The organism is Chloroflexia bacterium SDU3-3, from assembly GCA_009268125.1.
Lineage (GTDB): Bacteria > Chloroflexota > Chloroflexia > Chloroflexales > Roseiflexaceae > SDU3-3.
Genome location: WBOU01000004.1, coordinates 396,728 through 453,700, shown reverse-complemented (window position 1 = coordinate 453,700; position 56,973 = coordinate 396,728). Strand labels below are relative to the sequence as shown.

The 56,973-nt window shown below is 66.7% G+C and carries 45 protein-coding genes, 1 tRNA gene and 1 pseudogene (1 of these 47 running past the window's edge); 18 read left to right on the top strand and 29 right to left on the bottom strand.

The genetic code is table 11. The features are described from left to right. Positions 1-1,507, bottom strand: partial view of a ribonuclease Y gene (gene rny, locus F8S13_09230; protein ID KAB8144058.1) — the 5' portion only. Its footprint begins 29 nt before the window's first position; 1,507 of the gene's 1,536 nt are visible here — the first part of the coding sequence; it begins with the start codon at positions 1,505-1,507; the stop codon falls past the left edge of the window. Between the two features lie 289 nt (positions 1,508-1,796). On the opposite strand from rny, the gene F8S13_09225 reads away from it, so the two are divergent. The 6 genes from F8S13_09225 (at position 1,797) to F8S13_09200 (ending at position 9,580) form a co-directional block, all read left to right on the top strand. Continuing rightward, on the top strand, positions 1,797-3,515 hold the full coding sequence (locus F8S13_09225; GenBank protein KAB8144057.1) for an AarF/ABC1/UbiB kinase family protein: 1,719 nt from the start codon (positions 1,797-1,799) through the stop codon (positions 3,513-3,515). Positions 3,516-4,154: 639 nt separating this feature from the next. Then, entirely contained in the window at positions 4,155-5,171 is a 1,017-nt protein-coding gene (locus F8S13_09220; protein ID KAB8144056.1) for a flippase-like domain-containing protein, read from the top strand. Positions 5,172-5,219: 48 nt separating this feature from the next. Then, positions 5,220-6,515, top strand: a complete 1,296-nt coding sequence (locus F8S13_09215) for an NAD(P)/FAD-dependent oxidoreductase (protein ID KAB8144055.1) — start codon at positions 5,220-5,222, stop codon at positions 6,513-6,515. A gap of 66 nt (positions 6,516-6,581) precedes the next feature. Beyond that, the gene (locus F8S13_09210; protein ID KAB8144054.1) at positions 6,582-7,385 is read left to right on the top strand and encodes a class I SAM-dependent methyltransferase; all 804 of its coding nucleotides are present in this window, start codon (positions 6,582-6,584) and stop codon (positions 7,383-7,385) included. A 300-nt stretch (positions 7,386-7,685) separates the two neighbouring features. Then, entirely contained in the window at positions 7,686-8,729 is a 1,044-nt protein-coding gene (locus tag F8S13_09205) for an NAD-dependent epimerase/dehydratase family protein (protein KAB8144053.1), read from the top strand. 2 nt (positions 8,730-8,731) lie between these two features. Continuing rightward, positions 8,732-9,580: a GNAT family N-acetyltransferase gene (locus tag F8S13_09200; GenBank protein ID KAB8144052.1), complete on the top strand. Its 849-nt coding sequence runs from the start codon at positions 8,732-8,734 to the stop codon at positions 9,578-9,580. Here the strand turns inward: F8S13_09200 and F8S13_09195 are convergent. Further along, entirely contained in the window at positions 9,577-10,239 is a 663-nt protein-coding gene (locus F8S13_09195) for a hypothetical protein (GenBank protein KAB8144051.1), read from the bottom strand. The two genes, F8S13_09200 and F8S13_09195, sit on opposite strands and share 4 nt — an antisense overlap. Before the next feature lie 38 nt (positions 10,240-10,277). On the opposite strand from F8S13_09195, the gene F8S13_09190 reads away from it, so the two are divergent. Then, positions 10,278-10,832, top strand: coding sequence for a hypothetical protein (locus F8S13_09190; GenBank protein KAB8144050.1), 555 nt, complete (start codon positions 10,278-10,280; stop codon positions 10,830-10,832). Here F8S13_09190 and F8S13_09185 read toward each other — a convergent pair. From F8S13_09185 to F8S13_09175, 3 genes are all read right to left on the bottom strand, one after another. Further along, complete coding sequence (locus tag F8S13_09185; protein KAB8144049.1) at positions 10,829-11,713, bottom strand: alpha/beta hydrolase; 885 nt, start codon at positions 11,711-11,713, stop codon at positions 10,829-10,831. The two genes, F8S13_09190 and F8S13_09185, sit on opposite strands and share 4 nt — an antisense overlap. An 81-nt stretch (positions 11,714-11,794) precedes the next feature. Continuing rightward, on the bottom strand, positions 11,795-12,115 hold the full coding sequence (locus F8S13_09180; protein KAB8144048.1) for a hypothetical protein: 321 nt from the start codon (positions 12,113-12,115) through the stop codon (positions 11,795-11,797). Positions 12,116-12,127: 12 nt separating this feature from the next. Continuing rightward, positions 12,128-13,393: a HAMP domain-containing protein gene (locus F8S13_09175; GenBank protein ID KAB8144047.1), complete on the bottom strand. Its 1,266-nt coding sequence runs from the start codon at positions 13,391-13,393 to the stop codon at positions 12,128-12,130. Positions 13,394-14,077: 684 nt separating this feature from the next. Between F8S13_09175 and F8S13_09170 the strand changes: the two genes are divergently transcribed. Further along, on the top strand, positions 14,078-16,498 hold the full coding sequence (locus F8S13_09170) for a 3-hydroxyacyl-CoA dehydrogenase/enoyl-CoA hydratase family protein (GenBank protein ID KAB8144046.1): 2,421 nt from the start codon (positions 14,078-14,080) through the stop codon (positions 16,496-16,498). Positions 16,499-16,510: 12 nt separating this feature from the next. Beyond that, complete coding sequence (locus F8S13_09165; protein ID KAB8144045.1) at positions 16,511-17,689, top strand: thiolase family protein; 1,179 nt, start codon at positions 16,511-16,513, stop codon at positions 17,687-17,689. A gap of 267 nt (positions 17,690-17,956) precedes the next feature. Here the strand turns inward: F8S13_09165 and F8S13_09160 are convergent. Continuing rightward, positions 17,957-18,112: pseudogene (locus F8S13_09160) on the bottom strand (resuscitation-promoting factor RpfA). A 346-nt stretch (positions 18,113-18,458) separates the two neighbouring features. On the opposite strand from F8S13_09160, the gene F8S13_09155 reads away from it, so the two are divergent. Then, complete coding sequence (locus tag F8S13_09155) at positions 18,459-19,277, top strand: alpha/beta fold hydrolase (protein KAB8144044.1); 819 nt, start codon at positions 18,459-18,461, stop codon at positions 19,275-19,277. 331 nt (positions 19,278-19,608) lie between these two features. Beyond that, positions 19,609-21,669, top strand: coding sequence for a S9 family peptidase (locus tag F8S13_09150; protein KAB8144043.1), 2,061 nt, complete (start codon positions 19,609-19,611; stop codon positions 21,667-21,669). 399 nt (positions 21,670-22,068) lie between these two features. Here F8S13_09150 and F8S13_09145 read toward each other — a convergent pair whose 3' ends face one another. The 18 genes from F8S13_09145 to F8S13_09060 form a co-directional block, all read right to left on the bottom strand. Then, complete coding sequence (locus F8S13_09145; protein KAB8144042.1) at positions 22,069-23,343, bottom strand: esterase-like activity of phytase family protein; 1,275 nt, start codon at positions 23,341-23,343, stop codon at positions 22,069-22,071. A 77-nt stretch (positions 23,344-23,420) separates the two neighbouring features. After that, positions 23,421-23,897 carry a DUF454 family protein gene (locus F8S13_09140; protein KAB8144041.1) on the bottom strand — a complete coding sequence of 159 codons (477 nt, stop codon included), beginning with the start codon at positions 23,895-23,897 and terminating at the stop codon, positions 23,421-23,423. Positions 23,898-24,195: 298 nt separating this feature from the next. Beyond that, positions 24,196-25,557: an argininosuccinate lyase gene (argH, locus tag F8S13_09135; GenBank protein KAB8144040.1), complete on the bottom strand. Its 1,362-nt coding sequence runs from the start codon at positions 25,555-25,557 to the stop codon at positions 24,196-24,198. 288 nt (positions 25,558-25,845) lie between these two features. Continuing rightward, positions 25,846-27,078 (bottom strand): bifunctional glutamate N-acetyltransferase/amino-acid acetyltransferase ArgJ, encoded by a 1,233-nt coding sequence (gene argJ, locus F8S13_09130; GenBank protein ID KAB8144039.1) that lies wholly within the window; start codon positions 27,076-27,078, stop codon positions 25,846-25,848. Continuing rightward, positions 27,075-27,860, bottom strand: coding sequence for a transglutaminase family protein (locus tag F8S13_09125; GenBank protein ID KAB8144038.1), 786 nt, complete (start codon positions 27,858-27,860; stop codon positions 27,075-27,077). Before F8S13_09125 ends, argJ begins: the two co-directional genes overlap by 4 nt. A gap of 109 nt (positions 27,861-27,969) precedes the next feature. Further along, positions 27,970-29,184: an argininosuccinate synthase gene (locus tag F8S13_09120; GenBank protein KAB8144037.1), complete on the bottom strand. Its 1,215-nt coding sequence runs from the start codon at positions 29,182-29,184 to the stop codon at positions 27,970-27,972. Positions 29,185-29,205: 21 nt separating this feature from the next. Then, a complete protein-coding gene (locus tag F8S13_09115; GenBank protein ID KAB8144036.1) occupies positions 29,206-31,350 on the bottom strand; it encodes a hypothetical protein in 2,145 nt (714 codons plus the stop codon). Between the two features lie 37 nt (positions 31,351-31,387). Continuing rightward, positions 31,388-34,597, bottom strand: a complete 3,210-nt coding sequence (locus F8S13_09110) for a serine/threonine protein kinase (protein KAB8144035.1) — start codon at positions 34,595-34,597, stop codon at positions 31,388-31,390. An 83-nt stretch (positions 34,598-34,680) separates the two neighbouring features. Beyond that, on the bottom strand, positions 34,681-37,920 hold the full coding sequence (gene carB, locus F8S13_09105; protein ID KAB8144034.1) for a carbamoyl-phosphate synthase large subunit: 3,240 nt from the start codon (positions 37,918-37,920) through the stop codon (positions 34,681-34,683). A 44-nt stretch (positions 37,921-37,964) separates the two neighbouring features. Continuing rightward, positions 37,965-38,357 (bottom strand): GxxExxY protein, encoded by a 393-nt coding sequence (locus F8S13_09100; GenBank protein ID KAB8144033.1) that lies wholly within the window; start codon positions 38,355-38,357, stop codon positions 37,965-37,967. Between the two features lie 174 nt (positions 38,358-38,531). Then, positions 38,532-39,677, bottom strand: a complete 1,146-nt coding sequence (gene carA / locus F8S13_09095; protein ID KAB8144032.1) for a glutamine-hydrolyzing carbamoyl-phosphate synthase small subunit — start codon at positions 39,675-39,677, stop codon at positions 38,532-38,534. A gap of 78 nt (positions 39,678-39,755) precedes the next feature. Further along, positions 39,756-40,280: a GNAT family N-acetyltransferase gene (locus tag F8S13_09090; protein ID KAB8144031.1), complete on the bottom strand. Its 525-nt coding sequence runs from the start codon at positions 40,278-40,280 to the stop codon at positions 39,756-39,758. Positions 40,281-40,299: 19 nt separating this feature from the next. Further along, entirely contained in the window at positions 40,300-41,229 is a 930-nt protein-coding gene (locus F8S13_09085; protein KAB8144030.1) for a TIGR03560 family F420-dependent LLM class oxidoreductase, read from the bottom strand. A gap of 24 nt (positions 41,230-41,253) precedes the next feature. Further along, on the bottom strand, positions 41,254-41,997 hold the full coding sequence (gene argB, locus F8S13_09080; protein ID KAB8144029.1) for an acetylglutamate kinase: 744 nt from the start codon (positions 41,995-41,997) through the stop codon (positions 41,254-41,256). A gap of 35 nt (positions 41,998-42,032) precedes the next feature. Next, positions 42,033-43,043, bottom strand: a complete 1,011-nt coding sequence (locus F8S13_09075) for an N-acetyl-gamma-glutamyl-phosphate reductase (protein ID KAB8144028.1) — start codon at positions 43,041-43,043, stop codon at positions 42,033-42,035. 266 nt (positions 43,044-43,309) lie between these two features. After that, entirely contained in the window at positions 43,310-43,972 is a 663-nt protein-coding gene (locus F8S13_09070) for a sigma-70 family RNA polymerase sigma factor (protein KAB8144027.1), read from the bottom strand. Positions 43,973-44,418: 446 nt separating this feature from the next. Beyond that, positions 44,419-44,820 carry a hypothetical protein gene (locus F8S13_09065; protein KAB8144026.1) on the bottom strand — a complete coding sequence of 134 codons (402 nt, stop codon included), beginning with the start codon at positions 44,818-44,820 and terminating at the stop codon, positions 44,419-44,421. A 250-nt stretch (positions 44,821-45,070) separates the two neighbouring features. Next, positions 45,071-45,144 (bottom strand) — tRNA-Cys (locus F8S13_09060). A 139-nt stretch (positions 45,145-45,283) separates the two neighbouring features. Here F8S13_09060 and F8S13_09055 point away from each other — a divergent pair. The 3 genes from F8S13_09055 to F8S13_09045 all read left to right on the top strand — a co-directional run bounded on the left by F8S13_09055 (position 45,284) and on the right by F8S13_09045 (position 49,302). Continuing rightward, positions 45,284-46,687, top strand: coding sequence for a DUF1727 domain-containing protein (locus F8S13_09055; GenBank protein KAB8144025.1), 1,404 nt, complete (start codon positions 45,284-45,286; stop codon positions 46,685-46,687). Between the two features lie 7 nt (positions 46,688-46,694). After that, the gene (locus F8S13_09050; GenBank protein KAB8144024.1) at positions 46,695-48,152 is read left to right on the top strand and encodes a VWA domain-containing protein; all 1,458 of its coding nucleotides are present in this window, start codon (positions 46,695-46,697) and stop codon (positions 48,150-48,152) included. A gap of 130 nt (positions 48,153-48,282) precedes the next feature. Next, entirely contained in the window at positions 48,283-49,302 is a 1,020-nt protein-coding gene (locus F8S13_09045; GenBank protein ID KAB8144023.1) for an undecaprenyl/decaprenyl-phosphate alpha-N-acetylglucosaminyl 1-phosphate transferase, read from the top strand. A gap of 81 nt (positions 49,303-49,383) precedes the next feature. Here F8S13_09045 and F8S13_09040 read toward each other — a convergent pair whose 3' ends face one another. After that, on the bottom strand, positions 49,384-49,989 hold the full coding sequence (locus F8S13_09040; protein KAB8144022.1) for a YIP1 family protein: 606 nt from the start codon (positions 49,987-49,989) through the stop codon (positions 49,384-49,386). Positions 49,990-50,286: 297 nt separating this feature from the next. Between F8S13_09040 and F8S13_09035 the strand changes: the two genes are divergently transcribed. Continuing rightward, entirely contained in the window at positions 50,287-50,874 is a 588-nt protein-coding gene (locus F8S13_09035; GenBank protein ID KAB8144021.1) for a DUF4126 domain-containing protein, read from the top strand. A gap of 20 nt (positions 50,875-50,894) precedes the next feature. On the opposite strand, the gene F8S13_09030 is transcribed toward F8S13_09035, so the two are convergent. Further along, entirely contained in the window at positions 50,895-51,533 is a 639-nt protein-coding gene (locus F8S13_09030) for a redox-sensing transcriptional repressor Rex (protein ID KAB8144020.1), read from the bottom strand. 347 nt (positions 51,534-51,880) lie between these two features. Here F8S13_09030 and F8S13_09025 point away from each other — a divergent pair, with 347 nt between their 5' ends. Next, positions 51,881-52,756, top strand: coding sequence for a metallophosphoesterase (locus F8S13_09025; protein KAB8144019.1), 876 nt, complete (start codon positions 51,881-51,883; stop codon positions 52,754-52,756). A gap of 59 nt (positions 52,757-52,815) precedes the next feature. Next, complete coding sequence (locus F8S13_09020; GenBank protein KAB8144109.1) at positions 52,816-53,736, top strand: MoxR family ATPase; 921 nt, start codon at positions 52,816-52,818, stop codon at positions 53,734-53,736. A gap of 58 nt (positions 53,737-53,794) precedes the next feature. Here the strand turns inward: F8S13_09020 and F8S13_09015 are convergent, their stop codons facing one another. From F8S13_09015 to F8S13_09005, 3 genes are read right to left on the bottom strand one after another with little or no spacing between them, the layout of a single operon-like run. Continuing rightward, the gene (locus tag F8S13_09015) at positions 53,795-54,331 is read right to left on the bottom strand and encodes a gamma carbonic anhydrase family protein (protein KAB8144018.1); all 537 of its coding nucleotides are present in this window, start codon (positions 54,329-54,331) and stop codon (positions 53,795-53,797) included. Next, positions 54,324-54,746 carry an EVE domain-containing protein gene (locus F8S13_09010; protein ID KAB8144017.1) on the bottom strand — a complete coding sequence of 141 codons (423 nt, stop codon included), beginning with the start codon at positions 54,744-54,746 and terminating at the stop codon, positions 54,324-54,326. The genes F8S13_09015 and F8S13_09010 overlap by 8 nt, the downstream gene beginning before the upstream one ends. Positions 54,747-54,803: 57 nt before the next feature. After that, positions 54,804-55,676, bottom strand: coding sequence for an FHA domain-containing protein (locus tag F8S13_09005; GenBank protein KAB8144016.1), 873 nt, complete (start codon positions 55,674-55,676; stop codon positions 54,804-54,806). Between the two features lie 463 nt (positions 55,677-56,139). On the opposite strand from F8S13_09005, the gene F8S13_09000 reads away from it, so the two are divergent. Further along, the gene (locus F8S13_09000; protein ID KAB8144015.1) at positions 56,140-56,886 is read left to right on the top strand and encodes an NAD(P)H-binding protein; all 747 of its coding nucleotides are present in this window, start codon (positions 56,140-56,142) and stop codon (positions 56,884-56,886) included. The last annotated feature ends 87 nt before the right edge of the window (positions 56,887-56,973 follow it).

The window sequence follows — 56,973 nt, the reverse complement described above, 5'->3', positions numbered from 1 at the left end:
CGCGGACAACCGTAACTTTGATCTGTCCGGGATACTGAAGGCTCTCCTCGATCTTTTTCGCGACATCACGAGCGAGGTGAATGCTGCCAAGATCGTCGATCGAATCGGGCTGGACGAGGATGCGGACCTCGCGCCCCGCCTGGATGGCGTAGGCGCGCTGGACACCTGTGAACGAGGTGGCCACGGTCTCAAGCGCTTCCAGCCGCTTGATGTAGAGGTCGATGGTCTCGCGGCGTGCGCCAGGGCGACCGCCTGAGATAGCGTCGGCTGCCTGCACCAGGAACGCTTCAACCGATTGCGGTTCCTCATCGTTGTGGTGCGCCGCGATCGCGTGCACGATCGCGGGGGAACGCCCCAGACGCCGAGCGATATCTGCACCTATCAGCGCGTGCGGCCCCTGGACCTCGTGGTCCACGGCCTTGCCGATATCATGCAGTAACGCCGCGGTCTTGGCGACGTTGATGTTGGCCCCAAGCTCGGCGGCCATATGCGCCGCCAGCAAGGAGCACTCCAGCGAGTGCTGGAGCACATTCTGCCCATAGCTCGTGCGGTATTTCAGCCGCCCGAGCAGCTTGATCAGATCGGGGTGTAGGCCCATCACATTGGCGTCGTGGGCAATGCGCTCGCCCTCCTCCCGCATGATCTGGTCGATCTCCTGCTGGGTCTTGGCGATTACCTCCTCGATGCGAGCGGGGTGGATGCGGCCATCCTTCAGCAGCTTTATCAGGGCGATCCGGGCGACCTCGCGCCGAACCGGGTCGTGACATGACAGGGTCACAGCCTCGGGGGTGTCATCGACAATGATATCGACACCGCTGATCTGCTCGAACGCGCGGATGTTGCGGCCCTCGCGTCCGATGATGCGGCCCTTGAGCTCCTCGCCTGGGAGGGCGACGGTCGAGACCGTCACCTCGGCGACATACTCCGAGGCGCTGCGCTGGATGGCAAGCCCGATGATCTTGCGGGCGCGCCGGTCAGCGTCCTCGGTGGCGGCACGCTCGATCTCGCGGATCCGGCGTGCTGACTCGTCGCGGGTTTCTGCCTCCACCTTCTGAAGAATGATGTTGCGAGCATCCTCCTGACTAAGCGCAGAGATGCGCTCAAGCTCGGCCCGCTGCTGCCCATGCAGCAGCTCGGCCTCCTGATGGAGCTGTTCTATCTGCCGCTCGCGGTTCTGGAGCTGGCGCTCGCGGCGCTCCAGGCCCTCCAGCTTGCGGTCGAGGTTCTCCTCTTTGCGCTGGAGCCGCTCCTCCTGTTTGGTGAGCGCGGTGCGGGCCTCGCGGATCTGGTCCTCGGCCTCGTTGCGGATCCGCAGCGCCTCGTCCTTGGCCTGAAGGATGATATCCTTCTGCTCGGCCCGGGCGGCTTCGAGTTGTAGCTTCGCCTGCGATTCGGCCTCGCGCTGGCGGGTGGCTACGGCGTTGCGAAAAGTGAAAATGCCAGTGACCACGCCTATCGCCAGGCCGACGATAAGCCCGATCAAAGACGTAATGAGCTCAGTGGGCACGTTAGCCTCCTATGAACTTGTTAAGGTGCCGCAAACGGCACGCATTCCGCGTGTCGCCTTACGGTGAGCTTGTAGGAATGCACGAGATGAGAATCAGGTAAGTGCTGGTATCATACCTGTAAAGAGGATCTTCTGTCAAGATATCGGTACTGGCATGCTCCTTCGAAAATCCTCGGATATGGATGCCAATTCTAGCACTTTTTTGGCGATTTGGTGCTGATCTATAGCAGCAATGAATGGTAAGGCAGTCGGAGATTCGCCAAGGGGCACTGGCAGTGCCCAGAAATTCATGGGGTCCATGGCCACAACGATTGTTTCTGCGCGCCCCGCCGCGCTCGATCGCCCGCTCAGGCGGCGCAGGCGCTTTCTGCGCACCTTCCTGTTTTTTCTGGGGATCATCATCCACGTTTTCTTCTTCGATATCCTCGGCAACCGCACGCCGCTGACTCGCTGGTATGCCCAACGCAGCGCGCTGCGGCGCTGGGCCAAGGCGGCCCGCGACTTCCGCGCGCTGGCCGTGGCCCAGGGCGGCGTGCTGATCAAGCTGGGCCAGTTCCTCAGCAGCCGCGCCGACATCCTGCCCGCCAGCATCACCGACGAATTGGCCGGGCTGCAGGATGAGGTGCCGCCCGCGCCCTGGAATGTGATGCGCCACCGCCTGGCCCGCGAGCTGGGCCGCCCGCCCGAGGATGTGTTCGCCAGCTTCGACACCCAGGCGGTGGCGGCGGCCTCGATCGGCCAGGTCTACTTCGCCCAGCTGCACGATGGCCGCGCGGCGGCGGTGAAGCTCCAGCGCCCCCAGATCGCCGAGATCATCGATGTGGACCTGAGCGCGGTGAGCGCCGCCGTGCAGATCATCAAGAACTACCCGCTGATCAAGCGCCGCGCCGACCTGCCCGCGCTGTTCCAGGAGTTCGCCAGGGTGCTGCGCCAGGAGCTGGACTACGAGCTGGAGGCCGAGAACGCCATCCAGTTCCGCGCCAACTTCGCCGAGGTGGCCGGGGTGTACGTGCCCGAGCCATACCGCGAGCACTCTACCAAGCAGCTGCTGGTGATGGAGCGGATCAGCGGGGTTAAGATCCACGATTACGCGGCGCTGGAGGCGGCGGGCATCGACCGCGCCGAGCTGGCCGAGCGCTTCAACAAGGCCTACCAGAAGCAGTTCTTTCTGGATGGCCTGTTCCACGCCGACCCGCACCCCGGCAACCTGTTTGTGCGCCCCGAGGCCCCGCCCGCGCCTGGCGTGGCCACGCCCTACACCCTGATCTTTATCGACCTGGGCATGGTGGGCCGCATCACCCCGGCGCTCATGCGGGCGCTGCGCGAGGGCATTATCGGCGTGGCCACCAACGATGCGGCCAAGATGGTGGAGGCGCTGGACATGGGCGGGATCATCCGCCCCGGCGCGGATCGCGGCCAGATCGTGCGGGCCATCCAGATCGTGCTGCGCCACACCTACGACCGCAGCATCCGCGAGCTGACCAATATGGATGTGGAAAATGTGTTCGCCGATGTCGAGCACCTGGTGCGCGACCTGCCCTTCCAGCTGCCGCAGGATCTGATCTACCTGGGCCGCGCCGTGGCCCTGGTGAGCGGGATCACCACCGGGCTGTACCCCGACGTGAACCTGTTCGCGCTGACCCGCCCCTTCGCGCAGGAGCTGATCGCCCGCCAGCAGCGCGAGCTGAACCTGGCCGAGCGGGTGCGCCAGGAGCTGGGCGCGCTGGGCCAAGCAGCGCTGGCCCTGCCCAAGGAGATGGACGCCTACTACAAGGCGGCCAACCGGGGCGAACTGCAGATGCGGGTAGATTTTGGCCGCCTAGAGCGCGGCATGTTCGGCCTAGAGCGGGCGGTGGCTAGCCTTTCGGCGGGGGTGGTGTCTGCAGGGCTGTTCGTGGGCGGCGCTGTGCTGCGGGTGCATGGCTTCGCCGCCGATGCGTGGTGGGCCTGGGGCGCGGCGGCGCTGGTGGCGCTGTGGGCCGTGCGCCCGCGCCGCCCTGGCCGCTAGCGCGCGGGCGGCGCACCAGGGCCAGCCTTTACATGGTTTTCTATGGGTTTCCGAGGCGTTGCTGGTGAAAGTATGTGTTGTCGCTGATTCGGGCAGGGTGCGCCTTCGTTTATGGCGGCGGTGGTTGGTTACTGGGTGGATGCCCTGCGCGGGCGGCACCTAGGGGCTAGCCCCTAGGAACCCCACCAGGGGGCATCGCCCCCTTGGAACCCCCAATTTTGGGCGTTGCTATGCCGCTTGCTGGTGGCTGGTGTTTGTGCATATGGCCAGCTGGCCGTCGCAGCACCTTCGCCGCATGGGCCAGGTGCGTAAGGTTTTCCTTCGTCGTGCGTTCACCTGCTCTTTCCAATCTTGGAGCCTTGGAGTCTTGGTGGTGAATCGGCTCTTTTGCCCGCTTCGCGACTTCGCGACTTCGTGGTGAATCGGTCTCTTCAGAAACTTGGAGTCTTGGAGCCTTGGTGGGAAACAACCTCCGTGGCTGCGCCATTTCGAGAACGCGTAGGCCCTACGGTGCACATGCGTTTTTGACAAGCCTCGCAGCCTACGCGTATCATGCGCCCAGTCTGTGCCCTTGTCCCTTCTTACGATTGGCCGCTGCATCAGTCGGGCGTGAGCTGACAGCGCATTGGAGGCGTATCTTTGCGAAGCTGGAAGTTTTGGCTCGGCGTTGTGATCAGCGCCGTCTTTATGTGGCTGGCGCTGCGCGGCCTTGATCTGCAGCATTTCTGGGAGACTCTGAGCCACGCCAACTACTGGTGGATCATCCCAGGCGTGGCGATCTACTTTGTGGCGGTGTGGGTGCGCACCTGGCGCTGGCACTATATGCTGCGCCACATCGCGCCGGTGCCCATCCGCCGCCTGTTCCCGGTGGTGGTGATCGGCTACATGGGCAACAACATCTACCCCGCCCGCGCCGGCGAGGTGCTGCGATCCTATGTGCTGCGCCGCAAAGAGGGTGTGCCGGTGAGCGCCAGCCTGGCCACGGTGGTGCTGGAGCGGCTGTTCGACGGCCTGGTGATGCTGCTGTTCGTGTTTGTCACCCTGCCGTTCATCGAGCTGGACCCGATCTACACCCAGCTTGTCACGGTGTTCAGCGTGGTCTTCATTGGGGCGCTGCTGGTGTTTTTGGCGCTGGCCGCCCGCCCCCAGCGCATGAAGCGGGTGTACGGCTGGTTTGTCGATCGCGTGGTGCCCGCGCGCCTGCGCGAGGCCTTCCACGGCGTGTTCGACAAGTTTATCGAGGGCCTCCAGTCGCTGCGCAGCCCGCGCGACCTATTCTTCATCTTCCTCACCTCCACGCTGATCTGGCTGACCGAGACCACCAAGTACTGGCTGGTGGCCTTTGCCTTCCCGGGCTTCCACGCGCCGTTCTACGTGCTGATGCTGATGACGGCGGTGGTGAATCTGGCCACCACGCTGCCATCCACCCCCGGCTATGTGGGCACCTTCGATGCGCCTGGCATCGCCATCCTAGGCACCTATGGCGTGCCCAAGGCGCTGGCCACGGGCTACACGCTGGTGCTGCACGTGGCGCTCTGGCTGCCGATCACGCTGCTGGGCGCGTTCTACATGTTTGTCGAGCAGGTGGGCTGGAAGGATATGGACCGCGCCGTCGAGGAGCGCCGTGCCATGCAGGCTTCTGAGCATTCTTCCTAACTGCTGCGCTTCTTGCTGCGCAGCCAGCTGATAGATGATGGGGCTTCTATGAAGATTCTGATTGTCGGCGCGGGCATCGCTGGCCTAGCCGCAGCAAACGAGCTGGCCAAGGCTGGCCATAGCGTGTCGGTGGTGGAGGCCGCCGGGGTGGCTGGCGGCCTAGCCTCGGGCTTCCGCGACGAGCGCTGGGAGTGGCCGCTGGAGCGCTTCTACCACCACATCTTCACCACCGACAAGGCGATCATCGACCTGACCAAGGAGATCGGGCTGGAGGACGCGCTGTTCTTCCGCGGCCCGGTCTCGGGCCAGTGGTGGAACGGGCGGGCCTACGCGCTGGATGGCGTGCTGCCCATCCTGAGCTTCCCCGGCATGCCCTTCCTCGACCGCATCCGCTTCGGCATGACCGGCGCGTACCTGAAGTTCGTGACGAACAACTGGCGCGGGCTGGAGCAGGTGACCGCCGCCGAGTGGACCCGCAAGTGGGCGGGCAAGGCCGTCTACGAGACGATCTGGCGACCGATGCTGGAGGGCAAGTTTGGCCCCTATGTCGATCAGGTGAACATGGCCTGGCTGTGGGCGCGCATGAAGACGCGCAGCTTCAAGCTGGGCTACTACAAGGGCGGCTTCCAGGGCTTCGTGGATGGCCTGCTGGCCCACGTGCAGCGGCAGGGCGTGCAGGTGACGCTGGGCACGCCGGTAGAGGCGCTGGAGCCGCTGCCTGGCGGCGGCTGGCGGGTGCGCGCGCGCGGCCTGGCCGAGCAGGATGTCGACCGCGTGATCGTCACCGGCTCGCCCACGCTGCTGTCCAAGCTGGCCCCCCAGCTGCCGCCCGACTACCTGGGACAGCTCACCAACCTGCGCTCCATGGGCGCGGTGGTGATGACCCTGGCGCTCACCAAGCCGCTCACCGGCGGGATCTACTGGATCAATATGCTGAAGAGCGAGGCCCCGTTTCTCTCGCTGGTGGAGCACACCAACTTTATCGAGCCGGAGCACTACGGCGGCGACCACCTGGTCTACTGCGGCGACTACCTCGAGCCAGGCCACGAGTACTTCCGCCTGAGCGAGGACGAGCTGCTGGATCGCTTCACGCCCGCGCTGAAGCGGGTGAACCCGGCCTTCGAGCGCGGCTGGGTGCGCAAGGTGTGGGTGCACCGCGAGCCGTACGCCCAGCCGATCGTCACTGTCAACCACTCGAAGAACGTGCCGCCGCTGGCCACGCCGCTGCCCGGCCTCTACTGGGCCAGCATGAGCCAGGTCTACCCCTGGGATCGCGGCACCAACTTTGCGGTGGAGATCGGCCAGCGCGTGGCCGCCGAGCTGCTGGGGCGCGCTTCGAGCTAGCCCGCAAGCCCCAGCCGCCCTGCCCGCCCGCTGGAGGAATCTCTTCTGATGAGGTGGAGGTGACCTATGCCTGGCGTGTCTTTTGACCGAGCGGTGGCCTTCTACGACGAGACCCGCGGCTACGCCCCCGGCACCGCCGAGCGCATCCGCGCGGGGATTCTGGCCTACACCGGGGCCACGGCGAGCAGCACGATCCTTGAGATCGGGGTCGGCACGGGCAGGATCGCGCTGCCCTTCATCCAGGCCGGCGACCGCTTTGTGGGCGTGGACATCTCGCGCGGGATGCTGGCGCGCCTGGGCGAGAAGGCTGCCGACGCGCCCACCCCGGTGCTGGCGCTGGGCGACGCGATGCGCCTGCCCTTTGCCGACGCCTCGTTCGATGTGGTGTACGCCTTCCACGTGCTGCATCTGGTCGACGACCGCCGCGAGGTGCTGCGCGAGGTGCGGCGGGTGCTGCGCCCGGGCGGCGTGTTCCTCTCGGCCTACGATGGGCCAGAGAACGGCGGCGACGAGACCCCGCCCCGCCAGGTGCGCACCCACTGGGTCGCCCTGCTGCACGAGATGGGCATGTACACCGAGCAGAAAGGCCCGCGCTGGATCACCGACGACGTGATCGTGGCCGACCTGCGGCAGCTGGGGGCGCGTGCCGAGCCGGTGACGCTGGCCACCTACGAGCGCCAGCCGCTCTCGGTGCGGCGCATGGCCGACATCATCGAGGCGCGCATGTTCAGCTCCGACTGGGAGACCCCCGAGGCGATCCATGCCGAGGCCACGCGCCAGCTGGAGGAGTGGATCGGCGAGATGTTTAGCGACCCCGACAAACGTTACCCGCTGAGCGGCGATGTGGTGGCCGTGGCGGGGCGCTGGTAGCAGGGGCGATGCCTTCTCGTCTCGGCAGAACATTTTCACCACCAAGACTCCAAGACTCCAAGGCGACAAAAGGGGCCAATACCCACGAAGGCATGAAGATGTGAAGAGAAAAGTGATATGACCTTCGCGTCTTCGTGGTAAAGAATCTTCGGTGACGAAAGAACGCATAGCCTCTAGCGTTGGTTGCTCATTTTGAAATGCCCCCGCCAAGATAGGCTATAATGTCCGGTGGTTTCGCGGCATACCCGCGTGTTTCTCGGCTGCGCCAGCGATCGGCGCACAGCATATAGAGTGGAAAACATGGAATCAAAAACCTTTATGATTACCGGCGGCTCGGGCTTTCTGGGCATCAATATGGCCCGCTACCTGCTTGAGCGCGGCCACAAAGTCGTGATCCTCGACATCGCCGATTTCGACTACCCCGAGCTTGACAAGGTGACGTTTGTGAAGGGCGATATCCGCGACCGCGCGGCGGTTGACCAGGCCACCAAGGGCGCGGACATCGTCATCCACACCGCTGCGGCGCTGCCGCTCTACAAGGCCGAGGACATCTTCTCGACCGATATCGACGGCACGCGCAACGTGCTTCAGTCGGCGCTCGACAACAAGGTCGACCGCATGATCCAGGTCTCCTCGACGGCGGTGTACGGCATCCCCGACCACCACCCGCTGCTAGAGGACGACCGGCTGGACGGCGTCGGCCCCTACGGCATCGCCAAGGTGCAGGCCGAGGAGGTCTGCAAGCAGTACCGCTCCAAGGGCCTGTGCGTGCCGATCGTGCGCCCCAAGTCGTTCGTCGGGCCGGAGCGCCTGGGGGTGTTCGCGCTGTTCTACGACTGGGCCAAGGATGGCAAGAACTTCCCGATGATCGGCAGCGGCAAGAATCGCTACCAGCTGCTGGATGTCGAGGATCTGTGCCAGGCAATCTACCTGTGCGCCTCGCTCGACCGCGAGGTGGTGAACGACACCTTCAACATCGGCGCGAAGGAGTACACCACCATGCAGGAGGACTACCAGGCCGTGCTCGACCGCGCTGGCTTCGGCAAGAAGATCCTGCCCTTCCCCGCCGCCCCGCTGATCTGGACGCTGCGCTTCCTTGAGCTGCTGCACCTCTCGCCGCTGTACAAGTGGGTCTACGAGACCGCCTCGACCGACTCGTTTGTGTCGATCGAGAAGGCCGAGCGCGTGCTGGGCTACAAGCCGCAGTACTCGAACAAGCAGGCCATGGTGCGCAACTACGAGTGGTACATCGCCAACCTGCAGAAGTTCGAGAACGCCAAGGGCGTCTCGCACCGTGTGCCCTGGGATCAGGGCATCCTGAAGCTGGCCAAGCTGGTGTTCTAGAAATGCTGCGGCGCTGGCCCCGGTGTTGTGGGGCCAGCGCTGCCCGTGCCGAGTCTGGCGGAGGGCCTATGGAGATCTGCGCGCTGACCCCCGAGCTGCTGACGCCGACATTCGCCTACCTGCGGCGCTCACCCTACCGCAACGCCCTGCTGCTCTCTAACATCTCCCAGCTGCGCCAGTCGTGCGATGTGCTGGTGGCGCAGCACCACGAGGAGATTGTGGGCGTGGCCTCGACCTACCGCGACCTGCCGACCCCCAACTTTATCTTTGCCGCCGCCTACCCATCGGTGGCGCAGCAGCTGCTTGAGAATCTGGTGGCCCGCAACCCCCAGCTGCGCGACCGCCCAGTGATGGCGCTGCTGCCCGAGGATCGCTTCCGCCAGGTGCGCAGCTTCGCCACGCTGGTGGATAGCGAGGTGGAGTACCAGATGGGAGTGGAGCCAGACACGCTGCGTATGCCCGATGGCCCGCCCGCGCGCCGCCTGGGGCAGGCCGATCTGCCCGCCATGAGCGCGCTGGCCGAGGCGGCGGGCCTCACCGTCTGGCACGAGAGCACGCTGGGCCTTGGCCCGGCCTTCGGCTGCTTCGAGGGCGAGCGGCTGGTGGCCATGGCCGCCACCCACTTTGCCACGCCCGACGTGATCGAGATCGGGCATGTGGCCACGCACCCCGACTTCCGACGGCGCGGCTACGCCAAGGCCGCTACGGCGGCGCTGACCCAGGCCGCGTTTGCGCTTGCGCCGCGCGTGTTCCTGATGGTGCTAGAGGAGAACCTGCCCGCCCGCCACACCTACCGGGCGCTGGGCTTCCAGGCGATCGAGTCCTTTCACCTGGCGCGGTTTCTGTTCTAGCCCACCAGCCGCCCTCGCAGCTCGGCCAGGGTGTCCTCGGCATCCTCGCGTGTGGTGCCGCCCGCGCTCAGCTCGCGGTCGGTGCGGCGCAGCAGCCCCTCGAAGAAGGCCGCGCCCTCGGCCAGCAGCGCGCGGTCGTCGCCGGATGCGGCCAGGGTGCGCAGCAGCCAGGTCTCGGCGTCGGCGTAGCGGTGGGTGTGGCGGTAGTAGCTGAACAGCCGCTGCCCGGCCTCGGCGGGCATCTCGTATGTGCCCAGCGCGGCGGCGGCGGCGTCGGCGCGGTCGAGCCGCCCCTCCAGCAGCATCGGCCCGTGGCGGTCGAGCAGGGCCAGGTAGAGCAGCACCGCGCGGTCGTAGCAGTTGAACGCCAGATCGTCGCGCCCCATCTCGGCGCGGATGTCGCCCTCCTCCTTCAGCAGCTCGGCGGCGGCCACCGCCCGCGCCGCATCCAGCTCGCCTGCGAACGAGAGCAGGTCGGGCAGCGCCTCTTGGCTCGCCCCGCGCAGCAGATCGCCATCCAGCCCCACCAGCCGCTTGTAGGTCTCATCCAGCAGCGCCAGCGCCGCGTCGAAATCGCGCTCGGTGCGCAGCCCCACCAGCTGGTGGATGGTGGCGGCCAGCGACTCGATCATGCGGAGAATAAAATCTTTTCGTACCATGGGGCGTATTATAGGGCATAACGCCAGAAAGTTCTCGCATGCGTTTTCACACCCACCTGCTGGCCTCGGCCCTGCTGGGCGCACTGGTCTATCGTCGCAGCCCTGTGAAGGCCGGGCTGGTCGCGATCGCGGGCGTGGCCATCGACCTCGACCACTACGCGCTGTACGCCTCGCGCAGCGGCGATCTGAGCCTGCTGGGCGCGCTGCGCTACGACCGGCGGCGTGGCGGCAGGCCCCGCCCCGGCGACACCCGCCCGCGCTACGGCTCGCTGCGCTCGGCGGCGCACCGCGCGCCGCTCACGCTGCCGCTGGTGTGGGCGGGCGCGCGCGTGGCCCCGCAGGCGCTCGCGCCGGTGGCTCTGGGCCTCACGCTGCATCTGGCCATGGACACGCCCTGGACCATGCTGCTGGACTACCGCATCTGGGCGCGCTCGCGCGGGCGCTGCGAGCAGTGCGGCAGCCGCAGCCGCCACCCGCGCGTGTGCCATGTGCTGCTGCCCAAGCGCGGCGGCGACCGCTGGGCGGCCAGCAACCGCGCCATGCTGTGCGAGCGCTGCGTCAAGCGGCTGCGCAAGCAGCAGGGCGAGGCCTAGGCCAGCGGGTGCGCATCCAACCAGCGCGCCACGGCGGCGTTGATGCTGTCCTCCTGCTCGGCGTAGGGCAGGTGGCCAGCCCTGTGGGCCACGTGTAGCTCGGCGTTGGGTAGGCGCTGGGCCAGCCACCGCGACTGCGCCAGCGGGATGATTGGGTCGCGGTCGCCGTGGATGATCAGGGTGGGGATGCTAGTGGGGTTCTGCCCAACGATTGGGCGCATGTCGGCCTGGCAGAGCACGCGGGTGGTGCCCGCTATCCCCTCAAGCGGGGTGCTGCGCATGTGCTCATAGCCGTGGGCCACGGTGCGGCTGATCTTCCAGTTGCCGTAGAAGCCGCGCCGGTCGGCGATGAAGGCGTTCAGCGCGCCCATAAAGGCCAGGTAGCTGGCCCGCCCAGCCCCAAGCGAGGCGCGCACCACCTGGCGCAGCAGCGCGGGCGAGAAGGCGCAGCGCTGCCACAGCCACACGATCCCGCGCAGGTCGTGCCACACCACTGGGGAAATGAGGATGAGCCGCGCGACCAGCTCGGGGGCCTTCTGGGCGATGCCCAGCGCGATCATGCCGCCGGTGGAGTGCCCGATGATGGTGGCGGGTCGCCCCTCGGCCAGCTGCCGCAGCGTGTCCACCCCGCAGTCGATAAAGTGCTCGGGCGTCCAGCTTTCGGCCTGGCCCGGCGGCAGCGGGCCTATTGGCCCGTGGCCCGGCAGCCCGGTCAGGTAGACCGCGCCCCTCGGCCACAGCACATCCCAGAACCAGAAGCGGTTGACGGCGGTGATGCCGTGCCAGGCCACAAAAGGGTGCTGGCCCTCGCTGCGCTGGCTGATCGCGATTGTCTCCTGCCCACATGTCCCGGATGCCCGGATGCTATATTCGTGCAGCATAGTGCCTCAGCTGTTTCGACGTGGCGGTGCTGCGCTATTATAGATCAGGGCGCGGGTGTGCCCAGCGGCCACCTGCCGCCGCTACGCGCACAGGCTGCCGCGCGCCCGCGCCAGCCGCGTCTCGAAGAACATGCGGTCGAGCGTGTAGGGCTGGCGGGCATAGCGCTCGTAGATGGCGATCTCTTTGGTGTACGACTGGGCGTTTTGGTAGAGCAGCCCCAGCAGGTCGTATGGCCACGAGACGACGCCGTGCTGGATGTGGTGGTTTTCGGCCTCGACCGAGCCGATCAGGTGCAGCAGCAGGTTCTCTAGCTCGTTGTACTGGCCCTGCTGCGCCAGCGTTGCGATATGCTCGGTGTATGTGCTGTAGTGCCTGCCCTTGTAGAACCCTGGTTTGTCCATGCTCGCCTACCTCTAGCGCAAGATCCGTGACACATAGTGTAACCCCAATTGCAAGTTTGCCTGCGTGGTAAGCGATGACAGATCGACCCCAAGCGCCACGATGGTCTGCGCTAGCTCGGGCCGCAGCCCCACTAGGATGCAGCGCGTGCCCAGCAGCTTGAGCATAGCCGTGACCCGCAGCAGCGCCGAGGCCACGTACGAGTCGATCACCGGCACGCCCGTCACATCCACGATCACGGCGCGGGTGCGCTTTTCCTCCACCGTGTGCAGCAGCGAGTCGATCAGCATCTGGGTTCGCTCGGCGTCGATCAGGCCGATCAGCGGCAGCACCAGCACCTCTTCCTGCACCGGGATGAGCGGGCACGAGAGCGCCCGCACGGTCTCCAGCAGGGCCTCGCGGGCCTCGCTGGATGCGCGCAGCTCGCCCATGGCCTCCTTTAGCTCGGCGGTGCGCTCGGTCACGCGCTGCTCAAGGGTCTGCTGGTAGGCCTTGCGGTCCTCGGCGGCGATCTGCAGCGCCGTGACCATGGTGTTGAAGCTCGACGCCAGCTGGCTGATCTCGTCGTGGCCGCGGATGGCCAGCTGCTGATCCAGGTCGCCGTGGGCGACGGCGGAGGCCGCGCTCATCACCTCGCGCAGGTTGTTGGTGATCGAGCGTGTCAGCACGATCCCTGCCACGGCTGCGATCAGGATGCCTGCCAGGATGGCCGCCAGCATGGTGCGCTGCACGATGTTGGTCGACTCCTGGGTGGAAGCGGCGGCGGCGCTGGCCTGCTCGCGGTTGCTCTTGGTCAGCCGGTCGATCATATTCTCGAGGCTCCAGTAGTAGGTCTGCGAGTCGTTGTAGACCTGGATCGACTGCTCAAGATTGTTCTCGCGGCTTGCCGGCAAAAAATTCTCTTTGGTCTCGTGCACGAGTCGGGGCCACCACACATTCAGGTCATCCAGCGCGTCTTTCTCCTGCTGGTCGCCCTCGGCGTAGGGCTGGTAGGCTTTCAGCGCCTCATCGATCTTGCTCTCCAGCTGGGCCATGTCGCGCTCGACGACATCCATGGCCGCGTCGTCGGTGAGCGCTAGGTGGAAGGTCTCGGCGACACGGTACTGCTCGATGTAGAGGCTGATCTCGTTGATCTGGATGAGTGACGGCACCGCATCCTGGTTGAGCTTGGCGACCTCGGTCTGGGCGCTGGTCAGCTGAAGGCCAATGACTGCGGCGATCAAGATGAGGAGGACAATCTGGACGGTGAATGCCAGAAAGAGTTTCGTGCGTATTGACATAGCTACCTACTATATCTGCGCTTGCATGAAGCGGGGCCTATACACGCAACCACTAAACAATACGCGATAAGGTATGCCTACAATATGACAGAATGGAAACAAAAGCGTGTCAAACGCTCTATTCTTGTTAGGAGATTCGTGGGGGTGATTTTGGGCGGTATAGGGCATTGCGGCCGAGTACCACTGGTTGCGAGGGGGGGTGATGCCATACCGATTCTGCTCCTTTTGTTAGGTTTGGCCAAGGATAAGCAGAGGGACTTTGGCGGCTTGCAGTAGCAGACACGCCACCCGTACACCTTTTCTGCGGAATCGTGCCCCGCAGCCCGCGTGGCGATGCCGTAGGCGGCTACCTCGTGTCTGATCGTCGTTGATCGCTCTTCCGGCGTGGGCTTTTCCTAACAACTATTGAGTTCGGTTGGCTGGATTCGTGAGCGTATGCAGAATGCAAGCGCTAGTATAGCATAGGTTGGGGCCAGAGAGAACTGCTCTTTTTTTAAATACCGTGAGACCTATGCCCCATACTAGCAGTTCGTGTAGCACACAGGGCTGAATCATCGCTGCTGTGAGGAATCTGGTCGCGCAGCTGCCCAAAGATTTTGCAAAGAGCTTTGCTGCATAATCCATGCGTCCCGGCTGTGAAAATGGTATCATAACGCCACGTACCCGCGTGACAGGAGATCGATGATGACTCATGCCATTCGTAAGGTCGCAGTGATTGGCGCAGGCACCATGGGCGCGGCGATCGCGGCGCACGCCGCCAACGCTGGGCTGCATGTGGTGCTGCTGGATGCGCCCCCGGCTACGCTCACCCCCGACGAGCAGGCCAGGGGCCTGGCGCTCGACGCGCGGGCGGTGCGCAACCGGCTGGTGCAGGCCGGCTTCGAGCGTATGCGCAAGGCCCGCCCCGCCGCGCTGTTCACCGCCGATCTGGCCCAGCGCATCACCCTGGGCAACACGGCAGATGACATCGGCCTGATCGCCGATGCCGACTGGATCGTCGAGGCGATTGTCGAGCAGATCGAGCCGAAGCGCGCCCTGATGCAGCAGATCGAGCAGGTGCGCAGGCCTGGCAGCATCATCTCATCCAACACCAGCGGCATCCCGATCGCCGCGCTGGCCGAGGGCCGCTCGCCCGAGTTCCGCCAGCACTTCCTGGGCAGCCACTTCTTCAACCCGCCCCGCTACCTCTACCTGCTGGAGCTCATCCCCACCCCCGACACCTTGCCCGAGGTGGTCGCGCAGTTCCGCGCCTTCGCCGAGGATGTGTTGGGCAAGGGCGTGGTGCTGGCCAACGACCGCCCCAACTTTATCGCCAACCGGATCGGCTCGTACCTGGGCCAGGTGCGGCTGCGCTATGCCCTGGAGCGCGGCTACAGCGTAGAGGAGGTCGACAACCTCACCGGCCCGCTGATCGGCAACCCCAAGACCGCCACCTTTCGGCTGGTTGACCTCGTGGGGCTGGATGTGTCGGCCCACGTAAACGAGAACCTGCACCAGGCCGCCCCCGAGGACGAGGAGCGCGAGGTGTTCGCCACGCCCGATCTGGTGCACGCCATGCTTGAGCGCAAGCTGCTGGGCAACAAGGCGGGCGGCGGCTTCTACAAGCAGCACCGCAGCGAGCGCGGCAAGGAGTTCTGGCCGCTGAACCTGCAGACGCTGGAGTACCAGCCGCCCACCAAGGTGCGCTTCGATCTGGTGGGCAAGGCCCGCAAGATCGACGACCTAGGCGAGCGCATGCGCTTCCTGATGGCCAACGCGGCGGGCGACCGCGCGGGCGAGTTCATCCGCGACACCACGCTGCGCACGCTGGCCTACGCCGCCCGCCGCATCCCCGAGATCAGCGAGAGCCTGGCGGATGTGGACAGCGCCATGCGCTGGGGCTTCGGCGTGCGCCAGGGGCCGTTCGAGCTGTGGGACACGCTGGGCCTGCGCGCCACCGCCGACCAGATGCGCCAGCTGGGCATCGCGCTTGCGCCGTGGGTGGAGGCGCTGCTGGAGCAGGGCGGCGAGTCGCTCTACCGCCGCGAGGGCGGGCGCGCCACCGCTGTCTACAGCCCGGCCCACCGCGCCTACGAGCCGCTGCCGCACGACGCGCGCGTGATCGAGCTGGCCACGCTGCGAGCGCAGGGCCACGAGCTGGCCGCCAACGAGAGCGCCAGCGTGCTGGATCTGGGCGATGGCGTGCTGTGCTTCGAGTTCCACTCGAAGATGAACTCGCTCGACCCGCTGATCGTGGAGATGGGCTTCCGCGCCCTGGAGCTGCTGGGCGACCCAGCCTACGTGGGCATGGTGGTGGGCAACCAGGCCGAGAACTTCTGCGTGGGCGCGAACATCTCCATGGTTGGCATGAGCGCGATGGCGGGCCAGGTGGACGCGCTGCGCGAGCTGGTCACATCCAACCAGCGGCTGATGCAGGCGCTGCGCTTCGCGCCCAAGCCGGTGGTGGCCGCGCCCTATGGCCGCGTGCTGGGCGGCGGCGCCGAGGTGGCCATGGCCGCCGCGCGCCGCGTGGCCGCCGCCGAGAGCTACATCGGCCAGGTCGAGCTGGGCGTGGGCCTCATCCCCGCCGCCGGAGGGTGCAAGGAGCTGCTGCGCCGCGTGCTCACCCCGGTGATGCAGGCCAGCGAGCAGGTCGACCCGCTGCCGCTGTTCCAGCAGGTGTTCGAGACTATCGCCCTGGCCAAGGTCTCGGAGAGCGCCGAGCAGGCCCGCGCCATGGGCTTCCTGGTGCAGGGCGACCGCGTGGTGATGAACCGCGAGCACCTGATCGGTGAGGCCAAGCGCGAGGTGCTGCGCATGGCCGCCGAGGGCTACGCGCCGCCCGCCCCCGCGCCGATCTACGCCGTGGGCCGCAGGGCCGTGGCCGCCGCCGCCAGCAACATCCACCAGATGGTGGTGGCGGGCTATATCAGCGAGTACGACCAGAAGCTGGCCACCGCGCTGACCTGGGTGCTGGCCGGGGGCGATTTCACCAGCCCGCAGTGGGTGACGGAGCAGTACATTCTCGACATGGAGGTCGAGTCGTTCATGCGGCTGGCATGCGAGCCGAGGACGCTGGAGCGGATCATGGCCATGCTTCAGAACGGCAAGCCGCTGCGCAACTAGAGGAGCACACCAATGCGTGAAGCTGTGATTGTTTCTGCCGCCCGCACCGCCGTGGCCAAGGCTGGCCGGGGCGCGCTGCGCGATACCCACCCCGCCGATATTGCCGCTGCCGCCATCCGCGAGGCGCTGCGCCGCGCGCCGGGGCTGGACCCCAAGCAGATCGACGATGTGATGATGGGCTGCGCCATGCCCGAGGCCGCGCAGGGCCTCAACCTGGGCCGGATCGCGGCGCTGCGGGCGGGCCTGCCCCACGAGGTGCCCGGCCAGACGGTGAACCGCTTCTGCGCCTCGGGTCTGCAGACCATCGCGCTGGCCGCCAACCAGATCATGACCGGGCAGGCCGAGGTGATGCTGGCGGGCGGGGCCGAGAGCATGAGCCAGGTGCCGATGACCGGCTTCAACTATACGCCCAACCCCGAGCTGGCCGAGGTGACGCCGGATGTGTACCTGGGCATGGGCCTGACCGCCGAGAACGTGGCCAAGAAGTATGGCGTGAGCCGCGAGGATCAGGATGCCTTCGCGCTGCGCTCGCACCAGCGGGCGCTGGCGGCGATCGAGGCCGGGCTGTTTCGCGACGAGATCGCGCCGGTGGAGGTGGAGCGGGTCTGGTTCGAGGGCGGCGAGCGCCGCCGCGAGTCGGGCGTGTTCGACACCGATGAGGGGCCGCGCCGCGATACCAGCGCCGAGGCGCTGGCCAAGCTGCGCCCGGTGTTCGCCGCAGGCGGCACGGTGACGGCGGGCAACGCCTCGCAGACTAGCGACGGCGCGGCGGCGCTGCTGCTGATGTCGCGCCAGCGGGCCGAGGCGCTGGGCCTCGTGCCGCTGGCCCGCTTCGTCTCGTTCGCGGTGGGCGGCGTGCCCCCCGAGCTGATGGGCATCGGGCCGCTGGCCGCCGTGCCCAAGGCGCTGGAGCTGGCTGGGATCTCGGCGCAGGAGCTTGATCTGATCGAGCTGAACGAGGCCTTCGCCGCCCAGTCGCTGGCGGTGATGCGCGGGCTGGAGCTGGACCCGGAGAAGGTGAACGTGAACGGCGGCGCGATCGCGCTGGGCCACCCGCTGGGCTGCAGCGGGGCCAAGCTGACCGTGCAGCTGCTGGCCGAGCTGCGGCGGCGCGGCGGGCGCTACGGCATGGTGACGATGTGCGTGGGCGGCGGCATGGGGGCTGCCGGGGTGTTCGAGCTGGCTGGCTAGGGCGTGGGCACGCTGGATGGGGCGGGGCGGCACGATGCCGCCCCGCCTTTTTGTGGCGGTGGTTGGAACGATCTGTGGTGGTGGTGGAACGATCTGCGGTGGTGGTGGAACGATCTGCGGTGGTGGTGGAACGATCTGTGGTGGTGGTGGAACGATCTGCGGTGGTGGTGGAACGATCTGCGGTGGTGGTGGAACGATCTGCGGTGGTGGTGGAACGATCTGCGGTGGTGGTGGAACGATCTGCGGTGGTGGTGGAACGATCTGCGGTGGTGGTGGAACGATCTGCGGTGGTGGTGGAACGATCTGCGGTGGTGGTGGAACGATCTGCGGTGGTGGTGGAACGATCTGCGGTGGTGGTGGAACGATCTGCGGTGGTGGTGGAACGATCTGCGGTGGTGGTGGAACGATCTGCGGTGGTGGTGGAACGATCTGTGGCGGTGGTGGAACGATCTGTGGCGGTGGTGGAACGATCTCACGCGGTGATGGAACGATCTCACGCGGTGATGGAACAATCCCACGCGGTGGTGGAACGATCCCACGCGGTGCGATGCACGCGATGAATTACATCGTGGGCGGACACAAGATCCACCCCTACATCGATGAAATACATGGCGTTCACGGCGCGGCACGGTGCCCGCATCGTGGGCGGACATGAGACCGCCCCCTACGGCGTTCGATGCGGGCGACATCCCAACACAATGGCCGATGGATGATCGCGCCCCGCCCGCTATAATGGCCCGACTTCCCCTTTTCTCTTTTATCGAAAGGCATGCCTGTGACATCTGAGCCTATCCAGGGCTACGCGCCGATCAGCGGGGCGCAGATCTTCTTCGAGGTGAGCGGCCAGGGCGAGCCGCTGCTGCTCATCCACGCCGGGGTGGCCGACAGCCGTATGTGGGATGCGCAGGCCGCGCGCTGGGCCGACAGCCGCCGCGTCATCCGCTGCGACATGCGCGGCTTTGGCCTGTCGGCCCACGCCCCCGGCACATTCACCTTCCACGACGACATGGCCGAGCTGCTGCGCTCGCTGGGTGTGGCCTGCGCCGATGTGGTGGGTGCCTCGTTCGGCGGGGCGGTGGCGCTGGACCTGACCTTGGCCCACCCCGAGCTGGTCTCGCGGCTGGTGCTGGTGGCGCCCGCGCTGGGCGGCTACGTGTTCGAGACGCCTGCGATGCGCGAGTTCTTCGCGCAGGAGAACGCGCTGCTGGCTGCCGACGATGTGGATGGCGCGGTGGAGCTGAACATGCGCATGTGGGTGGATGGCGTGGGCCGCGACGCGGGTGCGGTGCCGCCCGATATCCGCGCCAAGGTGGCCGAGATGCAGCGCCTGGCCTTTGTGCTGCCGCCCGCCGATGGCGAGGAGGCGCTGGATCTGGAGCCGCCCGCGATCACGCGGCTGGGAGACATTAGCCAGCCCACCCTGGTGATGGTCGGCACGCACGACCAGGCCGAGTTCCGCACTATCGCCAAGCTGGTGGCGCAGCATATCGGCAATGCGCGCTACGAGGAGGTGGTGGGCGCGGCCCACATGATCAGCATGGAGCAGCCGGATACCTTCGCGCGGCTGGTCGAGCAGTTCCTGGCCTAGCGCATGTATCTACCACCAAGACGCCAAGGCTCCAAGGGCGCAGATGCGCCGCGATCATCGTTTCAAGACATATTTTTTCTTGGCGTCTTGGTGGTAAAACAGCTTTTTCTTATCCTCTTCGCGCCTTTGTGGTATGCATCCCTTTGTTCCTTGGTGTCTTGGTGGTAAACGTTTCTCCCCTTCGCGCCTTCGTGGTATTCGTCTTTTTTGTTCCCTTCGTGCCTTCGCGCCTTGGTGGTAAAACGGTCTCCCCTCCGCACCCCGCCCGATGGCGGCTGGCCGGCCTCGTGCGATAATGGGGCGATAGTTTCCGCAGAAGGAGCGCTTTTCTATGGCACAGAATCCCCAGCCGCCGGTGGCCAAGCTGATCCCGCACGCGATCACCCAGCACGGCGAGACCCGCATCGATAACTACGACTGGATGCGCGAGAAGACCAGCCCCGACCTGATCGCCTATCTGGAGGCCGAGAACGCCTACCTGGAGGCCGCGCTGGCCCACACCCGCCCGCTCCAGGAGCAGCTCTACCAAGAGATGCGCGCCCGCATCCAAGAGGACGACAGCTCGGTGCCCGAGCGGCGCGGCGAGTTCCTGTACTACACCCGCTACGTGCCGGGCAGGGAGTACCCGCTCTACTGCCGCAGGCGTGGCCCCGAGGCTGCCGAGGAGGTGCTGCTCGACCAGAACGAGCTGGCCGAGGGCCGCGAGTTCTGCAAGATCGGCGTGTACGCGCCCAGCCCCGACCAGCGGCTGCTGGCCTACTCGGTGGACTTCGCTGGCGACGAGGAGTACACCCTGTGCGTGAAGGATCTGGCCAGCGGCCAGCTGCTGGCGGGCCAGGTGCCGCGCACCTACTACGGCGTGGCCTGGGCCAGCGACAACCGCACGATCTTCTACACCGTGCTGGATGCGGCCAAGCGCCCCTACAAGCTGTTCCGCCACACCGTGGGCGACGACGCGGCGGGCGATGTGCTGGTCTACCACGAGCCGGATGAGGCCTACTTCGCCGAGGTGAAGCGCACGCGCAGCGGGGCCTACGTGCTGCTAGAACTGCGCAGCAATAGCACCGCCGAGGTGCGCTACCTGCCCGCCGACCAGCCCGAGTCCGAGCTGCGCGTCATCCGCCCGCGCCAGAGCGGCGTGGAGTACACGGTGGAGCACCAGGGTCAGCGCTTTCTGATCGTCACCAACGAGGATGCGCAGAACTTCCGGCTGATGGAGCTGCCGGTGGACGGCGACCCCGAGGGCTGGCGCGAGCTGCTGCCCAACCGCGCCGATGTGTTCCTCACGGGCGTGGATGCCTTCCGCGACCACCTGGTGCTCTACGAGCGCGAGGACGCCCTGCGCCGCATCCGCGTGTGGCCAAACGGCGGCGAGCGCTACGACATCGCCTTCCCCGAGCCGGTCTACACCGTCTCGCCCACCGCCAACCCCGAGTACGCCACGGCCACGCTGCGCATCGCCTACAGCTCGCTGGTGACGCCCGCATCGGTGGTGGACTACGGCATGGACGACCGCTCGTGGCAGGTGCGCAAGCAGGAGGCCATCCCCAGCGGCTACGATGCCAGCCGCTACGTGTGCGAGCGGCTCACCGCCCGCGCCGCCGACGGGGCCGAGGTGCCGATCTCGCTGGTCTACCGGCGCGGCCTGGCCCGCGACGGCGCAAACCCCACGCTCCTGTACGGCTACGGCTCCTACGGCATCACCATCGAGCCGAGCTTCGCATCCAAGCGCGTGAGCCTGCTGGACCGTGGCTTCATCTACGCCATTGCCCACATCCGGGGCGGCGCGGAGCGCGGGCGGGCCTGGTATGAGGATGGCAAGCTGCTGCGCAAGCGCAACACCTTCACCGACTTCATCGCCGCCGCCGAGCACCTGGTGGCGCAGGGCTACACCGCGCCCGCCAAGCTCTCGCTGCAGGGCCGCAGCGCGGGCGGCCTGCTGGCCGGGGCCGTGGTGAACATGCGCCCCGACCTGTTCGCCGCCGCGATCGCGGATGTGCCGTTCGTGGATGTGGTGACGACCATGAGCGACGCCAGCCTGCCGCTGACCGTGACCGAGTACGACGAGTGGGGCAACCCGGGCGACCCCGAGTTCTACGCCTACATGCGCTCGTACTCGCCCTACGACAATGTGGAGGCCAAGGCCTACCCGCACATCCTGCTCACATCTGGCCTGAATGACCCGCGCGTGCTCTACGTGGAGCCGAGCAAAATGGCCGCGAAGCTGCGCGCCCTGAAGACCAGCGATACCCTGGTGCTGCTGAAGACCAACATGAGCTTCGGACACTTCGGCTCGTCGGGCCGCTTCGATCACCTGCGCGAGGATGCGCTGCAGTACGCCTTCCTGATCGACGCGCTGGGCGCTCCCTATGAGCCGCTGGGGGATGCGTAACCACGAAGGCGCGAAGGGGAGAACCGTTTTACCACCAAGACACCAAGGCTCCAAGGGGAGAGATGGGGCCTTGGCGTGGGTGCCGTAGGCAATGCTTCCAGCATTTGCCTATCGTGCGCAGCTCCAGCAGATCATGTAATCTCTGCGCTTCTTCCCATCCCCACCTTATATGCACGATGCTTGGCAACGCCAAGCATCGTGCATATAAAAAGAAAAGGCTCCACGCTGCCGCAGGCGTTTAGCGCACCTCTATGCGGACAGCGGCAAATAATTGTGGACGCGAAAAGGCGGGGAGGGAGGGATTTAAACCCCTGTGGAGGAAGCCGCCCTACGGAGACAGAACAAAAACGCGGCGCAGGGCAAAAAATACGCCCTGCGCCGCGTTCTGCTGCTGTGCGCCTAGCGGTCGAGGCTCAGCGCCTCGGGCAGGCGCAGCAGGATGAACTCGCTGTCGTCCGGGGCCTTGCCGGGGCGGCGGCCCGAGCTGAAGGGGTAGTTGTTGTCGTCCACCACCAGCAGCGTGCGCTCATCCACCGGGTAGACATCCTCGATGGTCTGGAAGGGGAAGGAGAAGCTGCGGCCCATGCCCACCGATCCATCCTCGGGCGCGGTCAGGCCCTGGTCGTCGGTGATCGACATCAGGTCGGCCACCAGGGCCTTCTTCAGCGTACCGTCGGCGTTGAAGCTGCCCAGGTTGACCCTGTAGATGCGCTTGAACGTGGCCGCCGCGCCCTGGCCGTTGTCGCGCTCGATCACCAGGAACTCGCTGTCGTTGATCGCGGTCATATCGCCGATGGCGTTGGCCGCGTCGGCCAGCGGGTAGAACCAGTAGCGCCCGGTGTACTGCCGCTTGGCCGTATCGAACTCCTGGATGAGTAGGCGGGTGCGGATGGGGTCATCGATCAGCGCGCCCTCCAGCAGCGGGTAGAGCTTGCTGCCGTCCTTGCTCATGGCCATGCCCTCGAAGCCCTTGCTGCTGGGCAGGTTGGCCGCCCTCAGGCGATCCTCGGCCTTGGCGATGCCGCGAAACGCCGGGTTGTCCGGCGACTGGATGAAGGGCAGGCCCTTGGCGAAGGGCGCGAGCGCCGCCGGGTAGGGCGTGGGGATGGGCGCTTCGAGCAGGCGGCCCGCCATGTCGGTGTGCAGCAGGTAGGGGCCAAACTCCTCGCCATACCAGAACGTGCCGTCGGGCAGCTGGCGGAATGACTCCGGGTCGAAGTCGCCGCCGGTTAGCACGCGGTCGAGGTCGCCGTTCACGATCGGGAAGGGCACCAGGCGGCTGGGGTCGCGCAGCTCGGTGTAGCCCGCCACGCTGGCGCTGCCCGTGGACCAGTCGGTCTTCACGCTGTACCAGCGCAGGCGGAAGTCGGCGCTGTTGGCCTTGTTGCCGAAGCCGTTGTCGGCCATGGCCAGCCAGTTGCCATCCCAGTTGGGCAGCACGGCGCTGAAGCCCTGCACCGGCTGGCTGGCGAAGGGGGCCTTGCGCCCGTTGGTGTTGCCGGTGATCGCGAAGCCCGAGGGCGGGCCGGGCGCAAAGGTGTCGGCGGGCAGCACGGCGCGGCCCTCCAGGGTGACGTAGGGTGTGGTGTCGGCGCTGGCGGCGGGCATGGCGGGCAGCGCCAGCAGCAGCAGCGCGCCCAGCGCGACTCCGCGCAGCGAGAGGATGCGAGACATACCAGAAAGCTCCTTGGGTTCGGGTGGAAACACCAGGGAGCCTAGCATGGTCGCGTTATTCGCGCTTTATGATGCGGTTAACGGCTGGTTATCGCCGTGCCGCCGCTGAATGTGCGCTCGGCCTGCAGGATGATCGGGGTGATCATGCGGCGGGCGCGCACGTACTCGGCGGAGCCGCGCAGCCCCAGCGAGCGCAGCCAGCGGGCGCGGGCGCGGCGCATGCGGCGAAGGGCATGGCGCAGCATCAGGTGGGTGTGGCGCAGCATGGGGTCGCGCCGCCCCAGCAGCACGATGGCGGGGATCAGGAAGGGCCACGTGGGCATGATCGGCAGGATGGTGCCGATCACGGCCAGCACGAACATCAGCACCCCGATCGGGCGGCGCAGCACACGGCCCCTGGCGAGCCAAGCGATCCAGTTCTGTCTCATTGCGGCGTTCTCCTCCTCGCTACCGGTTGGTCCGTCGCTCCTCTCTGTATGCTTCAAGACGAGTGCCACGCGCGTTTTGTTGCAGCGGGCGTCCTTCAGCCAGCGGCTGAAGGCCTGCGGCAGCATGGGATACCGTTTTTTATGGATTGATTGTGCTTGTCAACGCCAAGCACAATCAATCCATAGGATGAATAGAGGTGTATACACGTTTGAACATCGGGCCATGTGAATCAGGGCGGACTCACCCGTTTTGCCTTGGAAGCGTGGATGCAGAAGCAGGGGCGGCGATCTGCTCGCCACCCCTGCTTTCGTGCGGTGATTGGGCGCGAGAGGCACATGCTACAAGCATTGCCTACAGCTTCCCAATGCCATACCGCAGTTTTTCCACCCTAGGAGCCTTGGTGATAAAACCTGTTTCCTAGCCCTACTTCAGCGCGGCCTTGGCGCGGGCCACCTGGGCGCGCACGCTGCCGGGGCCGGTGGAGCCGGGCACGGTGCGGGCCGCAACCGAGCGGCTGGGGTCGTAGATGCTCAGGATGTCGTCGCCTAGCGAGGGGTGGGCGGCCTGGTACACCTCCAGCGGCAGTGCCGAGAGGCCCACGCCGCGCTGCTCGGCCTCGCGCACCAACTGGCCCACCACCTTGTGCGCCTCGCGGAAGGGCACGCCGCGATCCACCATGTAGTCGGCCACGTCAGTGGCCAGCATGGCGTCGTCGATGGCGCCGCGCATCTTCTGGGTGTTGAAGCGGGCGGTGGCGATGGCCCCGGCCACCACCGGCAGCGTCAGCTCCAGGGTGTCGGCGGCGTCGAACAGCGGCTCCTTGTCCTCCTGCATGTCCTTGTTGTAGGTGGATGGCAGGCCCTTCAGCACCGTCAGCAGCGTGATCAGGTCGCCGATCAGGCGTCCCGTCTTGCCGCGCGTCAGCTCCATCGAGTCGGGGTTCTTCTTCTGCGGCATGATGCTGGAGCCGGTGGAGTAGGCGTCATCCAGCGTCACAAAGCCAAACTCGCTGGAGCTGTAGATCACCATGTCCTCGGCGATGCGGCTGAGGTGGATGCCGATCATGGCTGCGCTGAACAGGAACTCGGCGGCGAAGTCGCGGTCGCTCACGCCATCCAGGCTGTTGGGCGAGATGTTCTCGAAGCCCAGCTCGGCGGCCAGCGCGCCACGGTCCATGCGCAGCGGGGTGCCCGCCAGCGCCGCCGAGCCGAGCGGCAGCACGGCGGCGCGCCTGCGGCAGTCGGCCAGGCGCTCGCGGTCGCGCTGGAGCGGCCAGAAGAACATGAGCAGCCAGTGCGACAGCAGGATGGGCTGGGCGCGCTGGAGGTGGGTGTAGCCCGGCAGCAGCGCCTCGCCTGCGGCCTCGGCCTGGGCCAGCAGCGCCTGCTGCACCTGGCGCACGGCGGCGTCCACGCGGTCGATCGCGCCCAGCACCCACAGGCGCACATCGGTGGCCACCTGGTCGTTGCGGCTGCGCCCGGTGTGCAGCTTGCCCGCCACGCTGCCCGCCAGCTCGCCCAGGCGGCGCTCGACGGCGCTATGGATGTCCTCGTCGTTGGGCTGGGCCTGGAAGCGGCCCTCGGCGAACTCGGCGCGCACCTGCTCTAGCCCGGCCAGCAGCGCGTCGCGCTCCTCGGGGGTGATCACCTTGGCCTCGGCCAGCTGCCTGGCCCAGGCGAGCGAGCCACGGATGTCCTCATCCCAAAGCTTCCAGTCGAACGGGTACGAGTTCTGAAAGCGCGCCATGCGCTCATCGAGCGAGCCAGAGAATCGGCCTCCCCACATGGTTTTCCTCCAACGTTTTGTAGATAACCACCAAGACTCCAAGATGTCTCTTTTCGCCTGCGGCAGCAAGGAACCTTACATCTGATGTGCCTGGTGTGCTTGGCGTAGCGCCAAGCACACCAGACACATCAATAGGGTTCTTATGCAGTGCCAGGCATACGGCAAATTGCAAAAGATGACAGCGGCGTTTTGGTGGTAGGCAAAAAATCTTTTACGGTTGCTAGAGCGCAAGATGCGAAGGCGTATCAGGTTTTCCCTTCATGCCTTCGCGTCTTCGTGGTGAAAATATCAGGTCGTGTAGTGCGCGTTGATCTCCACGTACTCCTTGCTGAAGTCGCAGGTCCACACGGTGGTGGCGGCCTGGCCCAGCCCCAGGTCGAGGCTGATCAGCACGGGGTCTTCGCGGAACAGCGCGGCGGCCTCGCGCTCGACGTAGCTGGCGGGCATGCCCTGGCGCAGCACGGTGATCTGGCGGCCCTGCGGCCCAAAGCTGAGCGTGATGCGCTGCGGGTCGATCTCGGCCCCGCTGTAGCCTGCGGCGGCCAGGATGCGGCCCCAGTTGGGGTCGCCGCCGTGTACGGCGGTCTTCACCAGCGGCGAGCGGGCGATCGAGTCGGCCACGGTGTGGGCCATGGCCTCGTCGGCGGCCCCGCTGACGCTGATCTCGATCAGGCGGGTCGCGCCCTCGCCGTCGCCTGCGATCTGCTTGGCTAGCGACACGCACACGCTGGCCAGCGCCTCGGCGAACTGCGCCAGCGCCTCGGGCGTCTCGCCCACCGGCACCAGGCCGGATGCCAGCAGCAGCACGGTGTCGTTGGTGCTCATGTCGCCATCCACGCTGATCCGGTTGAAGCTGCGAGCCACGGCCCCGGCCAGCGCATCCTGAAGCAGCGCGGGCGCGATCGCCGCGTCGGTGGTGATCACCGAGAGCATGGTGGCCATGTTCGGGTGGATCATGCCCGCGCCCTTGGCGAAGCCGCTGACGGTGACAACCTGCCCGGCCACCTGGAACTGGCCAGACGCGATCTTGGGACGGGTGTCGGTGGTCATCACGGCGCGGGCCGCGAAGCCCGCGCCCTTGTTGGCCACCGGCGACGTGACCTCGGCGATGCCCTGGGCCACCTTGTCCATCGGCAGCGGCCTGCCGATCACGCCGGTGGAGAGCACCAGCACATCCTCGGGCTGGCAGCGCAGGGCGTAGGCGGCCAGCTCGGCCATGCGGCGGGCGTCGGCCATGCCCTGCTCGCCGGTCACGGCGTTGGCGTTGCCCGCGTTGGCGATCACGGCGCGGATGCCCGCCGGGTTGGCGGCCAGGGTCTCCTGGTCGTACAGCACCGGGGCGGCCTTCACGCGGTTGGTGGTGAACAGGCCAGCGGCGGCGCAGGGGCCGTCGGCGGCCACCAGCGCCATGTCGAGCGAGCTGGCGGCCATCGCGCCGCTGGTCTTCAGGCCGCAGGCCACCGCGCTGGCGCGGAAACCAGGGGCCAGCTGGAACGAGTCGATATCAGCAGGGGCGGTCATTCATTCTCTCCTGAGACAGAGACCTGCATCGCCGTGAGCGTCGCAGGCCCAAACTGGGTGGTCATCGCCACATCGGCGGCGTCACGCCCATAGGCTATCACAATTCGCCCGCCCCGTGGCTCCGGCTGGGTCGCGTCGAAGGTGTACCAGCGCCCGCCCACGTAGGCCTCGAACCACGCGTGCAGGTCCATGGGGTCGAGCCGGTGGAGGTAGCCCACCACCATGCGGGCGGGGATGCTGAGCGCGCGGCACAGCGCCATGCCCAGGTGGGCGAAGTCGCGGCACACGCCCACGCGCTGCTGCGCGGTGTCGGCGGCGGATGTGGTGGCGTCGCTGGCGCCGTAGCGATACGCGACCTGGGTGTGGATCCAGCGGCAGATGCGCTCGGCCTGGTCGTAGCCGGGGGCGGCGTCGCCCGCCACCTCGGCGGCTAGCGCCCCCAGCTTGTCCGACTCGCAGTAGCGGCTGGGCAGCAGGAACTGGAGCGCATCCGGCGGCAGATCCTGGGCGGGCACAAAGGGCGCGCCGGGCTGCACATCGATCTGATCGGCGGTCTCGGCCTCCACGCGGGTGCGGATCTCCAGCGGCCCCGGCAGCGCGGTGATGCGCTGGCAGAGGTTGCCGTGGGCGTCGGTGTACTCCACCACCGGCGCGAAGGGCGTCAGCTCGTAGCGCTCGGCGACGACCCACTGGCCGAGGCCGCTGCGCGGGCGGAGCATCAGGATCATGGGGGTGGGCGAGGCCACATCAAACGACATCGTGCAGGTTGCCGTAAGCCGCATATGCACTCCTTCTGGCCGTGCCATCAGAACAGCGCCGTCGACCTTCCAAAAGAAAGAACGTTGGGGGGCTTTGCAAAGCCCCCCAACGTGCTGGCAGCTATGGTAGCGCCTACTTGCCCTCGACCAGCGCGCCGACCTTGATCGGCAGGCCGAACAGGTGGATGAAGCCCTCGGCGTCCTTCTGGTTGTAGCTCGCGCCCATGGTGAAGCTGGCGATGTCGGGGTTGTAGAGGCTCTTCTCGGCCCGGCGGCCAACCAGGATGACGTTGCCCTTGTAGAGCTTCAGGCGCACGTCGCCCGTCACGTTGCGCTGGGTCTCGGTGAAGAAGACCTGCAGCGCCTCGCGCAGCGGGGTGTACCACTGGCCGTTGTAGACCAGCTCGGCGTAGCGGTGGGCCACCACGTCCTTGTAGTGCATGGTGTCGCGGTCGAGCGTCAGCTGCTCCAGGCCCTGGTGAGCCGCGCGCAGCAGCGTGCCGCCGGGCGTCTCGTACACGCCGTGGCTCTTCATGCCCACCAGACGGTTCTCCACCAGGTCGATCCGGCCCACGCCGTGCTTCGCGCCCAGGGCGTTCAGGTGATCGATGATCGCCACCGGCCCGAGCTTCTGGCCGTCGATGCTGACGGGGATGCCCTGCTCGAAGCGAATCTCGACGTACTCGGGGGTGTCGGGCGCACTCTCGGGCGAGGCGCTGAGCGTGTACATCTCCTCCTCTGGTTCGTTCCAGGGATCCTCAAGGATGCCGCCCTCGTGCGATATGTGCCAGATGTTGCGGTCGCGGCTGTAGATCGACTTCAGCGTGGCCGTGACGGGCACGTTGAACTCGGCGGCGTACTCCAGCGCGTCCTCGCGCGAGCTGATGTTCCACTCGCGCCAGGGCGCGATCACCTTGAGCTGGGGCGCGAAGGCCATGAACGTCAGCTCGAAGCGCACCTGGTCGTTGCCCTTGCCGGTGCAGCCGTGGGCCACTGCGTCAGCGCCCTCCTGGATGGCGATCTCGGCCTGGCGCTTGGCGATCAGCGGGCGGGCCACCGAGGTGCCCAGCAGGTACAGGCGCTCGTAGATCGCGCCCGACTGGACCATAGGGAACAGGAAGTCGCGCACGAACTCCTCGCGCAGGTCTTCGACATAGCACTTCGACGCGCCGCTGGCCAGCGCCTTCTCCTCTAGGCCGGTCAGCTCGTCGGCCTGGCCTAGGTTCGAGCAGTAGCACACCACCTCGGGGTTGCCGTAGTTCTGCTTCAGCCAGGGCACGATGATGCTGGTATCGAGGCCGCCTGAGTAGGCAAGGACAACTTTTTTAACGCGTGGTCGTTCGGTCATGGTGGGGATCCTCCTCTGGCGTTAGTGGTGCGCCGCCTCATGGGCGACACGTATATTCTCGACAACAATCGACTGCCCATGGTCAAAACATGAGCTTCTGAACCCGAGCTTGGGAGTGATCGTTGTTGTTGATACGGGTGTGGCCAGCCAGAATTGTAGCGCAATCTGGCCATCGGCTGGGTAGCTAAAGTTGACGAACATAGTGCCGTCGGGCCGCCCGCCCGACAGGAAGTCGGCCTGCGGCGTGAGGCAGCTCTCCGCCGCAGGCCCGCTCATTCTGCCGGTGAAGGTGAGCGACACGATCTCGCCGCCGCGCACATCCACCGCAGGGAAGCTGACGAAGCTCTGAGCTGCGCCAGGCTTCAGGCCCTGGATGGTCAGCCCAGCGGCGCTCTCGGATGCGATCAGGCCAAGTCGGTCATCCGGCGCGGAGGTCTGCGCGGCGCTGAATGTGGGCACGCGGCAGGGCGGGTGCAGCTGCCAGAGCGTGTAGCCCTGCGCCGAGCGCAGCACCGGCTGGCCGCCGCACAGCTGCGCTGTGACGTTCAGCTCGCCGGGCATGGTCAGCGCGTAGCCCACGTGGTTGCGCTCGATCACCTCGCTGAAGCTGCTGGCGAACCGGGGCGGCGTGCCCAGGTAGTACTCATCCTGCACGTGCTGCTGGTCGAGGTAGGGGTTGCTGTGCAGCGGCGAGTGCAGCAGCGGCACCTTGAAGGGCATCAGGTCGAAGATCTCGCGCTGGCCCGCCCACGATGCGGTGTAGACGCTGCGCTGCGGGCCTGCGATGCGCGAGACGCCCTCGGCGAACTGGAAAAGCTCCTGGTCGGCATACTCGATATGGCCCGTGCCCTGGCTCGGCATATGGCCCAGCAGCCAGGCGTAGCCGCCCACCATCGCCGCCGAGAGCAGCGTGGGCAGCAGCCACTGCGGCGGCTGCCAGGCCCAGCGCCGCGCAGCCCAGCGCAGCCCGGCCACGCCGTAGAACAGCAGCAGCGCCACCGCCACGCAGCGGGCGGCGATCAGCACAGTGATGGCGATCCACGCGAAGGTGTGCGGCGGCGACGGGATGAAGCGGTTGGCCAGCGCCACCAGCCAGGGGAAATCCGCGCCGTTCATGATGAAGCCCAGCTGGCCCAGGCCCACACCCAGCACATAGCTGATCAGCAGCGGGGCGCTGCGCAGCCACATGCGCCTGCTGCGCGCCACCGCCAGGGTGATCAGGAAGAGAGCGGGCAGCGCCGCATCCAGGCCCTTGGGCAGCAGCTCAAGCTGCAGGAATGCCGCCGTGTTCTTGCCATCGCCATAGAGCACCGGGTTGATAAACAGCCGAGCCACATCGGCCTGCTGCAGGTGGCCGTAGCGCAGCAGCTGGGGCAGAAACAGCGGCGCGCAGCCCAGCGCCAGGCCAGCTGCCGCCAGCGCGGGGTCGCCCAGCGCCCGCCAGCGCTGCTCGCCCCAGCGCGCCAGCACACGAAAGCCCATCAGCGCCGCCACCACCGCGCTGGCCGTGATGAATGACGCACCATGCCACAGCGCCAGCCAGCCAGCCGAGAGGCCAGCGGCGAACATCCAGCCATTGCAGCGCGCCGCCCCGACGCGCTCGAACGCCGATGCGGCGAGGCCCAGAAACAGGAAGAACGCGGCCATGCTCGACCCCGCCGGGTAGTTGCTGTTGCTCGGCCAGTAGAGCGCGAGCAGCAGCGCCGCCGCTAGGGCCAGGTATGCCAGGCGGCCTACATAGCGCGAGAGCAGCCACGCCAGCGCGGGCAGCGATGCCATGCTGATCAGCATGCAGCCGATGCGGTAGGCCGACTGGAGCGGCTCGCCGGTGGCGACCATGTACCAGGCCACCACCAGCGGCGTCATAAATGGGTACCAGTGCACCTCGCCAATGTAGCTGCCGTCGTCGTACCAGCTGCCGGTGGCCATGGCTAGCGCCTGCGGGATGTCGCGGTGGGCTGGGTCGCCCGGCCCGCTGATAATGGCCTTGCCCTGGGCTGCGGCGTCCGCATCCATGCTGCGGATGGTGGCGTAGCCGTTGAGCACATACAGCACGCAGAGCGACAGTAGCAGCAGGGCGCCAGCAGCCGGAGCGAGCAGCCGCCATCGCTGGGCCGCGCTGATCTCTCGCCTGCCAGCGTGGGTATGCGAAGCCAATGAGGTCATCTGATATCCCCCACTCCTAGGCGCTAGAGCCGAGGCCCTAGCTGAACAGCACCTCGACATCCTCGCGGGTGAGCGACTTGAACACGCCGCCCTCGTCGCCGATGATCTGCGCCACCAGCTCGCGCTTGCGCTCCTGGAGCTGGAGGATCTTCTCCTCCACGGTGCCGCGCGCCACCATCTTGTACACGAACACGGGCTTGTCCTGCCCGATGCGGTGGGTGCGGTCGGTTGCCTGCTGCTCGACTGCCGGGTTCCACCATGGGTCCACATGGATCACGTAGTCGGCGGCGGTGAGGTTGAGGCCCACGCCCCCGGCCTTCAGGCTGATCAAGAAGAACGGCAGCGCGCCGTCGCCCTGGAAGCGGTCGACCTGCTCCTGGCGGTCGCGGGTCTGGCCATCCAGGTAGGCGTAGGGCACACCCTTGGCATCTAGCTCCTGGCGCACCAGGGCCAGCATCTGCACGAACTGCGAGAAGATCAGGGCGCGGTGGCCCTCGGCGCGCAGGGTGTCGAGCGTCTCGAACAGCAGCTCGAACTTGCCCGAGCCGCCCTTGTACTTGGCATCCACCAGCCGGGGGTGGTTGCTGATCTGGCGCAGTCGCAGCAGGCCCTCTAGGATCTGCATGCGGGCGTCGTCCATGCCCTCGTTGTCGATCAGGCCCAGCAGCTTGGCGCGGTAGATGTCGCGCTGCTTATTGTAGACCTTGAGCTGGGCTGGCTCCATGTCGCATACGATCACGCGCTCGGTGCGCGGCGGTAGGTCGGTGGCGACCTGGTCCTTGGTGCGGCGCAGGATGAACGGGAAGACCATCTTGCGCAGGAAGTCGGAGGTCTCGCCGCGCTGCTGGCGCTCGATCGGGTTCACGAACTCCTGCCGGAAGTAGTCGAGGCTGCCCAGCAGGCCGGGGTTAAGGAAGGCGAACTGCGACCACAGCTCCATGGTGGTGTTTTCGATTGGCGTGCCGGTGAGCGCCAGCCGGTGCCTGCCGCGCAGCAGCCGTGCCGCCTTGGATGTCTCGGCCAGCGGGTTCTTGATCATCTGCGACTCGTCGAGGATGATGTGGTGGAACTCGTATTGGCTCAGCAGCTCGATATCGCGCAGCATGGTGCCGTAGGTGGTCAGCACTAGGTTGTGCTCGCCAAACTGCGCGGGGTCGGCGATACGGCCCTGGTCGGCCTGCACATACACATCTAGGCCCGGCGTGAACTTCTCGGCCTCGCGCTGCCAGTTGAACAGCAGCGAGCGCGGCATCACGATCAGGCTGGCGGGCGCGCTGTTGTCGTCGTGGTAGATCGATTCGAGAAAGGCCAGGGTCTGAATCGTCTTTCCCACGCCCATGTCGTCCGCTAGGCATCCGCCGAAGTGATACTCCTGCAGGAAGTGCAGCCAGTCGTAGCCGAACTTCTGGTAGGGCCGCAGCTGGCCGATGAAGCCGGGGGGCAGGGTGTGTGGGGCGATGCTCTGGAAGTTGCGCAGCTTGTCGCGGCGCTGCTGGAAGGCCTCATCGGCCTGGGCGCCGTCGGCCTCGCCCAGCAGCTGGTCGATCAGGGTCAGGCTGTTCTGGCCGACGCGCAGCGTCTCGCCGTCGGTCGAGTCGGCGTGGGCGAACAGGTGGCGGTAGCGGGCCAGCCACTCCTCGGGGATCTCGCCGATCGAGCCATCGGCCAGCTTGATGTAGCGCTCGCGCTTGCGCACCGCCTGGCGGATGTCTTTCAGGCTCACCGTCAGATCGCCGAAGTTCACCACCGCCTTGACATCGAACCAGTCGATGCCGCTGGTCACATTGAACGAGATCGAGGGCTTGTTGCGGTTCACGCGGGCCGAGACCAGCTCGTTCTCGCCGAAGATCGTAAAGCCTTTCTCCACCAGCTTGGGCACCTGGTGCAGCAGGAAGTCGATCGGGTTCATGTTGGCGCGCAGCGGGAAGATGTTGGCCTCGGTGCTCTTCTTGAAGCCCGCGCTGCTGCCCAGCAGGCTGGCCGCCTCGTGCTCGGCCCCGGCGTCGCGGCGGATGCGCGTGAACTGGGTGCTGCCGGGCACGCGCTGCACCGTGTGGGAGGGCGTCAGGCGCTCGTAGCTCACCTCGTAGGGGCCATAGCCCAGGCGCAGCTCGCCCTGGAGCTGGCCGTCCTGGTCGCTCAGGTAGAGCCGGGGCTGGGGCTTCTCCGCCTGCTCCCGCCAGTCCAGCATCTTGCCGCTGACGGGCAGCTGCGCGGCCACGGTGGGCAGGTAGCGGTCGTAGAACTCCTCGGCGTCGTCGCTCGGCACCAGGATGCTCGGCTCCTCCAGCAGGGTCGCCGCAAGGCCGCTCGGCGGCGTCTGGAAGCGCACCAGCGTGGTGTCCACCAGCAGCCACATGGGGTCTTGGGCCAGCACCGAGGTGGCGTTGGGCTGGATCGGGATGGTGTCGCCGCCGACCAGGATCTGCCCGACAATCGTGATGCCCTTGCGGCTCTGTCTCAGCTCGGCCTGGATGGCGGCTGGTTCGCTGCGCACATCCAGCCGGGCCTGAAAGGGGTCGCCCTCCTCGCCGATAAAGCTGAGGCAGCGGCTGAGGTAGGGCAGCACCGCCTGGTAGAAGGCCCCGCTGTCGCGGCTGGATGCGTAGCCGTAGGCCGCGTAGGGGTTGCCCAGCGCCAGATTGGTGGCGGTGATGTCATCCTCGCTGGCGTAGGGGTAGGCGCTATGCTGCACCCGCGAGCGCAGCGGCTTGGCCTCGCGCGCCATGTTCAGCTCGACGATCTTATCCGCCACTGCCGCGCGGTCGGTCAGATCCACGCCATCCAGGTGGCGGATGTTGAGCGTGTAGGGCTGGATAATCCAGGCGCTGGGGTTGCGTTCGATCAGGCTAAAGAGGATCAGCGCGTTGTTGGTGGAGGATCGGCGCGGCGCGGCGGGCTTGGCGTGCTCCATCAGGTAGCGCCAGACCTTCGGGGGATTGGCGGTCAGGTGGTCGCGCAGGGCCAGCGCGGCGGCGTAGCGGTGGCGGCAGGCCACCCATGGGTATCCCTCGCGGCACGTGCAGGTGAGGCCAATGGTTCCATCGGCACCACTGCGGATGGTGACACTGTAGGGCTTGCCGCTGCGGTGATCATCCACGGTGAGGGTGGCGACCTGGGCCTCCACCTGGGCGATCGTCACGCGGCCTGCGGCATAGTCCTCGGTCCCAGCCACAATATTCTTCTGGTTGGTGATGTGCCTCAGCTGCTCAAGGTTAATTGATTGTGCGGTCAGGATACCCTTCATAGTGCGTTATTCTGCTGTTCAGTAAAGTGAAAAACGTCGCTGGGCATGCGCGGCGCTGCCGCCGCGCATGCCTGCCGCCCCAGCTAGTGCTGAAGCGCGTGGTGCTGCTGGAGCGAGCGCACTTTCAGCTCCTTGGCCTTGAGCGCCTGGATGGCGCTGACGGTGGCCGCTGCGCCGGTGAGCGTTGTCACCAGCATCACGCGGTGGCGGATGGCCGCCGAGCGCAGGGCCTGGCCGTCGGCGTAGGCGCGCTGGCCCAGCGGTGTGCTGATCACCAGCTGCACCTTGCCAGCCGCCAGCAGGTCTGCCGTTGTCTCGCCGCCCTCGGAGACCTTATTCACCTTCGTGGCCTGGATGCCCACCTGCTCCAGCCAGGCAGCGGTGCCATGGGTGGCGTAGAGCGTGAATCCTAGCCGCGCGAGGTCGCGGGCGATCCGCACGATCGCACCCTTGTCGAAGTCGTTGACGGTGAGCAGCACGCCGCCCTCCACCGGCAGCTTCTGGCCAGCGCCCATCTCGGCCTTGGCGAAGGCGTGGCCGAAGCTGGATGCGTGGCCCATCACCTCGCCGGTCGAGCGCATCTCGGGGCTGAGGATGATCGCCGCACCGGGAAACTTCTCGAAGGGCAGCACGGCCTCTTTCACAAAGAAGCCATCGAGCGCTGGCTCCTCGGTCAGGCCCAGCTGCTCTAGGGTCTTGCCTGCCGCCACCTTGGCCGCCACCTTGGCCAGCGCCACGCCGGTGGCCTTGGCGATGAAGGGCACCGTGCGCGAGGCTCGGGGGTTGACCTCGATCACGTAGACCTCGTCATCCTTGATGGCGTACTGCACGTTCATCAGGCCCTTGACCTTGAGCGCCAGGCCCAGGCGCACGGTCTCGTCGCGGATGATCGAGAGGTGGTAGGCGCTCACCTTGTAGGGCGGCAGCACCATGGCCGAGTCGCCCGAGTGGACGCCCGCCTCCTCCACATGCTCCATGATGCCGCCGATCACCACGCGCTCGCCGTCGCCCACCGCGTCCACGTCGATCTCGTAGGCGTCCTCCAGGTAGCGGTCGATCAGCACCGGCGCGCCCGCGCTGATCGCGGTGGCCTCGGCGATGTAGCGGGCCAGGTTCTCCTCGTCGTAGGCGATAGCCATGGCTCGCCCGCCCAGCACGTAGGATGGCCGCACCAGCACCGGGAAGCCGATGCGGTGGGCGATCGCGGTGGCCTCGGCCAGATCGCCCGCCATGCCGCTCTCGGGCTGGGCGATCTCCAGGCTGCGCAGCAGGTCGCCGAAGCGCCCGCGCTCCTCGGCCAGGTCGATCGAGTCCTGCGAGGTGCCCGCGATCACCACGCCGTTGGCGGCCAGGCCCTTGGCCAGGTTCAGCGGGGTCTGGCCGCCAAACTGGGCCAGCACCTGCGCGATCGGCTGGCCGTCGGCGCTCTGGCTGCGGGTCTCATTTTCCCAGATGTTCAGCACATCCTCAAGCGTCAGCGGCTCGAAGTAGAGCCGGTCGCTGGTGTCGTAGTCGGTCGAGACAGTCTCGGGGTTGCAGTTGACCATGATCGTCTCGTAGCCCAGCTCCTTCAGCGCGAAGCAGGCGTGGACGCAGCAGTAGTCGAACTCGATGCCCTGGCCGATGCGGTTGGGGCCGCCGCCCAGGATCATCATCTTGGGCGCGCTCGTCACCTCCGATTCGTCCTCGCTGGCGTAGGTGCTGTAGAGGTAGGGCGTGTGGGCCTCGAACTCGGCGGCACAGGTGTCGATGCGGTGGTACACCGGCGTGATGCCCAGCTGCTTGCGGTGGGCGCGCACCTCCATGTCGCTGCTGCCACCCTGGGTGGCCTTGGCGATCTGGATGTCGCTGAAGCCGTTCTGCTTGGCCTCGCGCAGCAGCTCGGCGGGCAGGCTGGCCAGGGTGTGGCCGCCCAGCTCTCGCTCGATCTCGATGATCCGGGCCAGGTTGTCGACAAACCACAGATCGTAGCCGGTCAGCCTGTTCAGCTCCTCGGGGGTCATGCCGCCGCGCAGCGCGTCGCCTGCGGCGTAGATGCGCTTGGGCGTGGCCACCGTCAGCTGCTGGTGCAGCTCGTTGGCGGGGGTGTCCTTGGTCACAAAGCCGCTCACCCCAGTCTCCAGGCCGCGCAGCGCCTTCTGGAAGGCCTCGTTGAAGGTGGTGCCGATCGCCATCACCTCGCCCACGCTCTTCATCTGCGGCCCGAGCGTCGGGTCGACGCCGGGGAACTTCTCGAAGGCCCAGCGCGGGATCTTCACCACCACGTAGTCGAGGCTGGGCTCGAACGAGGCGGGCGTGACCTTGGTGATGTCGTTGGGGATCTCGTCCAGGGTGTAGCCCACGGCCAGCAGCGCCGCGATCTTGGCGATCGGGAAGCCGGTGGCCTTGGATGCCAGGGCGGACGAGCGGCTGACGCGCGGGTTCATCTCGATCACGTAGGGCGTGCCGTCGTAGGGGCTGACCGAGAACTGCACGTTCGAGCCGCCCGTCTCCACGCCCACGGTGCGCATCACGATCTGGGCCATGTCGCGCAGGCGCTGCAGCTCGCGGTCGGTGAGCGTCATGGCCGGGGCCACGGTGATCGAGTCGCCGGTGTGCACGCCCATGGGGTCGAGGTTCTCGATCGAGCAGACCACCACAAAGTTGTCGGCTTTGTCGCGCATCACCTCCAGCTCGAACTCCTTCCAGCCCAGCACGCTCTGCTCGATCAGCACCTGGGTCACAGGCGAGGCGCGCAGGCCGCGCTCGGCCACCTCGCGCAGGTCGGCCTCGCTGTAGGCCACGCCGCCGCCCGAGCCGCCCAGGGTGAACGAGGGCCGGATGAGCACGGGGTAGCCGATCCGCGCCGCCACCTCCACCGCCTGCTCGACGGTGGTCACGGTGTCGCCCTCGGGCACCTTCAGGCCGACTTTGACCATGGCCTCCTTGAACAGCAGGCGATCCTCGGCCAGCGCGATGGCCTTGGGCGACGCGCCGATCAGCTGGGTGCCGTACTTCTCTAAGATGCCGTGCTCATCCAGCTCCATGGCCAGGTTGAGCGCGGTCTGGCCGCCCACGGTGGGCAGCACCGCGTCGGGGCGCTCGCGCTCGATGATCTTCTCCAGCACGTCCACCGTCAGCGGCTCGATGTAGGTGGCGTCGGCGAACTGCGGGTCAGTCATGATCGTGGCCGGGTTGGAGTTGACCAGGATGACGCGGTAGCCCTCGCGCCGCAGCACCTTGCAGGCCTGCACGCCCGAGTAGTCGAACTCGCAGGCCTGGCCGATCACGATCGGCCCCGCGCCGATGATCAGGATGGACTGTATATCTGTACGCTTCGGCATGAAAGATTCCTTTTTTACCACCAAGGCTCCAAGGCTCCAAGATTCTATAGCACAAGGCGCTTGATGCCACTCTTTATCAGTGGGACATTAAAGTTTATCAGATAACCAAGCCGTTTATGAGCAAGTTTGAGGTGCGACATAAGCTGCGCGGTAAAGACGGCGTGCATGTCCTGCACCGCCTTTAGCTCGCAGATGATGCAGTTCTCAACAAGAACATCCAGCCGCAGGCCATCTTCAAAGATAATCCCATCGTAGATGATGGGGAGGATAACCTGTCGCTGAACCTGAAATCCCTGTTTTGCCAATTCGTGGCAGAAACAAACCTCGTAGATATGCTCCAACAGACCGGGCCCGAGGGCTTTATGCACCGTGTAGGCTGCCTGCACAACGCCTTTTCCAATGGCATTTTCACGCACAAGTGTTGGCTCTGGTTTCATACCCCTTCGCTCCTTGGTGTCTTGGAGTTTTGGTGGTTATGTTGCCGGTTTTGTTGCCCCAGCGCTCGCTTCGGTTTCATACCCCCTCGTTCCTTGGTGTCTTGGAGTCTTGGTGGTTATGTTCCCGGTCTCCTTCGCGTCTTCGTGGTTAATGTTCCTGCGCTCCCCGCGCGGCTACTGGCGCTCGGCCTCCATCAGCGCGATGAACTGGTCGAACAGGTAGCTGGCGTCGTGGGGGCCGGGCGCGGCCTCGGGGTGGTACTGCACGCTGAACGCACGCTGGCCCGCCACGCGCAGGCCCTCGACGCAGTTGTCGTTCAGGTTGGTGTGCGTCACCTCCACTCCCTGGGGCAGCGAGTCGGCGGCCACCGCGAAGCCGTGGTTGTGGCTAGAGATCTCGACGCGCTTGGTGTCGCTGAAGCTGACGGGCTGGTTGCCGCCGTGGTGGCCGAAGCGCAGCTTGTAGGTGGTGCCGCCCAGCGCCAGGCCCAGGATCTGGTGGCCCAGGCAGATGCCGAATAGCGGCTTCTGGCCCAGCAGCTGCTTGGTGCTCTCGATCGCGTAGGTGACGGCGGCGGGGTCGCCCGGGCCGTTGGAGAGGAACACGCCGTCGGGGTTGTGGGCCAGCACCTCGCTGGCCGGGGTCTCGGCGGGCACCACGGTGATCTTGCAGCCGCGCTCGGCCATCAGCCGCAGGATATTGGTCTTGATGCCGAAGTCGTAGGCCACCACGTGGTAGGGCCGGTCGGGCTTGGCGCTGGCGTCGGCCACGTACCACTGGGCGATCTCGTCGGTCTGCTCGGGCGGCCAGTGGTACGGCTCCTCGGTGGTCACGCTCTTCACTAGGTCCAGCCCCTCCATCGAGTGGGTGCCGCGCGCCTTGGCCACCAGCCGCTCGGGGTCGAGGTCGTCGGAGGAGATGATGGCGTTCATGGCGCCCTGGTCGCGGATGTGGCGCACCAGCGCCCGCGTATCCACGCCGGTGATGCCCACCACGCCCTGCTCGCTCAGGTAGGCATCCAGCGACTGCTGGGCGCGCCAGTTGCTGACGCGGCGGCTGGCCTCGCGCACAACAAAGCCGGAAAGCCACGCCTTCCGGCTCTCGCCGTCCTCGAAGTTGATGCCGGTGTTGCCGATATGCGGCGCGGTCATCACCACTATCTGACCGAAGTAGGAGGGGTCGCTCAGGATCTCCTGGTAGCCGGTCATGGCGGTGTTGAAGACGATCTCGCCGGTGCGCTCGCCCACCGCGCCGAATGCCTCGCCGGGCCAGATCGTGCCATCTGCAAGCGCCAGAAGGGCCTTTGTTCGCTGTGCCATCGTTGTGAATGCTCCTCGCAAGTAGCTTATTGGCGCGCGGCGGCGGGCGGCCAGCGCCGCCCGCCGTCGCACCGTGGTCTATCGATTGGAATGGTCGAGCTCAAGCACCACCGCCGTCTCATCGCAGCGGGCCTGGAGCGGGCAGATGGCGCAGTCGCGCCAGACCTTCTCCGGGAAGCGCTCCTTCTCGGTGATGGTGAAGCCTAGCTTGAGGAAGAAGGGCACCGCGCGGGTGAGCGCGAACACCGTGGCGTAGCCGCGCCGCCGCGCCTGGTCGATCAGCGTTCGCACGATCTTCGCGCCGATGCCGTAGCTGCGGTAGGCCGGCAGCACCGCCAGCGACCGCACCTCCACCAGCTGCTGCCCCATGATCAGCAGCGACGCGCAGCCGACCACGGTGCCATCCACCTCGGCGATCAGCCAGTCGGGCAGGCTCGCGCGGATGCTGGCCTCGCTGCGCGGCAGGAGGTGTCCAAGCCGTGCGTTCTCATTCACAATGGCGGTGAGCGCTGTGACGTCCGCCTCGGCTGGCGTGCGTACGACGATCACGCTCTGGTCGCGCGGCGTCGTCCCAACCTGCTCGCTCCGAATCCGACTGGTCATTCCTTCTTCCTTATATAGGTTAGTCCGCCGCGAAGTGCGGCAGGATAGCTGCGGCGAATGCCTCTAGCTCGCCTCGGTCGTGCCAATTGAACCACTGCAGCATCACCCGCTGCACGCCCACCTGCTGGAGCCTGCCCAGCTGCTCGATGATCGCGCCTGTGGTGCCTGCCACCACACCCTGGGCCGCCAGCTGCTCGGCGGTCGCGCCACGCTGCTCAAGGCGGGCCTTCAGCTCGGCGTCGTTGCGGCCATACACCAGCCCGGTCATCAGGGTGCGGCGGATGTCGCCGCGCGCACGCCCGTGCTCGGCCAGCAGCTCGTCGAGCTGGGTCTGCAGGGTGTTGAAGCGCTCGGCGGTGATGTAGACGCCGTTCCACTCCTGGGCGTAGCGCGCGGCCAGCGGCAGGGTGTACTTGGGGCCGTTGCCGCCGATCACGATCGGGGGGCCGCCCCGGCGCTGCGGCCTGGGCAGCAGCTCGGCGTCGCGCAGCTGGTAGTAGCTGCCGCTGAAGCTGGCCGGGCCATCGCCGCGCAGCAGCAGGCTCATCACCTCTAGCGCCTCGCGGAAGCGGGCCATGCGCTGCGGCACATCCAGCAGCGGGTAGCCGAACATGGCGTGCTCGCGCTCTTGCCAGCCCGCGCCCACGCCGAACTGGAACCGCCCGCCCGACAGGTCGTCGATGGCCATGGCCTGGCGGGCCATCATCACCGGGTCGCGGAACGAGACCGGCGATACCATGGGGCCAAAGTCGATCCTGCTGGTGTGGCTGGCCAGCCAGGCCATGGAGACCCAGGCCTCTAGCGCGGCGCTGTTGGGCGGCTCGGGGTCAGTGAAGTGGTCCGAGCGGTATAGCCCGGCGAAGCCCAGCTCCTCCGTCGCTGCGGCCAGGCCCTGCCAGGCGGGCCAGGTCAGGCCGCTCTGGCCCTCGATCATCAGGGCGATATCCATGGGTGCTCCTCTCCTCTCGGCGCGCTACTGCCAGATCACGGTGCCCGAGCCATCGCCCAGGCCAGCCAGGTTGGTGATCCGCGCCGCCCGCACGCCGCCATCCAGCGCCGCCAGGGCCGAGCGGACCTTGGGGATCATGCCGCCGGTGATCACGCCGCCGTCGATCAGGTCGATCACCTGCTGGCGGTCGAGCCGCGCGGCCAGCGCGCCATCCACCAGCACGCCGGGCACATTGGTGACAAACACCACCTCGGCGTCGCCCAGTGCGGCGGCCACCGCGCCAGCGGCCTCGTCGGCGTTCACGTTGTACGGCCCCTCATCGCCTAGCGAGATCGGGGCCACCACCGGCACCGCGCCGTCGGCCAGCAGGCCGTTCAGCACCCCAGCGCGCACGGCGGTGGGCGTGCCCACGTAGCCCAGATCGCCCTCGGGGTGGCTCAGCTTGCGCACGCGGATGAGGCCGCGATCCACGCCCGACAGGCCCTGCGCGTCCACGCCGCCCGCCAGCAGCGCCGCCACCAGCCGCGTGCTCACCGTGCCGCACAGCACCATCTCGGCGGCGGCCAGCGCGGTCTTGTCCGTCACCCGCAGCCCGGCCACGAAGCGCGGCTCGCCGCCCAGCGCCGTCTGTAGCTGGCCGATCTCTTTGCCGCCGCCGTGCACCAGCACGGGCAGGGGCCTCAGCGCTGCGACGGTGCGCACCAGCTCGGCCAGGAAGGCCGGGTCGTCGATGTCGTTGCCGCCGATCTTGAGCACAAGCCTGGTCATATCGCATCCTCTATGCTGAAGGGCGCTCGCATTGGCTAGAGCAGGCCCGTCGTCTCGTCAAGCCCAAACATCACGTTCATGTTCTGGATGGCCTGCCCAGCAGCGCCCTTCACCAGGTTGTCCTCGCTGGCCACCACGATCAGCAGGCCGGGCCGGGCCAGCGTCAGCGAGATGGCGCACTGGTTGGTGTGGGCGGTGTGGGCGATCGTGGCCAGCTGGCCCTTGGGCAGCACCCGCACGAACGGCTCGCCCGCGTACTGCTGCTCGTAGAGCGCGCGGATCTCGTCCTCGCCCAGGTCGGCGGGCACGGGCACGTAGATCGAGCTGAGGATGCCGCGGCTGATCGGCAGCAGGTGCGGCGTGAAGATGATCTCCGGCGCGATGCCGGTCGAGATCCGCGCGGCCTCCTGCTCCATCTCGGCCACGTGGCGGTGCACCCGCCCGATGCTGTAGGGCGCGAGGCTCTCGCTCACCTCCACAAAGTGGGTGTTCTGCTTAGGCGCGCGGCCAGCGCCCGAGACGCCCGATTTCGAGTCGACGATCACGGTGGGGCTGGCCAGCTTGCTCGCGCGCAGGATGGGCGCGAGGCCCAGCAGCACGCTGGTGGGGTAGCATCCGGGGTTCGCGATCAGCGGGGCGTCGGCCAGGGCGGCGCGGTTCAGCTCGGGGAGGCCGTAGGGGATGGGGAGAAGCTCGGGGGCGGGGTGGGCGTGGCGGTACCAGGTGGTGTAGGCCTCGGCGGTGGTCAGCCGGAAGTCGGCGGAGAGGTCGATCACCTTCACCCCTTGGGCCAGGGCCTTCTTGGCCAGCTCGCCCGCCACGCCGTGCGGCAGGGCCAGGAACACCACATCTGCCGTGTCCAGCGGCGCGTCGCCCACCGCCAGCAGCGGGGTGTCCAGCGGGCCAGGGAAGACCTCGGCCAGCGACTTGCCCGCCTGCGACTCGGATGTGGTAAACACAATTTCGGCAGATGGGTGCCGCCGAAGCCAGCGGAGCAGCTCGTACCCGGCGTAGCCGGTGACCCCGCAGATACCAACCTTGATCATAGAAGCGCCCCCCGAACATACAAAAACCCCGGTGCCAAAGCTGGCCCGGGGACTGGTTCACGATCTGCGCTTATGTGCTGATGCACGTTTCGCGACGCACGCTAGCCGAGCCCCAGACCCTTACGGGCCGGACGACGGGTGCGACGACGCAGCGTATAGCACTGTGCGAAGGTATAAAGCATATCGCGGGATATGATACCCCCCGAGGGGGTTCTTGTCAAATACGCGCTCGCTAGCTGCTGGGGTGTGCAGGCCCGGTGCAGAGCCTAGCGTTCGTACACGTCGGCGGGCTGCATGCCCTGGCTGCTCAGCGCGGCCTTGAGCTTCTGCAGGCCCAGGCGCACGCGGGTTTTGATCGTGCCCAGCGGGCTGTCCAGCTTCTGCGCGATCTCCTGCTGCGAGAGGCCGCCGAAGTAGGCCAGCTCGATCGCCTCGCGCTGGCTGGCGGGCAGCTCTTCGAGCGCGGTGACGATGGCGCGGCGCTGCTCGCCCTGCCAGACCTCGCCGGCCACGTCGGTGCGCTGGTCGGGCATCTGCTGGATGAAGGGGTGCTCGACATCCTCGTAGACCGAGATCGGGCGCGAGCGGATGCGGCGCAGCTCGTCGATGCACAGGTTGTGGGTGATCCCAAAGAGCCACTGCGCCACCCGCCCGCGCTCGTGCGCGAAGCTGCTGCTGCGCCGCCAGACGCGCCAGAAGGCCTCTTGCACGATCTCCTCGGCTAGCTCTTGGTTTTTCACGATCCGCAGCGCCATGCGGTAGACGGTGGCAGAATATCGGTCGTAGAGCACATCCAGCGCGGCGCTGTTGCCCGCAGAGATGGCGCTGATAAGGGCGAGGTCATCTTGGTCGACGAGTGGTACTTGTCGCGCTGCTGGTTCGGCCCAGCCCTGCTCGCGTGCTTGGCCGCCAAGGCTTAGAAACGCCATCGCGGTGCTCCTCTCTGTCGGTTTCTATGTGAAAGAAGTAACATACTCTCTATACTATTTAGTATACTCATCCGTCAGGGTGATGTCAATAGGTTGAACAGGTTTTGCAAAAGGTGTGCAAAGCTAGGCTGGTTTGCTATTTGCAAAGCATTTACTATCGAAATACGTTAGGTAAGGGTTTTCTGAGCCAAGACGAGCAACACGCGTAGGCCTGCTGGTGGAAACGACCAAAGCGCATACCAACGCCCAAAAAGGCCTGCCTGCCATGCCTGCAACATTGGTTCCAGCAATCGGCCAAAAGGGCCTGCTACGAGCGATGAAAAGATGAGGAGTTGATGAGAATGCCGCCGTGAGGAGGTGGGAGCAACGGCCACCCCCGCCGCACTGGCTGCGGCGAGGGCGGCATATAAAAGGGGGCGCACAGCAGCGCTATGCGGTGGAATAAACTAGTTCGAACCAAACGGGCGGAAGCTATCACCGTAGGAGTCGGCCTGGCCAACCAGCGAGAGCGGATCGTCGTCCTCGTCCTCGAACAGATCTTCCTGCATGATGGCCCCGGCGTCACGCGCCCATGCGATCAGATCGTCGATGCTGAACCATCCGGTGTGGTAGAGATCCTGGTCTTTGGGGTTGAGCCAAAAACGGACCTCGCCCTCCATGTATTGCCAGCGCTCAAGCGAATACCACTCTTTACCCTGATCCGACAGTGTCGCTTTCACTTCCTCAAGCAGCCGGAGCAGATCTGGAAGCGCTAATCCGCGGGTCCGTCGCATCTCCAGGATGCGGCGATTGACGGCGTCGCGCAGCTGCTCAAGCTCATCGATCTCAAGCGTGTCGATGTTGAACATTGCGTTGAACCTTTCCCTGTCAAGATGGTGTGCGGCAGCGGTGAAGTGTTGGGCGGCGGGCTCGCATTCAGGCGCAGAACGCAGGGGAGAAAAGGATTCTGACTCGGGTCATTGAGTCATGCGTTCTAGCAATATCATACCACACGTCCCTTGCAACTGGCTTACGACCGTGTGAAAATTCACATCTACTATGTGAGCAAACAGTAACAAAAAAGCGTGTCACGCTGTTAAACGTGACACGCTCTTGCTTTGGAGGCGACGACCGGACTCGAACCGGTGGTCGGGATTTTGCAGACCCCTGCCTTACCACTTGGCTACGTCGCCGTGATGCCGATTGTAGCATACCTGATTGCCGATGTCAAAATTGACACCTTTCGCCCGCGCCGCTACAATCCCAGCGTTCGTTTTCTAGCGCCGCCGAGCTCCATGCCAAACCCAGATCGGCGACTGATTGTGTAGGCGTATGCTGCTTGACTCTGTTCGTCTCTCCGCCGCGATCGCCGCTGGCAAGGCCGCCGGGCTGGCCAGCCGCGCCCTAGGCCGTGGCGGCGGCACCACCCTGCCCGGCGTGGTGGCGCGGCGCATTGCGCCCAATGTGCTGCGGCAGCTGGCCGCGCGCCTGCCCGATGGGGCCGTGGTGGTGGCGGGCACCAATGGCAAGACCACCACCACCCGCATGATCGCCAGCATCCTGCACGATGCAGGCCGGGCCGTGCTGCACAACCGCGCCGGGGCCAACCTGCTCTCCGGCCTCACCGCCACCGCCCTGGCTGGCTCATCGTTGGGCGGCGTGCCGCGCGCCACTGTGGGCCTGTTCGAGACCGACGAGGCCGCCCTGCCCGATGCCCTCGATGAGACGAGGCCGCGCGTGGTGCTGCTGCACAACCTGTTCCGCGACCAGCTCGATCGCTACGGCGAGGTGGATACGATCGCCAAGCGTTGGCGCGCGGCCCTGGAGCGCCTGCCCGCCTCGTCGCTGGTGCTGCTGAATGCCGACGACCCCGCGATCGCGGCGCTGGGCCAGGGCCTGGCCGCCCAGGTGCGCTTCTATGGCCTAGAGGACACCAGCCACGCTGGCGGGGCCACCAACATGGCCGACTCGCAGTTCTGCCAGCGCTGCGGCACGCCCTTCAGCTACAGCGCGATCTTCTACGCCCATGTGGGCCACTACACCTGCCCCAGCTGCGGCAACACGCGCCCCACGCCCCACTACACGCTCGACCGCCTAGATCTGCACGGCACCGAGCCGAGCCGCCTGTTCATGCGCTACCCCGGCGGCGCGCTGGAGCTGGGCCTGCCCATCCCCGGCCTCTACAACGCGCTCAACGCGCTGGCCGCCGCCGCCGCCACGCTGGAGATGGGGGTGCAGCCCGCCGTGGTGCGCGCCACGCTGGAGCAGTTCAGCGCGGCGTTTGGGCGGATCGAGCGGATCGACGCGGCGGGCAGGCCGCTGTTCATGGCGCTGATCAAGAACCCGGTGGGCGCGAGCGAGACGGTGCGCATGCTGGTGGGCGGCCTGCCCGCCGCGCAGCAGATCGACCTGATGATCGCGATCAACGACCGCTACGCCGATGGCACCGATGTCTCGTGGCTGTGGGACGCCGACTTTGAGCGGCTGGCCGACCACGTGGCCCGCGCGGTGGTGAGCGGCACACGCGCCGACGACATGGCCGTGCGCCTGAAGTACGCCGGGGTCGACCCCGCCCGCGTCACGGTAGTTCCCGAGCTGCCGCAGGCCCTGGATGCAGCGCTGGCCGCGCTGCCCCAGGGCGCGACGCTCTATGCCCTGCCCACCTACACGGCCATGCTGGAGCTGCGCCAGAACCTGGCCCAGCGCGGCTGGGTGAAGCCCTTCTGGGAGGACTAGCCGCCCGATGCGGCGCACGGGGAGGCCTCCCAGGCCTCCCCGTTTTTTTGGGAACTCGCGGGCTGCAGCATCCGTCATGACCGCAGACGATATCAGATTCCCTCACGGCAGGAGGCCGACTATGCGCAAAAACGACCCCTCCTTGGCACGCCCGGTATCCAGATTGCTCCTCACTACCGCGCTGGCAGCGCTGCTGGCGGCATGCGGCGGCACATCCGCGCCGGTGTCTGCCCCATCCAGCGGCAGCGGCGTGCCGCCCGCGTCGCAGAACTCATCCACCTCGCGCGATAGCAGTGGCACCAGCAGCGCCCCATCTGGCGGCGAGGCGGGCGCGCCAGCCAGCGGCGAGGCCAAGCCCGATGCCGCCGGTTCTACCGCAGGTGGCGCGATAGGGGACAACCGCACCAGCCACAGCCAGCAGGGCCAGGAGATCGCGCTGCGTGCGGGCGAGATCGACGACAACCGTGATTTTGCCGACTATCAGACCTACCTGCGTACCTACAGCGGCCCGGCGGCAGAACCGATGGAGGTGAGCGAGCGCTATGTGATCAGCGTCACCGACGCCCAGAAGCGGCCCGTGGCCGACGCCACCGTGCGCCTGCGCGAGGGCGACAAGCTGCTGTTCGAGGGCCGCACCCTGGCGGGCGGCAAGGCTATCGTCTTCCCCAAGGCGCTGGGGGCCAGCGACGGCGGCGCGCTGACGGTGCAGGTGGCCCAGGCCAACGCCCAGGTGGAGGTGCCGCTACCGCGCGGCCAAGATTCCACGCTGGGTGTGGTGCTGGATGGCGCGGCGCAGCCCCAGGCCCGCAGGCTAGAGGTGCTGTTTCTGCTTGATGCGACTGGCAGCATGGGCGACGAGATCGCCAAGATCCAGCGCACCATCCGCTCGATCGCCGCGCAGATCTCCGATCTCTCGCCCAGGCCCGAGCTGCGGCTGGGCCTGGTGGCCTACCGCGACTATAGCGACGACTATGTGACCAAGGTGTACGACTTCACATCCGATGTCGAGGCCTTTCGCACCAACCTGAATGATATTCAGGCCGACGGCGGCGGCGACGAGCCAGAGGCGCTGACCGAGGCCATGCGCGCGGCGGTGAACGAGGTGAGCTGGTCGGCGGATGCGGTGCGCCTCACCTTCCTGGTGGCCGACGCGCCGCCCCACATCGGCCAGCAGTCGCCTAGCTACCTGGCCGAGATCCGCAGCGCCGCCGCCCACGGCGTGAAGTTCTACCCGATCGCGGCCAGCAATACTAGCGATCAGGCCGAGTATGTGTTCCGCCAGATGGCCCAGCAGACGCTGGGGCGCTTTATCTTCTTGACCTACCAGGAGGGCAAGAGCGAGGGCACCCCTGGCGACAGCACCGAGATGCACGTGGACCCGCAGGCGTTTACGGTCGATCAGCTGGATGCGATCGTGGTCGAAGCGGTCAAGCGCGAGGTGAGCGAAGCCTGGGGCGCGGCGTAGCGCACGCGGGCGCAATACGGCCCTGGCCTTGTGAAAGGCCAGGGCCGTATTGCGCTGTCGGAATGCCGTTTGACGCTGCCAGCGCCGCGTGCTACCATCCGTCTTATTTTGTCATCGAGGGGCCGTTCCGATGATCCAGATGCTCCTGATCCTCTTCACCGCGCTGCTGTTCTCTATTGTCGGCACGCCGCTGGCCCGCAGGGTGGCGCTGCACACCGGCGTGGTGGATGCGCCCAACGCCCGCAAGGTGCACACCAGCCCTGTGCCGCTGCTGGGCGGCGCGGCCATCTACGTCGGCTTCCTGCTGGCCCTGCTGATCTTCGGCGAGCGCTTCTACATCCGCGAGCTGGTCTCCATCCTGCTCGGGGCCACGCTGGTCTCGCTGTTCGGGCTGATGGATGACCGCTGGGGCCTGCACGCCTACCTCAAGCTGGGCATCCAGGTGCTGGCCGGGTGCATCCTGATCATCTCGGGGGTGCAGGTGCGGCTGTTCGCCGAGGCCTGGCAGAACTGGGCGATCACGATCGTGTGGGTGGTGGGCATCACCAACGCCATGAATCTGCTGGACAACATGGATGGGCTGTCGGCGGGCATCACCACGGTGGCGGCGGCGTTCTTCCTGCTGCTGGCCGCGCTCAGCGGGCAGGCCCTGGTGGGCGCGATGGCGGCGGCGCTGGTGGGCGCGTGCGTCGGCTTCCTGCGCTACAACCTGAACCCCGCCACTATCTTCATGGGCGACACCGGCAGCCTGTTTCTGGGCTTTGTGCTGGCGGCGCTGGGCATCAAGCTGCGCTTTCCCTCCAATGTGCCCTGGATCACATGGCTGGTGCCGCTGTGCGTGCTGGCGCTGCCGATCTTCGACACCAGCCTGGTGTTTGTCTCGCGGCTGCGGCGCGGCAAGAACCCGCTGACCACCCCCGGCAAAGATCACCTGTCGCATCGGCTGGTGGCCCTGGGCCTGACCAAGCGCGAGGCGGTGCTGGTGTGCTACCTAGCCAGCGGCGCGTGCGGCATGGTGGCGGTGTTCGTGTCGCAGTCGAAGTCGCCCGATGGCTATATCGCCAGCGCCCTGCTGGCCCTGGGCGCGGTGCTGGCGATTATCTGGCTGGAGCTGCGCTGCCCCGCCGGGGTGCCAAGGCCGCGCGGCTAGTCGCTTCTCCGTACAAACAAGCGAGGCCAGGGCATTAGGATGCCCTGGCCTCGCTTGTTTGTACGCTGGGGGATGTCGTGCTTAGTTTGTTGCAGCGAAGATGAAGGGGGCGAGCAGCGCCGCGTTGATGCTGCCGATGATTGCCGCGACGATAAACTGTGCCACGATCGCAACCACCACGGAGATGATTGCCTTGTTCTGGTCGAGGTTCATGCTAGAGCGGGTGGCGAGGTAGGCCAGATACAGCTGGTAGATGCCTAGCACCAGCGAGACAGGGGCGGTTGCGCAGGCCAGGATCGGGAGAAGGCCGGTGATGCCAGCGAACAGGCCGTTCACCGCCAGCAGCGGCGCGACGTAGAGCGCGGTGGTGTAGAAAACCTCACTCTGCGTGCCTGTGCTGCCCTGCTGCTTGCCGATCCAGTTCAGCACGTAGCTGAAGGTGAAGTATAAAATGATCGGGGTGATAATCCCAAACACCGCCCCAATAATCATGGGGATAACCCCATACACGAGGCCGCCGAGCAGGCCGCCGAGCAGGCTGAAAACTGCCGCGACCGCCACATAGATCAGGCCCTCGCGCTGGCCACCCGCCCGCTCGAACTGCTCAAACGACTGCACGCTCGGCTTGGTGAGCACGACGATGCTCTGGTTCAGCATAGCGCTGATCGAAACGCCCTGGACGATCATGGAGACGCCTCCTCTTCAAAGGTCTTTTCTCGAAAGATGAACGTTCCAGCGTGGACTTGGCCAACAGCTGGATTAGAGGTGATCTGATCGAGCACTGGCTTGACGGATCAAGCACGGCCTATACTTCAGAAAATGTCCCCCTACCATTATACGCACTGCTGCCTAGAAAGTTACCATGTGTGCTGACTTGGCTGGAAGGTCTTCTCACGCGTTCTTTCCCAAGGTTCCCAAATCACCATGCATATGGCATGATTCGTGCAGAGTCGTCGGCCAGCGTGAAAAAAGGGGGGCACATCCATGAACGAGCTGTCTACGCTGTTTTCGGCCCTGGGGTTCTCTACTGCGGCGGGCTTTAACGCCTATATTCCGCTGCTGGCCCTGGGCGCCACGGCCCACTACGCGCCCGCGCTGGTGCGGCTGAGCGCGCCCTACGATCTGCTGGCCAACCCATGGGTGCTGCTGGCGCTGGGCCTGCTGGCCATCCTCGACTTTATCGGCGACAAGGTTCCGGCGGTGGACCATGTGCTGCACGCGGTGGGCGTGGTGGTCGCTCCGGTGGCGGGCGCGGTGGTGGCGCTGGCCGCGAACGGTGGCGGCGAGGTAAACCCGCTGCTGCTGGCGGCCTGCGGGCTAGTGCTGGCGGGCGGCGCGCACGCGGCGCGGGCCACGGTGCGCCCTGCGGCCACGGTGGGCACGGGCGGGCTGGCCAACCCCGCGCTGAGCCTGGCCGAGGATGTGCTGTCGGCGGTGCTGTCGGCGCTGGCGATGCTGGCCCCGGCGCTGGCGGCGCTGGGCGTGGTGGTGCTGGCACTTGGGGTGGTGGTGCTGCTGCGTCGGCTGGCACAGCGGCGGGCCAGCCGAGGTCGACAGCGGGCTGGCGGGTAGCGACTGCCAGCCTGGCGGGGCTAGGACTCGTCTTCCTTCGCCAGGTAGTAGGTCATGCTGTGGACGACGGCCACGGGGTCGATGTAGCGCACCCACACGTTCTCGGGCACCTGCAGCACGATCGGCGCGTAGCTGAGGATGGCGCGGATGCCGCCTGCCACCAGGGCGTCGGCGACCTCTTGGGCGCGGGCGGCGGGCACCGCGATGATCGCGAGGCGGATGCCAAGATCGCGCACGATATGCGTGATATGCTTGTCGTCGTAGATAGGCACATCGGTGAGGGTGGTGCCGATCTTGTCGGGGTCGCTGTCGAACATCGCGGTGATGCGGATGCCCTGGGAGCGGAAGCCCTCGTAGCGGGCGATCGCGCCGCCGAGGTGGCCGATGCCCACCAGCGCTGCAGGCCACTCTTGGGTGAGGCCGAGGATACGCTCGATCTGGCTCAGCAGCTTCTCGACGTCGTAGCCGATGCCCTGCTTGCCAAACTCGCCAAAGTACGAGAGATCCTTGCGGATCTGTGCTGCGGTGACGTTAATGCGCTCACCTAGCTCCTGCGACGAGACAGATGTGACGCCTTCCTGTAAAAGGTAGCGAAGGCTGCGCGCGTAGAGCGGCAGCCGTTTGATGACGACGTCAGGCGGCGAATCTGTGTGCTCCACACACACCTCCAAAGCCATTTTTGGCGCGATTATCGAGTATCAAAAGTGGTTTTGTGAAGTGTAGCACTACCTAAAGAAGATTGTCAAGAATCTTCTGTACTTATTTCACAAATGCCGTGGGGCGGCCCTCGCCGCATTCGTGTGTTTTCCCTCGCGCCTTCTTCCCTTCGCATCTTCGGTGGTCTTCGTGGCGGTCGCTTCTTTTTATTCCCTAGAGTCTTGGTGGTAGAAACGTTCTGCCGAACCAGAATGCGGCGGCCCCGAGGCCGACCGTGGCCAGCCAGCGAAGCGCCAGCCCGCGTGCTATAATACCGCCGTCCCCGCCGACCACGGAGAGAGGAACCCCCATGCGGCTTGTCTATACCGCCGACCTGCATGGCGTCGCTGCCTCATACCAGAGCCTGTTCGACCTAGCGGTGGCTCGTGGCGCGCGCGCCGCGATTGTGGGGGGCGACCTGTTTCCCCACGCCATCCGCACCGAGAGCGCGCTCGACCTGCAGCGGGCGTTCATCCACGACCACATCCGGCCCATGCTGCAGGCGCTGCGCAACGATCACCCCGAGGTGGCGGTTTTCCTGCTGCCCGGCAACGATGACTGGGCCGCCGCCGCCGCCGCGCTCGGCCCGCTGGAATCCGAGGGCCTGGTCTACCCGCTGCACGAGCGAGTCTACGACCTGCAGGCCATGGGCCTGAGCGACGCCCCGCTGTGGCTGGCCGGCTACGCCTGCGTGCCGCTCACGCCTTTTAGCATTAAGGACTACGAGCGCGCCGACGATGGCCCGCTGCCGCCCTATAGCTTCGGCATGGCCTTTATGAGCGCCAGCGGCAAGATCCGCCCGGCCACCGCCCGCGACATTGTGGCGCTGCCCACCATCGGCGCGGCCATGGCCACCCTGGCCCAGAAGAGCGACCCGGCCCGCACCATCTACGTGTGCCACACGCCGCCCTTCGATACGCCGCTCGACCTGATGCCGCGCGGCAGGCATACTGGCAGCAAGGCCCTGGCGGCCTTCATCGCCCAGCGCCAGCCGCTGCTCACCCTGCACGGCCACATCCACGAGGCCCCCCAGCAGAGCGGGCAGTTCGCCGCCCAGCTTGGCGCGACATGGGCGGCCAACCCAGGCCACGACCCGCGCGCCTTCTACGCCATTGCGCTCGACACCGCCGATGTCGCCGGGACGATTGAGCATACCGTCTACGGGAAGCTGAAGCGCGGTGCCTGACCGAGCTGCCCCTAGCTCATGGCACCAGCGCAGGAGGAGAGAAGAGGATGTATCGCGATATCCACGAGGTGAGGCAGGCGCTTGGTACGCAGAGCTATATCGCATCCGACGAGATCGGCACCGTGATGTTCCTGGCCCAGCAGCTGGGCAAGCCGGTGCTGGCCGAAGGCCCGGCGGGCGTGGGCAAGACCGAGCTGGCCAAGGCATGGGCCAGCGCCACTGGCACCGAGCTGATCCGCCTGCAGTGCTACGAGGGCCTGGATGAGACCAAGGCGCTCTACGAGTGGGAGTACTCCAAGCAGCTGCTCTACACCCAGCTGCTGCGCGACAAGCTGGGCGACCTGCTGTCGGGCGCGGGCACGCTGGCCGAGGCCGCCGACCGGCTGGCCGCCGAGGAGGACGTGTTCTTCTCGCAGCGCTTCCTGCTGGCCCGCCCGCTGCTGCGCGCCATCACCAGCGACAAGCCGGTGACGCTGCTGATCGACGAGATCGACCGCGCCGACGCCGAGTTCGAGGCATTTCTGCTGGAGGTGCTCTCCGACTTCCAGGTGAGCGTGCCCGAGCTTGGCACGCTGAAGGCCAAGCATCAGCCCACGGTGCTGCTCACATCCAACAATACCCGCGAGCTTTCCGAGGCCCTGAAGCGGCGCTGCCTCTACATCTACGTCGACTACCCCACGCTGGAGTCCGAGCTGAAGATCGTGAACCTGCGCGTGCCCGGCCTGTCGCCCAAGCTGGCCCAGGAGGCGGTGAAGCTGGTGCAGAGCCTGCGCGGCATGGATCTGAAGAAGCACCCCAGCGTCTCCGAGACGATCGACTGGGCCAGGGCGCTGGTGGCGCTGAACGCCAAGTCGCTTGACCGCGACACGCTCGACACCACGCTCTCGGTGCTGCTGAAGTACGAGAGCGACCTGCGCCGCGCGCGCCGCGCGATCGAGCGCGGCGGCGGCGACCAGCCGCGCAAGGGAGCCTACAACTAGCCTGATCGCTGGGGAAAAGACAGGCGCGCCGATCTCTAGCAGATCGGCGCGCCTGTCTTTATGCCTGACGATACGATGCATTCTTTGCCAAGTAGGCGTTCTTGAGCGCCACATAGTTCTGGGCGGTGCGCAGGATGCGCCCCTGGTGGCCCTCGCCCAGCGGGCGCAGCTTGCCGGGGATACCCACCACCAGCGAGCCGGGCGGCACCACCATACCCTCCGTCACCAGCGCCCGCGCCGCGATCAGTGAGCCGCGCCCGATGCGGGCTTGGTTCAGCACCACCGCGCCCATGCCGATCAGTACCTCGTCCTCCACGGTGCAGCCGTGCACGATCGCGCCGTGCCCCACGCTCACGTCGTCGCCGATGCTGAGCCAGGCGTCGGGGTCGGCGTGCAGCACGCAGCCATCCTGGATGTTCACCCGTGCGCCGATCTGGATGCGGCCCTTGTCGCCGCGCACCACGCTCATAGGCCAGATGCTGCTGTCGTCGCCGATCCGCACCGCGCCGTGCACGTAGGTCTGCGGGGCTAGGTACACCCCCGCGCCCAGCTCCAGCCGGTCATCCACGCAGGGGAACACGATCTCCTCATCCATGCGCGTCCTCCCCGGCCATGGCCAGCAGCATGGCCCACTGCTCGGCGCTGGCGGGCACCACCGAGAGCCGGGCCTGCCGCACCAGGGCGAAGTCGGCGAAGGCAGGCTGGGCCTTCACCTCGGCCAGCGACACCGGTCGGGCCAGGGGCCGCAGCGGGCGCACGCCCACCACCAGCAGCTTGGGGTCGGCCTCGGCGGGGTCGGGGTAGGCCTCGCTGGTGATCTCTGCCAGGCCCACGGCGCGGCGCTCGTCGCCGGTGTGGTAGATCAGGGCCAGGTCGCCGGGGCGCATCGCGCGCATGTGCTTGAGCGCGGCGTTGTTGGCCACGCCATCCCACACCGCGCCGCCGTCGCGCACTAGGTCGGCGAAGGCGTAGTCATCCGGCTCGGTCTTCAGCAGCCAGTAGTTTGGCATTTTCTCCTCTTTTGTTTTTTTGTCCGTGCTCCCCACGTATTCTTCCCAGCGCCCGCCCTATGCCCGCACCAGCGCCAGCTCGGTCTCGCCCAGGCGGATGATGGTGTCGGGCGCGATGGCCTGCTCGGCGTGGTGGATGCGCTGCTCGCTGCCGCCGGGCGCGCGGATGTAGGTGCCGTTGGTGCTGGTGTCGCGCAGCAGCAGCCGCCCGCTGGGCGCGCACACGATGATCGCGTGGTCGGCGGACACGGCGTCGTCACCCTCGATCGTCAGGCGGTACTCGTGCTGGATGGCCTGCTTGCGCCGCCCCACCACGCTCGCGCCCTCCAGCAGCGGCAGGGTCGCGCCGTCGCCTCGGCGCAGCACGTAGGGGGCCAGCCCGATCTCGAACAGCAGCCGCTCGCCATTGTGCCAGAGCTGGGCATCCAGCGCCTGGGCCGCGCCGCGCATAGCCGCCTCATCCAGCTGCGCGCCCGCCTGCAGCATGGATGCCAGCGCGGCCAGCTCGTCGAATCCCAGCAGCTTCACGCGCTGGCGGTGATCCTCCACATCCAGCGCGATGCTGCTGCCCTCAGGGATGCGCGGCGCGGCCACCACGGCGGCCACCGCCGTGCCCAGCGCCGGGGCCAGGCCGCCCAGCATGGCCAGCGCGTCGGCGCGGGCCTGCCGGGCCTGGGCCAGCCAGGGGTGGCCGCCCTGCACGCGCAGCGGCCCCTCGGCCTGGCGCACCAGGGCCACCAGCGCCGAGCGCGGGCGCAGCAGCAGCATGTCGATCGGCTCGGACTCGGCTGGCTCGATGTTGAGGATGGCGTAGCACGGCCCCTCGGCCACCCGCACGAGCTGGGCGGCCAGCTCCAGCGCGTGGGCGCGCAGGGTGCGCCGCGCCTGGGCGGTGGCGGGGGGCTGGGCGAGAAAGATCTGCGGGAGCACGGTCGGCCTCTTTTCCATCAGCGCTTGCTGGGTGCAGTATAGGCCGCTTTGGCGAAAACGCAACCGACTCGTAGGTGCTGCGCGTGCGGCGATCAGAAATAAAGACAGGGAAAAAATGGGCTGCCGCTGCGGGCGGGGCCGCGCCGCGCTGGTGGGGATTATGGCCAGCGTGCCTAGCGCAGCGCCTTCGCCGGATGGGCGAGGCCGCATGGGCGGTGCCCCCCCTGCCCGAGCGGTGACCCCCCTGCCTGGGCGGTGAACCCCCCTGCCTGGGCGGTGAACCCCCTTTTGAAATCAGCTTGCGAGCGGTGTCACAGAATTGGCACCGAGCTGGTCATAGCTGGCGAGAGGAAAAAACAGCGCAGTGTCACAGCATGGGCTGCTCGCTGGTCATAGCTAGCAAGAGGCTTTTTCCTCCCAAAGAGACACGCAGCTGGCCATGTGGCCACTACTGGAGGTTACTATGAAGATTGTGATTATCGGCGGCACAGGCCTGATCGGGTCGCGGCTGGCGGGCATCCTGCGGCAGCAGGGCCACGAGGTGCTGGCCGCCTCGCGCGCCAGCGGCGTGAACGCGCTGACCGGCGAGGGCCTGGCCGCCGCGCTGGATGGCGCGCAGGTAGTGGTGGATGTGATGGACACCCAAGTGTATGAGCCACAGGCGCTCAAGGAGTTCTTCACCACCACCAGCCAGCACCTGCTGGCCGCCGAGGCGGCGGCGGGCGTGCGCCACCACATCGCGCTCTCGATCGTGGGCGTGGATGGCCTGCCCGGCAACAGCTACTTCGCCGCCAAGGTCGCGCAGGAGGAGCTGATCCGCGCGGCATCCACCCCCTACACCATCGTGCGCGCCACCCAGTTCTTCGAGTTCCTGGGCGGCATCGCCGACGCCAGCACGGTCGGGCAGCAGGTGATTGTCTCCACCGGCTTGGCCCAGCCGATCGCGGCGGATGATGTGGCGGCGGCGCTGGCCGAGGTGGCGCTCGCCGCGCCTGCTGGCGGCATCGTCGAGGTGGCTGGCCCCGAGGCGCGCGGCCTCGACGCGTTCGTGCGCGATCTGCTGGCCGCGCGCGGCGATGCGCGGGCCGTGGTGGGCGACCCGCAGGCGAGCTACTTCGGCGCGCCGCTGGGCGAGCGCTCGATCATCCCCGCCGAGGGCAGCGGCGCACGCATCGCGCCCACGCGCTTTGCCGAGTGGCTGCGCCGCTAGGTCAGCCTAGGCGCTGGGTTCTGCCTTTTCGGCAGCGCGCTGATTCCTTTACCACCAAGACCCCAAGACACCAAGGAACAACGGGAA

Excerpts from the sequence above, each read along its gene's own strand:
- F8S13_09015 (KAB8144018.1), bottom strand. The coding sequence starts at position 54,331 with ATGGATGAGGAGATCGTGTTCCCCTGCGTGGATGACCGGCTGGAGCTG.
- F8S13_09040 (KAB8144022.1), bottom strand. The coding sequence starts at position 49,989 with ATGATCGTCCAGGGCGTTTCGATCAGCGCTATGCTGAACCAGAGCATC.
- F8S13_09125 (KAB8144038.1), bottom strand. The coding sequence starts at position 27,860 with ATGCGGCTTACGGCAACCTGCACGATGTCGTTTGATGTGGCCTCGCCC.
- carA (KAB8144032.1), bottom strand. The coding sequence starts at position 39,677 with ATGGCACAGCGAACAAAGGCCCTTCTGGCGCTTGCAGATGGCACGATC.
- F8S13_09110 (KAB8144035.1), bottom strand. The coding sequence starts at position 34,597 with ATGAAGGGTATCCTGACCGCACAATCAATTAACCTTGAGCAGCTGAGG.
- F8S13_09175 (KAB8144047.1), bottom strand. The coding sequence starts at position 13,393 with ATGTCAATACGCACGAAACTCTTTCTGGCATTCACCGTCCAGATTGTC.
- F8S13_09185 (KAB8144049.1), bottom strand. The coding sequence starts at position 11,713 with ATGCTGCACGAATATAGCATCCGGGCATCCGGGACATGTGGGCAGGAG.
- F8S13_09190 (KAB8144050.1), top strand. The coding sequence starts at position 10,278 with ATGCGTTTTCACACCCACCTGCTGGCCTCGGCCCTGCTGGGCGCACTG.
- F8S13_09200 (KAB8144052.1), top strand. The coding sequence starts at position 8,732 with ATGCTGCGGCGCTGGCCCCGGTGTTGTGGGGCCAGCGCTGCCCGTGCC.
- F8S13_09050 (KAB8144024.1), top strand. The coding sequence starts at position 46,695 with ATGCGGCGCACGGGGAGGCCTCCCAGGCCTCCCCGTTTTTTTGGGAAC.
- F8S13_09195 (KAB8144051.1), bottom strand. The coding sequence starts at position 10,239 with ATGGTACGAAAAGATTTTATTCTCCGCATGATCGAGTCGCTGGCCGCC.
- F8S13_09065 (KAB8144026.1), bottom strand. The coding sequence starts at position 44,820 with ATGTTCAACATCGACACGCTTGAGATCGATGAGCTTGAGCAGCTGCGC.
- F8S13_09115 (KAB8144036.1), bottom strand. The coding sequence starts at position 31,350 with ATGACCTCATTGGCTTCGCATACCCACGCTGGCAGGCGAGAGATCAGC.
- F8S13_09180 (KAB8144048.1), bottom strand. The coding sequence starts at position 12,115 with ATGGACAAACCAGGGTTCTACAAGGGCAGGCACTACAGCACATACACC.
- argJ (KAB8144039.1), bottom strand. The coding sequence starts at position 27,078 with ATGACCGCCCCTGCTGATATCGACTCGTTCCAGCTGGCCCCTGGTTTC.
- F8S13_09090 (KAB8144031.1), bottom strand. The coding sequence starts at position 40,280 with ATGACCAGTCGGATTCGGAGCGAGCAGGTTGGGACGACGCCGCGCGAC.
- F8S13_09000 (KAB8144015.1), top strand. The coding sequence starts at position 56,140 with ATGAAGATTGTGATTATCGGCGGCACAGGCCTGATCGGGTCGCGGCTG.
- F8S13_09155 (KAB8144044.1), top strand. The coding sequence starts at position 18,459 with ATGCCTGTGACATCTGAGCCTATCCAGGGCTACGCGCCGATCAGCGGG.
- F8S13_09070 (KAB8144027.1), bottom strand. The coding sequence starts at position 43,972 with ATGGCGTTTCTAAGCCTTGGCGGCCAAGCACGCGAGCAGGGCTGGGCC.
- F8S13_09170 (KAB8144046.1), top strand. The coding sequence starts at position 14,078 with ATGACTCATGCCATTCGTAAGGTCGCAGTGATTGGCGCAGGCACCATG.
- F8S13_09025 (KAB8144019.1), top strand. The coding sequence starts at position 51,881 with ATGCGGCTTGTCTATACCGCCGACCTGCATGGCGTCGCTGCCTCATAC.
- F8S13_09075 (KAB8144028.1), bottom strand. The coding sequence starts at position 43,043 with ATGATCAAGGTTGGTATCTGCGGGGTCACCGGCTACGCCGGGTACGAG.
- F8S13_09010 (KAB8144017.1), bottom strand. The coding sequence starts at position 54,746 with ATGCCAAACTACTGGCTGCTGAAGACCGAGCCGGATGACTACGCCTTC.
- F8S13_09035 (KAB8144021.1), top strand. The coding sequence starts at position 50,287 with ATGAACGAGCTGTCTACGCTGTTTTCGGCCCTGGGGTTCTCTACTGCG.
- F8S13_09120 (KAB8144037.1), bottom strand. The coding sequence starts at position 29,184 with ATGACCGAACGACCACGCGTTAAAAAAGTTGTCCTTGCCTACTCAGGC.
- F8S13_09210 (KAB8144054.1), top strand. The coding sequence starts at position 6,582 with ATGCCTGGCGTGTCTTTTGACCGAGCGGTGGCCTTCTACGACGAGACC.
- F8S13_09165 (KAB8144045.1), top strand. The coding sequence starts at position 16,511 with ATGCGTGAAGCTGTGATTGTTTCTGCCGCCCGCACCGCCGTGGCCAAG.
- argB (KAB8144029.1), bottom strand. The coding sequence starts at position 41,997 with ATGACCAGGCTTGTGCTCAAGATCGGCGGCAACGACATCGACGACCCG.
- F8S13_09150 (KAB8144043.1), top strand. The coding sequence starts at position 19,609 with ATGGCACAGAATCCCCAGCCGCCGGTGGCCAAGCTGATCCCGCACGCG.
- F8S13_09100 (KAB8144033.1), bottom strand. The coding sequence starts at position 38,357 with ATGAAACCAGAGCCAACACTTGTGCGTGAAAATGCCATTGGAAAAGGC.
- carB (KAB8144034.1), bottom strand. The coding sequence starts at position 37,920 with ATGCCGAAGCGTACAGATATACAGTCCATCCTGATCATCGGCGCGGGG.
- F8S13_09205 (KAB8144053.1), top strand. The coding sequence starts at position 7,686 with ATGGAATCAAAAACCTTTATGATTACCGGCGGCTCGGGCTTTCTGGGC.
- F8S13_09145 (KAB8144042.1), bottom strand. The coding sequence starts at position 23,343 with ATGTCTCGCATCCTCTCGCTGCGCGGAGTCGCGCTGGGCGCGCTGCTG.
- F8S13_09225 (KAB8144057.1), top strand. The coding sequence starts at position 1,797 with ATGGGGTCCATGGCCACAACGATTGTTTCTGCGCGCCCCGCCGCGCTC.
- argH (KAB8144040.1), bottom strand. The coding sequence starts at position 25,557 with ATGTGGGGAGGCCGATTCTCTGGCTCGCTCGATGAGCGCATGGCGCGC.
- F8S13_09055 (KAB8144025.1), top strand. The coding sequence starts at position 45,284 with ATGCTGCTTGACTCTGTTCGTCTCTCCGCCGCGATCGCCGCTGGCAAG.
- F8S13_09140 (KAB8144041.1), bottom strand. The coding sequence starts at position 23,897 with ATGCTGCCGCAGGCCTTCAGCCGCTGGCTGAAGGACGCCCGCTGCAAC.
- F8S13_09215 (KAB8144055.1), top strand. The coding sequence starts at position 5,220 with ATGAAGATTCTGATTGTCGGCGCGGGCATCGCTGGCCTAGCCGCAGCA.
- F8S13_09085 (KAB8144030.1), bottom strand. The coding sequence starts at position 41,229 with ATGGATATCGCCCTGATGATCGAGGGCCAGAGCGGCCTGACCTGGCCC.
- F8S13_09045 (KAB8144023.1), top strand. The coding sequence starts at position 48,283 with ATGATCCAGATGCTCCTGATCCTCTTCACCGCGCTGCTGTTCTCTATT.